General features: G+C 64.3%; 47 protein-coding genes, 1 tRNA gene and 1 pseudogene. 17 read left to right on the top strand and 32 right to left on the bottom strand.

The window, feature by feature from the left end; genetic code table 11:
• Positions 1-128 precede the first annotated feature (128 nt).
• Positions 129-482: an Rv2175c family DNA-binding protein gene (locus ACFVTG_RS17375; protein ID WP_028266705.1), complete on the bottom strand. Its 354-nt coding sequence runs from the start codon at positions 480-482 to the stop codon at positions 129-131.
• 224 nt (positions 483-706) lie between these two features.
• Here ACFVTG_RS17375 and ACFVTG_RS17380 point away from each other — a divergent pair, with 224 nt between their 5' ends.
• Positions 707-2,077 (top strand): LysM peptidoglycan-binding domain-containing protein, encoded by a 1,371-nt coding sequence (locus tag ACFVTG_RS17380; protein ID WP_390282152.1) that lies wholly within the window; start codon positions 707-709, stop codon positions 2,075-2,077.
• 73 nt (positions 2,078-2,150) lie between these two features.
• Positions 2,151-4,241: a Stk1 family PASTA domain-containing Ser/Thr kinase gene (pknB, locus tag ACFVTG_RS17385; protein WP_390282153.1), complete on the top strand. Its 2,091-nt coding sequence runs from the start codon at positions 2,151-2,153 to the stop codon at positions 4,239-4,241.
• An 88-nt stretch (positions 4,242-4,329) separates the two neighbouring features.
• Here the strand turns inward: pknB and ACFVTG_RS17390 are convergent, their stop codons facing one another.
• Together ACFVTG_RS17390 and ACFVTG_RS17395 are read right to left on the bottom strand one after the other, a co-directional pair.
• A complete protein-coding gene (locus ACFVTG_RS17390) occupies positions 4,330-5,757 on the bottom strand; it encodes a class II 3-deoxy-7-phosphoheptulonate synthase (RefSeq protein ID WP_390282154.1) in 1,428 nt (475 codons plus the stop codon).
• 66 nt (positions 5,758-5,823) lie between these two features.
• Entirely contained in the window at positions 5,824-6,624 is an 801-nt protein-coding gene (locus ACFVTG_RS17395) for a lysophospholipid acyltransferase family protein (protein WP_390282155.1), read from the bottom strand.
• Positions 6,625-6,779: 155 nt separating this feature from the next.
• Between ACFVTG_RS17395 and ACFVTG_RS17400 the strand changes: the two genes are divergently transcribed.
• Both ACFVTG_RS17400 and ACFVTG_RS17405 read left to right on the top strand, forming a co-directional pair.
• Positions 6,780-7,595 carry an alpha/beta hydrolase gene (locus ACFVTG_RS17400; protein ID WP_390282156.1) on the top strand — a complete coding sequence of 272 codons (816 nt, stop codon included), beginning with the start codon at positions 6,780-6,782 and terminating at the stop codon, positions 7,593-7,595.
• A complete protein-coding gene (locus ACFVTG_RS17405) occupies positions 7,588-8,130 on the top strand; it encodes a hypothetical protein (protein ID WP_390282157.1) in 543 nt (180 codons plus the stop codon). The genes ACFVTG_RS17400 and ACFVTG_RS17405 overlap by 8 nt, the downstream gene beginning before the upstream one ends.
• Positions 8,131-8,172: 42 nt before the next feature.
• On the opposite strand, the gene ACFVTG_RS17410 is transcribed toward ACFVTG_RS17405, so the two are convergent.
• Positions 8,173-9,288 carry an ROK family glucokinase gene (locus ACFVTG_RS17410; RefSeq protein ID WP_284751751.1) on the bottom strand — a complete coding sequence of 372 codons (1,116 nt, stop codon included), beginning with the start codon at positions 9,286-9,288 and terminating at the stop codon, positions 8,173-8,175.
• 207 nt (positions 9,289-9,495) lie between these two features.
• Here ACFVTG_RS17410 and ACFVTG_RS17415 point away from each other — a divergent pair, with 207 nt between their 5' ends.
• A complete protein-coding gene (locus ACFVTG_RS17415) occupies positions 9,496-11,307 on the top strand; it encodes an AMP-dependent synthetase/ligase (RefSeq protein ID WP_390282158.1) in 1,812 nt (603 codons plus the stop codon).
• A gap of 98 nt (positions 11,308-11,405) precedes the next feature.
• Here ACFVTG_RS17415 and ACFVTG_RS17420 read toward each other — a convergent pair whose 3' ends face one another.
• Entirely contained in the window at positions 11,406-14,801 is a 3,396-nt protein-coding gene (locus ACFVTG_RS17420; protein ID WP_390282159.1) for a pyruvate carboxylase, read from the bottom strand.
• Between the two features lie 314 nt (positions 14,802-15,115).
• On the opposite strand from ACFVTG_RS17420, the gene ACFVTG_RS17425 reads away from it, so the two are divergent.
• The gene (locus ACFVTG_RS17425) at positions 15,116-15,934 is read left to right on the top strand and encodes a ParA family protein (protein WP_284751748.1); all 819 of its coding nucleotides are present in this window, start codon (positions 15,116-15,118) and stop codon (positions 15,932-15,934) included.
• A 115-nt stretch (positions 15,935-16,049) separates the two neighbouring features.
• Here ACFVTG_RS17425 and ACFVTG_RS17430 read toward each other — a convergent pair whose 3' ends face one another.
• The 5 genes from ACFVTG_RS17430 to gcvH all read right to left on the bottom strand — a co-directional run bounded on the left by ACFVTG_RS17430 (position 16,050) and on the right by gcvH (position 19,132).
• A complete protein-coding gene (locus ACFVTG_RS17430) occupies positions 16,050-16,643 on the bottom strand; it encodes a MerR family transcriptional regulator (RefSeq protein WP_284751747.1) in 594 nt (197 codons plus the stop codon).
• A gap of 242 nt (positions 16,644-16,885) precedes the next feature.
• On the bottom strand, positions 16,886-17,389 hold the full coding sequence (locus ACFVTG_RS17435) for a bifunctional nuclease family protein (protein WP_059389161.1): 504 nt from the start codon (positions 17,387-17,389) through the stop codon (positions 16,886-16,888).
• On the bottom strand, positions 17,389-18,105 hold the full coding sequence (locus ACFVTG_RS17440; RefSeq protein ID WP_390282189.1) for a MerR family transcriptional regulator: 717 nt from the start codon (positions 18,103-18,105) through the stop codon (positions 17,389-17,391). The genes ACFVTG_RS17435 and ACFVTG_RS17440 overlap by 1 nt, the downstream gene beginning before the upstream one ends.
• 20 nt (positions 18,106-18,125) lie before the next feature.
• The gene (locus tag ACFVTG_RS17445) at positions 18,126-18,605 is read right to left on the bottom strand and encodes an FHA domain-containing protein (RefSeq protein ID WP_234753790.1); all 480 of its coding nucleotides are present in this window, start codon (positions 18,603-18,605) and stop codon (positions 18,126-18,128) included.
• A gap of 140 nt (positions 18,606-18,745) precedes the next feature.
• Positions 18,746-19,132, bottom strand: a complete 387-nt coding sequence (gene gcvH / locus ACFVTG_RS17450) for a glycine cleavage system protein GcvH (RefSeq protein WP_390282160.1) — start codon at positions 19,130-19,132, stop codon at positions 18,746-18,748.
• 163 nt (positions 19,133-19,295) lie between these two features.
• Between gcvH and ACFVTG_RS17455 the strand changes: the two genes are divergently transcribed.
• A complete protein-coding gene (locus tag ACFVTG_RS17455; RefSeq protein ID WP_390282161.1) occupies positions 19,296-20,186 on the top strand; it encodes a DNA-formamidopyrimidine glycosylase family protein in 891 nt (296 codons plus the stop codon).
• Between the two features lie 60 nt (positions 20,187-20,246).
• Here ACFVTG_RS17455 and ACFVTG_RS17460 read toward each other — a convergent pair whose 3' ends face one another.
• Entirely contained in the window at positions 20,247-21,470 is a 1,224-nt protein-coding gene (locus ACFVTG_RS17460; protein WP_390282162.1) for an MFS transporter, read from the bottom strand.
• Between the two features lie 173 nt (positions 21,471-21,643).
• Here ACFVTG_RS17460 and ACFVTG_RS17465 point away from each other — a divergent pair, with 173 nt between their 5' ends.
• A complete protein-coding gene (locus ACFVTG_RS17465; protein ID WP_390282163.1) occupies positions 21,644-22,090 on the top strand; it encodes a MarR family winged helix-turn-helix transcriptional regulator in 447 nt (148 codons plus the stop codon).
• A gap of 108 nt (positions 22,091-22,198) precedes the next feature.
• Here the strand turns inward: ACFVTG_RS17465 and ACFVTG_RS17470 are convergent, their stop codons facing one another.
• Positions 22,199-22,594 (bottom strand): zinc ribbon domain-containing protein YjdM, encoded by a 396-nt coding sequence (locus ACFVTG_RS17470; protein WP_390282164.1) that lies wholly within the window; start codon positions 22,592-22,594, stop codon positions 22,199-22,201.
• Between the two features lie 159 nt (positions 22,595-22,753).
• On the opposite strand from ACFVTG_RS17470, the gene ACFVTG_RS17475 reads away from it, so the two are divergent.
• Complete coding sequence (locus ACFVTG_RS17475; protein ID WP_390282165.1) at positions 22,754-23,008, top strand: hypothetical protein; 255 nt, start codon at positions 22,754-22,756, stop codon at positions 23,006-23,008.
• Positions 23,009-23,389: 381 nt separating this feature from the next.
• On the opposite strand, the gene ACFVTG_RS17480 is transcribed toward ACFVTG_RS17475, so the two are convergent.
• From ACFVTG_RS17480 to ACFVTG_RS17525, 10 genes and pseudogenes are all read right to left on the bottom strand, one after another.
• Positions 23,390-23,466 (bottom strand) — tRNA-Pro (locus ACFVTG_RS17480).
• Positions 23,467-23,593: 127 nt separating this feature from the next.
• The gene (gene der, locus ACFVTG_RS17485) at positions 23,594-25,144 is read right to left on the bottom strand and encodes a ribosome biogenesis GTPase Der (protein WP_284751741.1); all 1,551 of its coding nucleotides are present in this window, start codon (positions 25,142-25,144) and stop codon (positions 23,594-23,596) included.
• 10 nt (positions 25,145-25,154) lie between these two features.
• Positions 25,155-25,851: pseudogene (locus ACFVTG_RS17490) on the bottom strand (lysophospholipid acyltransferase family protein).
• Positions 25,852-25,879: 28 nt separating this feature from the next.
• A complete protein-coding gene (cmk, locus tag ACFVTG_RS17495; protein ID WP_284751740.1) occupies positions 25,880-26,593 on the bottom strand; it encodes a (d)CMP kinase in 714 nt (237 codons plus the stop codon).
• Positions 26,593-27,699: a prephenate dehydrogenase gene (locus tag ACFVTG_RS17500; protein WP_390282166.1), complete on the bottom strand. Its 1,107-nt coding sequence runs from the start codon at positions 27,697-27,699 to the stop codon at positions 26,593-26,595. Before ACFVTG_RS17500 ends, cmk begins: the two co-directional genes overlap by 1 nt.
• A 3-nt stretch (positions 27,700-27,702) precedes the next feature.
• Complete coding sequence (locus ACFVTG_RS17505) at positions 27,703-28,953, bottom strand: pseudouridine synthase (protein ID WP_390282167.1); 1,251 nt, start codon at positions 28,951-28,953, stop codon at positions 27,703-27,705.
• A gap of 164 nt (positions 28,954-29,117) precedes the next feature.
• Positions 29,118-29,783, bottom strand: a complete 666-nt coding sequence (locus tag ACFVTG_RS17510; RefSeq protein WP_390282168.1) for an SMC-Scp complex subunit ScpB — start codon at positions 29,781-29,783, stop codon at positions 29,118-29,120.
• Positions 29,780-30,577, bottom strand: a complete 798-nt coding sequence (locus ACFVTG_RS17515; protein ID WP_350225128.1) for a ScpA family protein — start codon at positions 30,575-30,577, stop codon at positions 29,780-29,782. The genes ACFVTG_RS17510 and ACFVTG_RS17515 overlap by 4 nt, the downstream gene beginning before the upstream one ends.
• Before the next feature lie 137 nt (positions 30,578-30,714).
• Positions 30,715-31,614, bottom strand: a complete 900-nt coding sequence (locus tag ACFVTG_RS17520) for a ParA family protein (protein ID WP_284751736.1) — start codon at positions 31,612-31,614, stop codon at positions 30,715-30,717.
• Between the two features lie 256 nt (positions 31,615-31,870).
• Complete coding sequence (locus ACFVTG_RS17525) at positions 31,871-33,196, bottom strand: cation:dicarboxylate symporter family transporter (RefSeq protein ID WP_390282169.1); 1,326 nt, start codon at positions 33,194-33,196, stop codon at positions 31,871-31,873.
• A 152-nt stretch (positions 33,197-33,348) separates the two neighbouring features.
• Here ACFVTG_RS17525 and ACFVTG_RS17530 point away from each other — a divergent pair, with 152 nt between their 5' ends.
• The 6 genes from ACFVTG_RS17530 to ACFVTG_RS17555 all read left to right on the top strand — a co-directional run bounded on the left by ACFVTG_RS17530 (position 33,349) and on the right by ACFVTG_RS17555 (position 40,149).
• The gene (locus tag ACFVTG_RS17530; RefSeq protein WP_390282170.1) at positions 33,349-35,016 is read left to right on the top strand and encodes an ATP-binding protein; all 1,668 of its coding nucleotides are present in this window, start codon (positions 33,349-33,351) and stop codon (positions 35,014-35,016) included.
• Positions 35,013-35,726: a response regulator gene (locus tag ACFVTG_RS17535; protein ID WP_390282171.1), complete on the top strand. Its 714-nt coding sequence runs from the start codon at positions 35,013-35,015 to the stop codon at positions 35,724-35,726. Before ACFVTG_RS17530 ends, ACFVTG_RS17535 begins: the two co-directional genes overlap by 4 nt.
• A 119-nt stretch (positions 35,727-35,845) precedes the next feature.
• Positions 35,846-36,487 (top strand): GntR family transcriptional regulator, encoded by a 642-nt coding sequence (locus tag ACFVTG_RS17540; protein ID WP_390282172.1) that lies wholly within the window; start codon positions 35,846-35,848, stop codon positions 36,485-36,487.
• Between the two features lie 10 nt (positions 36,488-36,497).
• The gene (locus tag ACFVTG_RS17545; RefSeq protein WP_390282173.1) at positions 36,498-38,018 is read left to right on the top strand and encodes an MmgE/PrpD family protein; all 1,521 of its coding nucleotides are present in this window, start codon (positions 36,498-36,500) and stop codon (positions 38,016-38,018) included.
• Entirely contained in the window at positions 38,019-38,927 is a 909-nt protein-coding gene (gene prpB, locus ACFVTG_RS17550; protein WP_390282174.1) for a methylisocitrate lyase, read from the top strand.
• Positions 38,928-38,997: 70 nt separating this feature from the next.
• Positions 38,998-40,149, top strand: coding sequence for a bifunctional 2-methylcitrate synthase/citrate synthase (locus ACFVTG_RS17555; RefSeq protein WP_390282175.1), 1,152 nt, complete (start codon positions 38,998-39,000; stop codon positions 40,147-40,149).
• Positions 40,150-40,237: 88 nt separating this feature from the next.
• On the opposite strand, the gene ACFVTG_RS17560 is transcribed toward ACFVTG_RS17555, so the two are convergent.
• Complete coding sequence (locus tag ACFVTG_RS17560; protein WP_390282176.1) at positions 40,238-40,741, bottom strand: 8-oxo-dGTP diphosphatase; 504 nt, start codon at positions 40,739-40,741, stop codon at positions 40,238-40,240.
• A 55-nt stretch (positions 40,742-40,796) separates the two neighbouring features.
• Between ACFVTG_RS17560 and ACFVTG_RS17565 the strand changes: the two genes are divergently transcribed.
• Positions 40,797-41,537, top strand: coding sequence for a hypothetical protein (locus ACFVTG_RS17565; RefSeq protein ID WP_284751727.1), 741 nt, complete (start codon positions 40,797-40,799; stop codon positions 41,535-41,537).
• Positions 41,538-41,587: 50 nt separating this feature from the next.
• Here the strand turns inward: ACFVTG_RS17565 and xerD are convergent, their stop codons facing one another.
• The 9 genes from xerD to ACFVTG_RS17610 form a co-directional block, all read right to left on the bottom strand.
• Complete coding sequence (gene xerD, locus ACFVTG_RS17570) at positions 41,588-42,580, bottom strand: site-specific tyrosine recombinase XerD (protein WP_390282190.1); 993 nt, start codon at positions 42,578-42,580, stop codon at positions 41,588-41,590.
• The gene (locus ACFVTG_RS17575; RefSeq protein WP_284751725.1) at positions 42,553-43,215 is read right to left on the bottom strand and encodes an NUDIX hydrolase; all 663 of its coding nucleotides are present in this window, start codon (positions 43,213-43,215) and stop codon (positions 42,553-42,555) included. The genes xerD and ACFVTG_RS17575 overlap by 28 nt, the downstream gene beginning before the upstream one ends.
• Before the next feature lie 27 nt (positions 43,216-43,242).
• Positions 43,243-44,985, bottom strand: a complete 1,743-nt coding sequence (locus ACFVTG_RS17580; protein WP_390282177.1) for a CTP synthase — start codon at positions 44,983-44,985, stop codon at positions 43,243-43,245.
• A 210-nt stretch (positions 44,986-45,195) separates the two neighbouring features.
• Positions 45,196-46,935 carry a DNA repair protein RecN gene (gene recN / locus ACFVTG_RS17585; protein WP_390282178.1) on the bottom strand — a complete coding sequence of 580 codons (1,740 nt, stop codon included), beginning with the start codon at positions 46,933-46,935 and terminating at the stop codon, positions 45,196-45,198.
• A gap of 3 nt (positions 46,936-46,938) precedes the next feature.
• Complete coding sequence (locus ACFVTG_RS17590) at positions 46,939-47,961, bottom strand: NAD kinase (RefSeq protein ID WP_284751722.1); 1,023 nt, start codon at positions 47,959-47,961, stop codon at positions 46,939-46,941.
• Between the two features lie 13 nt (positions 47,962-47,974).
• Positions 47,975-48,787, bottom strand: a complete 813-nt coding sequence (locus ACFVTG_RS17595) for a TlyA family RNA methyltransferase (RefSeq protein WP_390282179.1) — start codon at positions 48,785-48,787, stop codon at positions 47,975-47,977.
• A gap of 2 nt (positions 48,788-48,789) precedes the next feature.
• The gene (locus ACFVTG_RS17600) at positions 48,790-49,074 is read right to left on the bottom strand and encodes a hypothetical protein (protein WP_390282180.1); all 285 of its coding nucleotides are present in this window, start codon (positions 49,072-49,074) and stop codon (positions 48,790-48,792) included.
• 9 nt (positions 49,075-49,083) lie between these two features.
• Positions 49,084-50,073, bottom strand: a complete 990-nt coding sequence (locus ACFVTG_RS17605; RefSeq protein ID WP_390282182.1) for an HAD-IIA family hydrolase — start codon at positions 50,071-50,073, stop codon at positions 49,084-49,086.
• A complete protein-coding gene (locus ACFVTG_RS17610) occupies positions 50,066-50,914 on the bottom strand; it encodes a hypothetical protein (RefSeq protein WP_390282183.1) in 849 nt (282 codons plus the stop codon). The genes ACFVTG_RS17605 and ACFVTG_RS17610 overlap by 8 nt, the downstream gene beginning before the upstream one ends.
• A 6-nt stretch (positions 50,915-50,920) precedes the next feature.
• On the opposite strand from ACFVTG_RS17610, the gene ACFVTG_RS17615 reads away from it, so the two are divergent.
• Entirely contained in the window at positions 50,921-51,601 is a 681-nt protein-coding gene (locus ACFVTG_RS17615; RefSeq protein ID WP_390282184.1) for a hypothetical protein, read from the top strand.
• Positions 51,602-52,373 lie beyond the last annotated feature (772 nt).

Consider the following 52,373-nt stretch of genomic DNA (forward strand, 5'->3'; position numbering starts at 1 on the left):
CCACCTTCCCCTAATCTCTGTTTTACATTTTTACACCGTTTACCCCCCTGTCGCAACACCACCAAAAAAAAGCCGGCGCGCGCCCCCCCCCCCCCCCCCCCCACCACTGTATTTAAGGCAGGAGTCCCTCACCAGGCAAGCGATTGAGCCCTGCGTCGGATTTCAGTCTTGCGCCCTTCACGCAGCGCGTCGACTGGGCGGCCACGCAGTGACTCATCCGGAGTGAAAAGCCACGCAATGAGCTCCTCATCCGTGTACCCGGCATCGCCGAGCACTGCAATGGTGCCCTTCAGGCTATCCACCACATGACCGTCCTGGATAAAGAGGGCAGGAATCGAACGGATGTTGCGTTCGCCCACTCTCACAGCCACCACTGCACGCTCATCCAGAAGACCGTGGACCTTGGTGATTGAAACGTTCAGCAGCTCTGCCACATCGGGCAGCGGCAGCCAATCGGAAACGAGGCTTTCTACATTACTCACGGATCAAGATTGCCACGCCCGCGCGCTTTGCGCCTAGCCAGACGGACGGTAGGGGCGGAATTTGTGTCCCCGAATTGCCCGGGAATCGAATGCGCCGGGATTTCTTGTGCGGAATCGAAAAATGTGAGAGATTCACATTGATCACATTTGCATCACTACTCACTTTAGTAACACTGGCAACAGCGGCATTCCCGACGTCCGCTGCTGAGATGAGGATTGCTCCCATGACGACGCCCCGCTCGCCCAAGAAGACAACGAGCATGCCCGTAATTGCGGCCACCACAGCGGCTCTGCCCGCCGTCATGCTCTCTTCATTGGCGCTCGCCCAACCGGCAACCGCGCTTCCAGCAGTACAGACCCAGAAGATCCCTGCATCACTTGCCGCTGCCATGCGGGCCCAGGCCTCGGCCGTGTCTGCAAACGTCATTCCCGCGTCCGCGGTTGCCGCGACCATTCCGGCTGCCCTGCAGCCTATGGCACCTGCGGTCCCGGCCACCTACACCATCGTCCGGGGCGATACCATCAGCGGCATCGCGGCCCGCTACGGGCTGAACACCAACACCGTACTGAAGCTCAACGGGCTCTCGGGCAACACCATCATCTACCCGGGACAGCAGATCAAGTTGACCGGTTCTGCAAGCGCCCCAAGTGCGCCTGCACCCGCGCCGGCACCCGCAGCAAGCCCGGCAACCACCCCGGCGCCGTCGTCGGCTTCCAGCTACACAGTCGTCCCCGGGGATACTCTGAGCGGCATTGCCGCCCGCCACGGTGTGGCGCTGTCCGACGTCTTCAGCTGGAACGGCCTTAACGGCCGGTCCATCATCTATCCGGGACAGAAAATCAAGGTCGGCCCGGGAACGAACGCACCGGCCCCTTCAGCACCGGCACCAGCGGCCCCTGCGCCGGCGGCACCAGCACTTGCCGGCACCGGCTCGTACACCATCAAGTCGGGTGACACTTTGGGCGGCATCGCGTCGCGCGTTGGCGTCTCCCTCTCATCGCTGTTGTCGGCCAACAAGCTGTCCATGAGCACCATCATCTACCCGGGGCAGAAGCTCGCCATCCCGGGCGCTCCTGCAGCCCCGGCTCCGGCTCCCGTGAGCACTCCCCTGGTTCCGAGCACATTCCTCGGCTACACCTACCCGGATGCGGTAGTCAGTTCCGCCAACGCGAACAAGGCCCTGCTCAATGCTTCCCCCGTTCCCAGCGTCGCCCAGATGAAGGGGATCGTGGCCGATACCGCTCGTCGGATGGGCGTGGACCCGTCATTGGCCCTGGCATTCGCCTACCAGGAATCCGGTTTCAACCAGCGTGCAGTCTCTCCGGCCAACGCCATCGGCACGATGCAGGTGATTCCGTCCTCGGGAGAATGGGCTTCCCAACTGGTGGGACGCAAGCTCAACATCCTGGACCCGTATGACAATGTGACCGCCGGCGTCGCCATCATCCGGGCCCTCGTCAACACCAGCAAAGACTTGAACACGGCCATCGCAGGCTACTACCAGGGCCAGTACTCGGTGAGCAAGCACGGCATGTACGACGACACGAAGGCCTACGTCGCCTCGATCTTGGCCCTGAAGAAGAGCTTCAGCTAAATCAAGCCGCTCAACACGGGCCCGGATCGCATGGCGATTCGGGCCCGAGTTTTTGCTCAACTAGGATCGTAGGGTGCAGGAACAAGTTTCGGACCATCTCCTTGGATCCCTCGTGGACGGGCGCTACCTGGTGCGATCGCGCCTTGCAGGCGGCGGAATGTCAACCGTCTATCTCGCCACCGACGAGCGGCTCGACCGCGACGTGGCGCTCAAAGTGCTGCATCCGCACTTGGCCAATGACCAAAATTTCCTCGACCGCTTGCAGCGTGAGGCCCGGGCCGCGGCCAGCCTTTCCCACCCGCATGTCGTTGGAGTCCTCGACCAGGGACAAGACGGCCACATTGCGTACATCGTCATGGAGTACATCAAGGGCCACACTCTGCGCGACGTCCTCAACGAGAAGGCCGCGCTTCCGCCCCGGCTGGCCTTTGCACTGATCGACCCCGTCATCGAAGGGCTCGCAGCCGCCCATGCGGCAGGGCTGATTCACCGCGACGTAAAACCGGAGAACGTCCTGATCGCCGACGACGGCCGCATCAAGGTGGGCGATTTCGGCCTGGCCCGGGCGGTCACTGCGACAACCAGCACCGGCGCCCTGATCGGCACGGTCGCATATTTGGCTCCCGAACTGGTCCTCGGGAAGCCCGCCGACGCCCGGAGCGACATCTATTCGACCGGCATCATGCTTTACGAGATGCTGACCGGCGGGCAACCCTATGCGGGCGAGGTTCCCATCCAGGTCGCCTACCAGCACGTCAACGCGGCCGTCGCTCCGCCGTCGCTCGCTGTGCCCGGACTTGCCGCGGACGTGGACGAACTCGTCCAGTGGTGCACCGCGAAGGAACCCGAAGAGCGTCCTGTGGACGGTTCTGCACTTTTGTCGGAACTTCGGCATATCCGCACAACCTTGAGCGACGCTCAACTGGACATCGACCCGCCCGCCGCCAAGGCTGCAGGGCCGGAAGGGCAACAAGAAGCGGCCGGGGCCACCGCGGTAGTCGCCCCTTTCCCTGCTGAACGCACGGAGCCCCTGGAGCGCATCGGACGCCCGACGGAGATCATCTCGAACCAGCGCAATCCAACCACGGTGCTTCCACCGGCGGGATTCTCCGCCGGCGCCGCGGCTTTCGACATCCAGGTGCCACCGGACCGGGAACCCCTGGATCCGGCGGAAGCCCCGCCCAGCAAGCGTGACATCAAGCGCATGGAGCGCCAGGAAGAAAAGGACCGCGCCCGGGCGGCAGCTACGCCGTCGCGCTCTTTGCGGGAAGGCAATCCACGCCGTCGGGCAGTGATCTGGACCATTGTGGTCATTGTGCTGGCGATCCTGGCCACAGCGGCGGGCTGGTTCTTCGGCATGGGACCCGGCTCGCCCGGAACCATACCGGACACCAAGAACAAGACGGTTGCGGAGGCACAGCAACTGTTGAGAACCGCAGGATTCCAATCCGAGCCGAAAGACGTGTACGACGACGAAGTCACGGCGGGGTTGGCAGTTGGAACAGAGCCCGCATCCGGCCAGGTAGTCCGGAAGTTCCAAGCGGTGTCGCTCTTCGTCTCGAAGGGTCCGCAGTTGTTTCCGCTTGCCGCGATGACCGGCCTGACACTCGACCAGGCAAAAAATGCCCTTGGCGTGGCCGGGATGGCCCTCGGCAAAGTCACCGAACAGTATGACGACAAAGTGCCTTCGGGCACGGTCATCTCCCAGTCCCCGGCCCAGGACACCGCAGTCCGTCACGGCACTCCGGTGGCATTGGTGGTTTCCAAGGGACCGCAGCCCCTCCCCGTACCGGATGTCCGGGGCATGACCCAGCAAGCCGCCGTCAAAGCGATCAGCGATGCCGGATTGACCGCCAAAATTGCGCCGGAACCCGTCAACGACAAGAAGGTCCCCGCGGGAGCCGTTGTCAGCCAGACTCCTGCCAACGGCACCCTGGTCCGCGGCGACTCCGTCACCTTGACCCTGTCCAAGGGGCCGAAGATGGTGCACGTCCCGAACTTCATCGGCAAGCAGGCCGATGCCGCACGCAAAGCCTTGGAGTCGCTCGGATTCGAGGTCAAGATCAACAACATCCTGGGTGGCTTCTTCGGCACTGTCCGGGACCAGAACCCCGTGGACAGCGATGCGCCGGAGGGCTCCGTCGTCACACTGACCGTCGTGTAGGACGTGCCCATACAGGAAAGGCGATCCGGAACATCCCGGATCGCCTTTCCTGTATGCCAGCTTGCTGCTGGACTGCCCTTGGTGGGGGTTACCGCTTGGTGAGGGCTCCAGCCACCAGGAATGCCATCTCGAGGGATTGCATGTGGTTCAGGCGGGGATCGCACACGGACTCGTAGCGGTCCAGGAAGGCGTCCTGGTCAATGGGATCGGCGCCGCCGAGGCATTCCGCTACGTCGTCGCCGGTCATCTCCATGTGCAGGCCACCGGGTACCGTGCCCAAGGCGTGGTGGACTTCGAAGAACCCGCGGACTTCGTCCACGACGTCGTCGAAGTTGCGGGTCTTGTACCCGTTGGGTGAGGTGACAGTGTTCCCGTGCATGGGGTCCGTGACCCAGAGGACCTGTGCGCCGGAGGCCGTGACCTTCTCGACGACGGCGGGCAGCTTCTCGCGGATGTTCTTCGAACCCATCCGGGTGATGAAGGTGAGGCGGCCGGGCTCGCGGTTCGGGTCCAGCTTGTCAATGAGCCGCAGCGCGTCGTCTCCGGAGGTGCCGGGACCAAGCTTGACGCCGATCGGATTGCGGACGCGGGACAGGAAGTCCACATGCGCATGGTCGAGCTCACGGGTGCGTTCACCGATCCAGAGGAAGTGCCCGGAAGTGTCGTAGGGAAGTCCCGTGCGGGAGTCGATGCGCGTCAGGGCGCGCTCGTAGTCCAGCAGCAATGCCTCGTGGCTCGCGAAGAACTCCACGCGCTTGAGGGCTTCGAAATCGGCGCCGCAGGATGCCATGAACTTGATGGCGCGGTCGATGTCCCTCGCCAAGGACTCGTAGCGGGCATGGGCGGGGTTTTCGGTGAAGCCCTTGTTCCAGAGGTGCACCAGGCGAAGATCGGCGAAGCCGCCCTGCGTGAAGGCGCGGATGAGGTTCAGCGTGGAAGCCGAGGTGTGGTAGGCCTTCAGCATGCGGCTGGCGTCGTGGGCGCGGGACTCCGGGGTGAAATCGTAGCCGTTGACGATGTCGCCGCGGTACGCAGGCAAGGTCACGCCGTCGCGGGTTTCCTCGTTCGAGGACCGGGGCTTGGCGAACTGGCCGGCCATGCGGCCCATCTTGATGACGGGCATGGCCGCACCATAGGTGAGGACAACGGCCATCTGCAGGATGGTGCGGACCCGGGCACTGATCTTGTCGGCCGTGGCGTCTTCGAACGTCTCGGCGCAGTCGCCACCCTGAAGCAGGAATGCCTTGCCCTGGGCTGCAGCGGCCAAACGCTCGCGCAAGATGTCGACTTCGCCCGCGAAGACCAGCGGGGGAAGTACGGAGAGTTCCTTGACGGAGGCGTCGAAGACACCCCTGTCGGTCCAAGTAGGTTGCTGCGAGATAGGCAGCTGGCGCCAATCGTCCAAGCCGGGATAGTTTGCCGCGCCACTTTGCGCGGTGCTGGTCAGCGGGCTGCCCAGGGAACTGGTCAGGGGGCCGGTCACGGACGGTGCGGGGTTCGCGGATAGCTCAGTCACTCTCCAAGACTAGTTGCCTCGAGCGCTGTTCGGGGCACGGCTTCCGTAACCCTTATCCGCCGTCCGTCACACTTTCCCGGCTACTGTGCCGTCGCCGTCCTGCCCTGAACCGTTGCCGGGGAGGCGTCTGCCTTCTTCATCGGCGCCTGCTGGATTCGCTTCGCTTCCGCTAGCCGGCTCCGGAAGCTGCCCGGCCAGCCGTTGCTTGACGACGGCGGCGTATTCGTCAACGTATTCCTGCCCGGAGAGCCGCATGAGTTCGTACATGATTTCGTCGGTCACGGCGCGTTGAACGGAATGGTCTTCCTCTTGGCCGTAGTACCGGCTGAAGTCCAACGGCTGCCCGAAAATGATCCCGATCCGGCGGATGTTGGGCAAACGCTTGCCGATCGGTTGGACTTTTTCGGTGCCGATCATCGCGACGGGAACAACGGGCACGCGGGTTTGGAGCGCAAGTTTGGCGACCCCCACTTTGCCCCGGTAGAGCCTGGCATCGGGACTGCGGGTGCCCTCCGGGTAGATGCCCAGGAGGCCGCCGCCGGCCAGGACGTCCCTGCCGGCCTGCAAGGACAACTCGGACGCGGCCCCGCCCGAACGGTCCATCGGCAACTGGTTGGTGAGCCTGAAGAACGTGGCCGTAAGCCTGCCTTTGAGCCCGGTACCCGTGAAGTACTCGGACTTGGCGAGGAAACTGACGCGCCGGGGCACCATCACCGGCATGAAGATCGAGTCTGAAAAGGACAAATGATTGGAAGCGAGAATCGCGGCGCCATCGTGGGGGACATTGTCGAGGCCCTTGACCCAGGGGCGGAACAGCAATTTGAGAAGCGGACCCAAAAAGATCCGCTTCATGACCCAATAGAACACGTTGGTTCCTCTCCGGGGCGGCGTCTGCAAGGCGTCCGGACGGTCCCGGCCCGCATTCAGAAGCCACCCTACTCCAGTGAGAAATGTCCCGAACAGTGACACGATGGACTCATCACGGAAAGCAGTGCCGCCAACAGAGTAGCCTCGGAGTCATCATGAACACTCTCCCCGATCCCTCGCCATACGCCAGCGACTTCACCGGTAGTGGACCCAGCATCGGTGTCGTGATGAGCCACGGCTTCACGGGCAGTCCGCACAGCATGCGCCCCTGGGCCGAGTACCTGGCGGCCGAAGGCTACGCCGTCCGACTCCCCCTCCTTCCGGGCCATGGGACCACGTGGCAGGACATGGCCACGCGGCACTGGCAGGAGTGGCACCATACGGTGGATGCCGCGTATCTCGAGCTCCAGGCCGAGTGCGACTTCGTCTTCGCCGCCGGCCTGTCGATGGGAGGGACACTGGCCCTCCGGATCGCGGCTACGCGGCCCGTCGCCGGTACCGTCGTCGTCAATCCGGGACTGGTGATCGATGATCCCCGCGCCGCCATGGTCGGCATCCTGAAGCACGTCATGAAATCCACCCCGGCCATTGCCAACGACATCCTCAAGCCGGGCATGGACGAGGGGGCATACCCCAGGACTCCGGTCGCCGCTGCCCATGAGTTGAAGAAGATGTACAAGGACACCATCACCCTGCTCCCCCGGATTTCCGCTCCCGTACGCGTCTTCCGTTCCTCCGTGGACCACGTCGTTTCGGATCGCAGCATCAAGCAGTTGAAGGAGCGCGTCACAGCTTCGATGGAGTTCAGCACCTTGCAGAACAGCTACCACGTGGCCACGCTGGACAACGATGCCCTGGAGATATTCCGGGGCTCGGCCGAATTCATCAGGAAAACGATGGCAGGACTGACAAGCAGTTCCGCCCCTGCCGGCCAGTCCGGCATCGAGCTCCGGGATTCACCCCATGAATAGGCCAGGGCCTGACTCCCCCGACCAGAGCGCAAACAAGGACGACGACGCCGTCTGGCTCGATTTGGTGGCCCGGCTCGAGTCGATGCCTTCCTCGGCCCTGGACGAAGCGCCGACGGCGGAGGAGCCCACCAGCGATTCCGGAACAGATGCGGGTACGGGTCCGGACGACGTTCCCGGCCGATCGTCGTCCCGTTCCTTCCAAGACTTCGATCCTCTTGGCTTGTCCAAAAGGGCCGCTGCCGAAGAACCCGCGAGCAGCGCGGAGCCCGGTCCACGCGACTACGACGTCGAGGATGAGAACGGCTTCGTCCCTGAGGACCCGCCGAGCCTGGCCGGCACCGAACCCCTGACCATGCTCGCCTGGCTCGGAGCCGTGGGCGGCCCGCTTGCCCTGCTGTTCACCGCCATGTTCTGGCGCTCGGCACCGCTCCTCGCCGTGATGGGCATCCTCGCGACCTTCCTGGCATCGGTCGTGTACCTCATCATGAAGCTGCCGCAGGAGAAAGACGAGAACGACGACGGCGCCCGCGTCTAAGCGGGCTGCCGCACTGCGCATCCCCTCGCGGCCGAGCCCGCACTAGCCGCGCGCCCTGCCGCTGACCCGGGACAGGTCGGCAGCGCCGATCATCCCCGCCCGCGGTCCCAGCGCGGCAAGCTTGATGGCGGCCGCGGGGCGGAAACCGCGGCCGGTGAGGTTCCGGGTGAATGCTGTCCGCGCAGGGCCGACAAGAAGCTCACCGGCGTCGCACAGCCCGCCGCCGATGACAAACGTTCCCGGGTCGAGCGCGGCCGCCAGGTTCGCCAGGCCAAGCCCGAGCCAGTGCCCCACTTCTTCCAAGAGCTCCCTCGAAGCGGAGTCCCCGGCTTTTGCCCGCTCGGTCACGGTAACGCCCGTGATGTTCTCGGCCAAGCCACCGGCAGCCTTGAGCAATTCGTAGGCGACCGGTGAATTCCGGAGGGCAAGCTCCCGGGCTTCCCTGCCGAGCGCGTTACCTGAGGCATATTGCTCCCAGCAGCCGCGGTTGCCGCATTCGCAGCGATGTCCGCCGGGAACCACGATCTGGTGGCCGAACTCCCCTGCCACGCCGAACCGCCCACGTTCCACCCGTCCGTCCATGACCATGGCACCACCGATGCCGGTGCCGAGCGTGATGCAGACGAGGCGGCTCTCCCCAAGACCGGCGCCGAAGCGCCATTCAGCCCAGGCAGCAGCATCGGCGTCGTTGGTGACAAGGACCGGGCGCCTCAGCAGGCTCTGCAGGTTTTCGCGCAGCGGCTCGTTGCGCCAGGCGAGATGCGGGCTGAACAGCACCGTGCCGCCGTCGAGATCCATCCAACCGGCGGCGCCGATCCCCACGGAGCCAATCCGGTGGCTTTTGCCCAGCTCCTGGACAAGCTCGACGATCACCTGCTCTACCGCGCGGGCGTCGTTGCCGGGCGTGGAGCGCCGCGCTTCCTCGACTACGTGGCCCGAGGGATCCACGACTCCCGCTGCCACCTTCGTGCCGCCGATGTCGATCCCGATCGCCAGCCCCCTGCGGCCAAGATGGGAACGGCGCGCGGCCCATGGCACCGATTCCCAACGCGGGCCTCCGTGCGTGGAGCCGGGGCGCCGGCCGGTTGCAGTTGAACCGGACCAGGAAATCTTCCGAACTCTTGCCGGAGACTGGTCGTTGGATGAATTCAGGGGCATGTCGCCATCCTATTCCGAGTGCCGCATATGTACTGACATGGACACTGTGTGGACGGAGTGTCCGCACGCCCGCATTGGAGGAATCCCCCGCTTCACGTAAAGTTACTCATCAGTAACTTGAGTAAGGTGAATTGCGCCACACCCATTACTTGGCCGTATAGAGTTAGAGCAGCCCCGCAATGGTCTGTTGATATCGAAGGAGCTATCGTGCGTGAATTCAGTGTTCCGCCCCTGGTGAATGTTGCCCCCGAAACCAACATTACGGACCTCGTGGTTCGTCAGGCCGCCAAGCCATCCAATCCGGCACTGTTTGCCAAGCTCAACAGCGCCGGCCAATGGCAGGACATCCGGGCAACGGACTTCCTCAAGGACGTGTCGGCCCTGGCCAAAGGCCTGGTCGCCAACGGCGTCAGTGTGGGCGACCGCGTGGGCATCATGTCAAGGACCCGTTACGAATGGTCCCTCGTGGACTTCGCCGTTTGGTTCGCAGGCGGTATTTCCGTGCCGATCTATGAAACATCGTCGCCGTCGCAAGTGGCCTGGAACCTCGGCGACTCCGGCGCTGTTGCCGCATTCGCCGAGTCCGCACACCACGAGGACGTCATCCGCCAGGCCGTCACGGCTGAAGGCCTCGGCTCTGTCGCCCATGTCTGGCAGCTTGAAGGCGGCGGCCTTGATGCCCTTCGCAGCTCCGGCAGCGGTGTCAGCGACGAGGAACTCGAGGCCCGCCGCAGCAGCGCCGTGCTTGCCGACGTCGCAACGATCATCTACACCTCCGGCACCACGGGCCGCCCCAAGGGTTGCGAACTCACGCACGGCAACTTCGTTGAGCTCTCGGAGAACGCCTTGGCTTCCCTCGGCGACGTCGTCAACGAGAACGCCAAGACCATCATGTTCCTCCCACTGGCCCACGTCTTTGCCCGTTTCATCTCGGTCCTGGCCGTCGCCACCGGTGCCCAGGTGGCACACACTCCGGATATCAAGAACCTGTTGGCGGACCTGCAGAGCTTCCAGCCGTCCTTCATACTTGCTGTTCCCCGTGTCTTCGAGAAGGTGTTCAACTCGGCCCTCACCAAGGCCGAGGACGGCGGCAAGGGGGCTATTTTCCACAAGGCAGTGGACACGGCGATCGCCTACTCCAGGGCGCAGCAATCCGGATCCGTCGGCTTGGTGCTGAGGCTCAAGCACGCAGTCTTCGACCGTTTGGTGTACGGGAAGCTTCGCGCTGCGATGGGTGGCCACGTCAGCCACGCCGTCTCCGGCGGCGGCCCGCTCGGCGAACGGCTGGGCCATTTCTTCCACGGTATCGGCTTGCAGATCCTGGAAGGTTACGGCCTGACAGAGACCACGGCACCCATTTCAGTCAACACCCCGTCCCTGATCAAGATCGGCACGGTGGGAGCCCCGCTTCCCGGCAATGCGGTCAAGATCGCCGACGACGGCGAAATCCTCGCCAAAGGCGTGTGCGTCATGAAGGGCTACTTCAAGCGGGATGACCTCGCCGCGGAAACCTTCGTGGACGGGTGGTTCCGCACGGGCGACATCGGCGAACTGGATGAGCAGGGTTTCCTGAAGATCACGGGGCGCAAGAAGGAAATCATCGTCACGGCCAGCGGTAAGAACGTCGTACCGGCCCTTTTGGAAGACCAGATCCGCGCAGACGCCTTGGTGTCGCAGGTCCTTGTCATCGGCGACAACCGGCCCTTTATCGGCGCGCTGGTCACCCTCGACGAGGAAGCCCTGCCGGGCTGGCTGGAGCGTCACGGCCTTCCCGCGTCCACTACGACGACGGCCGCCGCGGACAACGCCCTCGTCCGGGCAGCCGTCCAGGAACTGATCAGCCACGCGAACCAGTCCGTCTCGCATGCGGAGGCGATCAAGTCATTCCGGATTGTGCCGTCCGACTTCACCGAGGCTTCCGGGCACCTCACGCCGTCGTTGAAGGTCAAGCGCGCCCAGGTTATGAAGGACTTCGACGCCGTGATCGAGGAAATGTACTCGGCACCCAAGGCGTCCTGACACACCGCGTCCCGACACATCAGTCAAAACAACAGGAAGGTCCCGGGCTTTTGAGCCCGGGACCTTCCTTCTTGCGTGCTCCGCGGAGGAGCGGGCCGCTACTCGACCACGATCAACAGATCGCCGCCCTGGACCTGCTCCACGTTGTTGATGGCGAGGCGCGAGACCGTGCCGGCCACCGGCGTCGTGATGGATGCCTCCATCTTCATCGCCTCAATGGTCGCGACAGTGTCACCCGCCTTGACGGCGTCGCCTGCTTTGACGGTCAAGGTCACAGCGCCGGCGAACGGCGCCGCGACCTGGCCGGGCTGGGACGCATCTGCTTTCTCCGCAGCCTTCACGTTGCTGACGACCGACTTGTCGCGAACCACCACGGGACGGGACTGGCCGTTGAGCTTGCACATGACGGTGCGCATGCCCTTTTCGTCAGGCTCCGAAACTGCTTCCAAGGAGGCGATGAGGCGCACGCCCTTTTCGAGCTCCATGACGTGTTCGGCACCGAGCTGGAGACCGTAGAGGTAGTCGCGGGTGTCAAGCACGGACAGATTGCCGTAAGTGTCCACGCTCTTGAGGTAGTCCTTGGTGGGACCTGCGAACAGCAGCCGGTTCAGCGTCCTCTGGCGCGACTTGGAATCGCCCTTGAGCGCCGCGCTGTCCTCGGCACTGAGTTCGACGTCGCGGACCTTGATGCTGCGGCCCTGGAGCGCCTTGGTGCGGAACGGCTCCGGCCATCCTCCAGGAGGATCTCCCAGTTCACCCGACAGGAAGCCGATGACGGAGTCCGGGATGTCGTAGTTCTGCGGGTTCTCGTTGAAGTCCGCGGGATCTGCGTGGATTCCCACGAGGTGCAGCGCGAGATCGCCCACCACCTTGGAGGACGGCGTCACCTTGACCAAGCGTCCCAAGATACGGTCCGCGGCGGTGTACATGTCCTCAATGGCTTCGAAACGCTCGCCCAGGCCCAGCGCGATGGCTTGCTGGCGCAGGTTGGACAACTGGCCACCCGGGATTTCGTGCTGGTAGACCCGGCCTGTGGGACCGGGAAGCCCGGACTCGAACGGCGCGTAGACCCGGCGGACAGCTTCCCAGTAGGGCTCCAGGGAGCTGACGCTGGCCAGGCTGAGCCCGGTGTCGCGCGGGGTGTGTGCCAAGGCCGCCACAAGGGCCGACGCCGACGGCTGGCTCGTCGTGCCAGCCAGGGACGCTGACGCGACGTCGACCGCGTCCACGCCGGCTTCCACGGCTGCCAGCAGGGTTGCCAGCTGGCCACCTGCGGTGTCGTGGGTGTGCAGGTGTACCGGTAGGTCGAAACGTTCACGCAAGGCGCTGACAAGCTTGGCTGCGGCGGCGGGGCGAAGCAGGCCGGCCATGTCCTTGATGGCGAGGATGTGCGCACCGGCGTCGACGATCTTCTGGGCGAGGTCGAGGTAGTAGTCGAGGGTGTACAGGTTCTCGTTCGGGTCGAGGAGATCGCCGGTGTAACAGAGTGCCACCTCGGCTACCGCAGTGCCGGTGGCCCGAACCGCGCGGATGGCCGGGGCCATCTGGTTGACGTCGTTGAGGGCGTCGAAGATGCGGAAGATGTCGATGCCCGTTGCCGCGGCCTCGTTGACGAATGCCTCGGTGACTTCCTCCGGGTAGGGCGTGTACCCAACCGTGTTACGGCCACGGAGCAGCATCTGCAGGCAGACATTGGGCAGCGCCTTGCGCAGGGCGGCCAGACGGTCCCAAGGATCCTCGCCGAGGAAGCGCAGGGCGACGTCGTAGGTTGCACCGCCCCAGGCTTCGACCGACAGCAGCTCGGGCAGCAGCGCGGAGACCGCAGGGCCGGCCGCGACGAGGTCGCGTGTACGGACGCGGGTGGCAAGCAGCGACTGGTGGGCATCGCGGAAGGTGGTGTCCGTGACGGCCACGGCCTGCTGCTCGCGCAGCGCCTTCGCAAAGCCCTCAGGTCCCAACTCCTGCAGCTTCTGGCGCGAGCCGGCCGGTGCTACGGTCCCTGCAACCGCCGGGAGCTTGGCTGCGGGGTCCGAGTGGACCTTGAGTTCGCCGTTGGGCTTGTTGACCGTCACATCGGCCAACCAGGTCAGGAGTTTGGTGCCGCGGTCCGCGGAGACGTGGGACTTCAGCAGTTCCGGGCGCTTGTCGATGAAGTCGGTCGCCACGTTGCCGGCAATGAAGTCGGGATCGGCAAGGACTGCCTGGAGGAAGGGGATGTTGGTGGACACACCACGGATCCGGAACTCAGCCAGACCGCGCCGGGCGCGGGCCACTGCAGCCGGGTAGTCGCGTCCGCGGCAGGTCAGCTTGACCAGCATGGAGTCGAAGTGGGGGCTGATCTCGGCACCCGAGTAGACGGTGCCGCCGTCGAGACGGACACCGGCGCCACCCGCGGAACGGTAGCCGGTGATCCTTCCGACGTCGGGCCGGAAGCCGTTAGCGGGATCTTCCGTGGTGATGCGGCACTGCAGCGCGGCACCTTTGATAAATACCGACTCCTGGCTCAAGCCGAGGTCTGCGAGGGTCTCGCCCGAAGCGATGCGCATCTGCGCCTGGACGAGGTCCACGTCCGTGATTTCCTCGGTGACCGTGTGCTCAACCTGGATGCGTGGGTTCATCTCGATGAAGACGTGCTGGCCGGCGCGTTCGCCCTCGGTGTCCACCAGGAACTCGACCGTTCCGGCGTTGACGTAGTTCAGGGCCTTCGCGAAAGCCACGGCATCCCGGTAAAGGGCCTGGCGGATGGATTCGTCAAGGTTGGGGGCCGGAGCGATTTCCACCACTTTCTGGTGGCGGCGCTGCAGGGAGCAGTCGCGCTCGAAGAGGTGCATGACGTTACCCTCTGCATCGGCCAGGATCTGGACCTCGATGTGACGGGGACGCAGCACTGCCTGCTCCAGGAACATGGTGGGATCGCCGAAGGCAGCGTCCGCCTCGCGCATGGCCGACTGGAGTGCTTCCGGGAGGTCCTCGCGGGTCTCCACCCGGCGCATGCCACGGCCACCGCCACCGGCGACGGCCTTGGCGAAGATCGGGAATCCGATCTCGTCGGCCGCGGCGATGAGCTCGTCGACGTCGCGGGACGGGGCGCTGGACTTCAGGACCGGCACGCCGGCCTTGCGGGCGGCCTCGAGTGCGGCAACCTTGTTGCCGGCGAGTTCCAGCACCTCCGCCGGCGGGCCCACAAAAGTGATGCCTGCGTCTTGCGCTGCCCGTGCGAGGTCCGGGTTTTCGGACAGGAATCCGTAGCCCGGGTAGATTGCGTCTGCACCCGCTTCCTTGGCGACACGGACGATCTCGTCCACGTCAAGGTACGCGCGGACCGGATGACCCTCCTGGCCGATCAGATAAGCCTCATCAGCCTTCTGCCGGTGGATCGAATTGCGATCCTCATACGGGAAGACCGCTACGGTCTTGGCGCCGAGTTCGTAGCCAGCGCGGAAGGCCCTGATCGCGATTTCGCCGCGATTAGCCACCAGAATCTTGGAAAACATGCTTCTCCTGCATCATTGCGGGTGTAACGGTCGGTGGTCACAGTGTGTAAGACCTCCATACCCAAACACAAATCTTTGTGGTGACAGTCACACGGGAATTCGTCACGAGCAGTGTACCTTCGCGCACGATGCAGCTTCACGTGCTAATAAGCCAGCGAAGTAATAGTCCGTCAAAGCCGCTCCGGGCCGATAAGGCAGGAATCGGCGGCCACTCAACATATGATGTTGAAGGGCAGCGGCAGAGCCCCGGTTCCGGCAAGGCCGGAATATAAGCACCGCGACACGGCAACCGGCGTTAGGTTTTGGGTTTTCAAGTGCAAGTAGTCAGCATCAGCAGCCTCAAAGGCGGCGTGGGCAAGACATCCGTAACCACTGGGCTGGCCTCGGCCGCACTGGCCGCAGGCATCCCTACCCTTGTTGTGGACCTGGATCCCCACGCCGACGCCACCACGGCCCTCGGCGTCCAGGCCGGCGACCAGCTCGACATTGGCCGCATGCTGAAGAACCCCCGCAAGGCGAGGCTCTTGGACAACGTGGTCAGCAGCGGCTGGGTTGACCACCCCCGCGGCAATGGTGGAGGGACGGCCCTTGATGTCGCCGTCGGATCCGCCTACACCGGAATCTATGATCGGCCGGATCTTGGGCGCCGCGATCTCCGCCGCCTGACCGCGGTCCTTGCCACGGCCGAAAAGTACGAGCTGGTACTCGTAGACTGTCCACCTTCCCTCAACGGCCTCACCCGTATGGCCTGGAGCGCGAGTGACCGCGTGGTCCTCGTCGCCGAACCAGGGCTCTTCTCGGTAGCCGGCACGGAACGCACCATGCGCGCCATCCAACTTTTCCGCCAGGAGTTCGCTCCCCAACTGGCTCCTGCGGGCATTGTTGCCAACCGGGTCCGGCCCGCCTCGTCCGAGCACACGTTCCGGCTCGCTGAGATGGAGTCGATGTTCGGCGAGCTCTTGCTGGCACCGCATATTCCGGAGCAGGCTAATTGGCAGCAAATCCAGGGGGCCGCCCACGCTGTACACCACTGGCCTGGCGACTCTGCCAAGAACACTGCCAAGCTGTTTGACACGCTCCTGGAGAATATGTTCTCCTCCCACAACGGCACGCGGGAGCGCCGCAAGCGCTGACGGGGAATCTGCGGGGCGCAAGGTACCCCTTCGAGAATCGCAATGAAGCCGCCTTCCGGTTGGAAGGCGGCTTCATCGGTCTTCAGCGGCAGCTCGCGGCGATCCCGACGGCGGTTCAGCCGGTGCGGCGCGCGGAGCGGCGCTTACTGAGTTCGTCGTCGGGAAAGGACTGTTCTACAGCGTGCTCGCTCGGGAGCGCAGCAAGGCTGCCCTCGACTTCGCGCCAAACGCGTCCGACTGCGATGCCGAATACGCCCTGGCCACCCTGTACCAGATCAATGACTTCGTCCGCGGAAGTACATTCATAGACACTCGCGCCATCGCTCATGAGCGTGATTTGCGCTAGGTCTTCCACTCCGCGTTCACGCAAATGCTCAACGGCCGTGCGGATCTGCTGGAGGGACACACCTGTGTCCAGGAGGCGCTTGACGACTTTGAGAACCAGGATGTCGCGGAAGCCATAAAGCCGCTGCGATCCGGAACCGGCTGCGCCCCGCACGGCGGGTTCAACAAGTCCTGTACGTGCCCAGTAGTCCAACTGGCGGTAGGTAATCCCTGCCGCCTTGCACGCGGTTGGACCACGGTAGCCGGCATCTTCGTCCAGGACCGGAAGGTCCTCGGTGAAAAGCAGACCCTGGGCACCGCTTGCGGGTACAGCAATGCCTGTCGAGGCCTGCTTTAGCTCGCCTGCTTCGCCTTTGGGACTCACGTGACCCTCCTTGTCAGAAGTTCCCTTGGGGATGGTGCATACGGGGGCAACACGAAAGGGGGAAATGCACTCGTGTAATTTCAGCGCGTCCGCACCTTTCAGTGTGACCTGCGCGGGTCCTGTACGCAACGGGAACTTGATATCTTCGACGTTAGGCGTGCCGGGGCCTCAGGTCAAAGACGTCCGGACCATTTTCAGATCGTGTCGAATCTTTCACCCTCAACTTTAACCTTAGGCTGCCTTCAGCCTTCGAAATCCTCTGGCTCTACATCGTCCAGGAATTCCCGGAAGCGGCGAAGTTCCCGTTCCTCGTCAACTTCGGGACCCGGCTCGGTGTCTTCGCCTTCGTCGTGTTCAGTGATCCGGACGCCGGCTTCTTCCATCACGGCGTCTGCACACCAGATGCGGCATTTTGCCCGCAACGCAAGCGCCAGCGCATCGGAAGCGCGGGAACTCACCACAGTGCCGTCGTCGAACTGGAGCTGACCGTAGAAGATGTTGTCCTCGACCGCGACGATGTTCACGCTGATGATCGTGTGGCCGAGTGCTTCAACGACGTCGATCATCAAATCGTGGGTCATCGGCCGGGGCGGCACCACGCCTTGCTGGGCCAGGGCGATGGCGCTGGCTTCGGGTGTGCCGATCCAGATCGGAACGTGGCGTTCCCCGTGCATCTCACGCAGGAGGACCAAAGGCTGGTTTGAAGGCAGTTCAATCCGCACTCCAACGATCTCGACCTCAATCATCATGCGTCCATACGGGAGATACGGTCCTGCACCAAGGCTCGATGCAGGCTGAGGCAGAGTTCACTGATTTCCCGGGCGGCTTCCGCGGCCCTGGATTGCGATGCCACGTCCTTGCGGGACGTCAAAGGCGCGACGACCCGCTCCACCAAGCCGAATTCGCGCTCGGCTGCCGCTTGGAACGGACGGAGGTGCCTCGGCTCAAGTCCGTGGCTTTCGAGCTGCACGCACGCGCGCGCCACTTGCAGGGCATGTTCGTCGAATTTGCCGTTGACATGGCTGATGAGCCCAAAACTAAGGAGGGACTGCAAGAGCGGGACGCTCGCCCCGGATTCCGTTCGCAGCTGTTCCTCGCTCAAGGCGCGTGCGCGGCCCTGCAGCTCGGCCGCAAGCTCGTCCGAGACAATCCGGGGGGAAACCGACACCCCCGGCGGGAGGTTTTCGGGACGCTCGCCACGATCGATCGCGTCCAGGTAATCCTTGATGACCTTGAGGGGCAGGTACTGGTCACGCTGGAGCGCCAGGACGAAACGCAGACGCTCCACGTCGCTTTCGGCGTATTGCCGATAGCCGGCGGGCGTGCGCTTCGGATTGATCAATCCCTTTTCCTCGAGAAAACGGATCTTGGACGCCGTCATGGTGGGAAAGTCGTCGCTGAGTTGAGCGAGGACCTCTCCGATGTTGAGGACCTGCGGTCCTCGCCGTTCCGGCTGGGGCAGTGCCACAGGCGTACCCGGAATCAGTCTTGGCCTGCTGCGCGGGCAGGGCTCAGGTAGTAGGTGAGGCGGAACTTACCGATCTGGACCTCGCTGCCGTTCTTGAGCAGGACGTTGTCCACCCGGTCTTGGTTGACGTAAGTGCCATTGAGGCTTCCGGTGTCCACCACTTCGAAGCCCTCGGGGGTGCGCACGAATTCCACGTGCTTGCGCGAAACCGTCACGTCATCCAGGAAGATGTCCGCATCCGGGTGGCGACCAGCCGTTGTGGTGTCAGAATCCAGGAGGAACCGCGCTCCCGCATTCGGGCCGGTGTGGGCAATCAGCAAGGCCGAGCCAGGAGGCAATGCCTGCACCGCGGCGCGCTCCTCGGCCGCCAGCGGCGGCCGGGCATCCGGCTCGTGGTGGCGCACAGGCGTGAGCTGGATTGAGGTGGTCTCCGAGGTTGGCTGTTCTACAGCACCGTGCTCGTCCCGGGCGTGGTTCCGCTTGCCGCCAACCATGGAAATCCTCCTCATCCGCCGGCAGTTGACAAAACTACCGGTTACGCAACTGCCCGGTTCCCCCGGGCCAAACAGGTCGCTGGCCCGCCGCCGTCGCTCCCCTGTTCCGGGGAGAACCGACTTGGCGGGCCAGATACCATTTAGCCTACCTGTTGTTCGTACTCTGATGCACTGAGAAGGGTCTCGATGGCGTCAGCTTCCGAAAGCTTTACTTCGAACAGCCAGCCGTCACCGTAGGGATCCGAGTTGATCAGGGCAGAGTCGGTGTCGAGAGCCTCGTTGCGGGAAACAATTTCGCCGCTGACCGGGGCGTATATGTCGCTCACGCTCTTCGTGGATTCGACTTCACCCACGACGTCGTTGCCCTTCACGGCGGTGCCGGGCTCGGGCAGCTGGGCGTACACGACATCGCCGAGTGCATCCTGGGCGAAGTCCGTGATGCCGACGCGCACGACGCCGTCTGCATTCGGGGCACTGACCCATTCATGTTCGGCGGTGTAGGAAAGATCGGCAGGAATGTTGCTCATGAGTCGCCTTTCATCGGGACATTTCGGACCACGACGGCGGCCCGGTCATCCGGCCACCGCTGAAAGTATAAGCACATCCATGCCCCCTCCCCACAGGTGTCTGGAATGATTGGAAGCAGACTTGAGCCGCATAGTCCTGCAACGCCGTCGGAGGAGCGCGATCATGCCGGAACTGCCCGAAATCACCGCCTTGACCGACTTTCTGGACGAGCACCTGTCCGGGGCACGCCTCACGCAGTTGCATCTGCCATCGGCGTTCGCCCTGAAACTGGCGGATGTTCCCCATGAATTGCTGGTCGGGCGGACCGTCGAATCCGTCGGCCGACGGGGGAAGTTCCTCGTTTTCGAGATGGTTGCCGTATCCCAGAGCGCCGATGCGGAGCCCATCTACTTGGTGGTCAGTTTCGCGAAGTCCGGCTGGCTGTGGTTCGCCGACAACCAACCGGAAACTGAAGCGACCGCGACAGTCGGCTACTTCGCCGCGCAATTGGACTTTTCGAACAATGGCCACGATTACGACGTCACCCTTGCCGACACGGGCACCTGGAAGGGCTTGGCCCTCTTCATCGTTCGTCAGCCCGAGGAAGTCCATGGCATTGCCGAGCTCGGCCCGGATCCCCTCGATCCGGCCTTCGGATTGGAGCAGTTCAGCAGGCTTCTCACGAAGAGGCAGCAGGTCAAGGGGGTCCTGAAGAACCAGAAACTCATCGCAGGTATCGGGAACGCCTACAGTGACGAAATCCTCCACGCAGCGAAGTTGTCTCCGGTTGCCCACGCTTCGTCGCTGGAGCCGGAGGAGGTGGACCGCCTCTTCACCACGATGAAGGACATACTCGCGGGAGCGGCCCGGGAATTCGCAGGCAAGCTGCCCGACGAACTGAAGCCCGCCAAGAAAGCCTCGATGCGCGTGCACGGCAGGACCGGAGAACCGTGTCCGGTTTGCGGGGACATCGTACGGGAGGTTGCCTTCGTGGGGACTTCCCTGCAGTACTGTCCCACGTGCCAGACCAACGGCGAGATCCTGGCCAAACGCGGCAGCAGCGAAGCCTCCTGAACCCCGGGGAAGCCCGCCACAGCCCTTGAAAAACAGGTGGCGGGCTTCCTTGCGGTTCGCCTAGGCGACCGGTGACGCTTCCGGTTCGCGTACGACGTCGGGGGCTGCTTGCGGCGCGGAAGCGGACTGCGCCGCTCCCCCACGCCGGGCCGCTGTCGCGGCGGCGATCATGACGACAAAGGCCGCTACGGTGATGGCGGCACCGGCCCAGATCGGCGAGGTGTAGCCCAGGCCCATGGTGATGGTGACGCCGCCCAGCCAGGCGCCGAGGGCGTTGCCCAGGTTGAAGGCGCCGATATTCGCGCCGGAGGCGAGGGTGGGCGCGGTGGTGGCAAAGTGCATGACGCGCATCTGCAGGCCCGGCACGGTAGCGAAGCCGAAGCCGCCCATGAGTGCCAGCGAGAACAGGGTGGCCACCGGGCTCGCGGCGGTGAGCGCGAAGAACACGAGCACCAGCGTCAGGCCCGCGAGGATGACCATGAGTGTTTTGTCGATGGATTTGTCGGCCGCTTTGCCCCCGGCGATATTGCCGACGAACAACCCGGCACCAAACAGGACGAGGAGCCAGGGAACGGCGTGGGGATCGAATCCGGAGACCTCGGTCAGGGTGAAGGCAATGTAGGTGAAGGCACCGAACATGCCGCCGAAGCCGAGAATCGTGACGATGATGGACAGCCACACCTGGCTGGATTTGAAAGCACCAAGCTCGCTGCGGAGGCTACTGGTCGCGGCCCCTTCCTTGGTGCGCGGGACCATGAGGGCGATGCCGATGAGCGCGACAACGCCGATGATGGTGATAGCCCAGAACGTGGACCGCCAGCCGAAGTTCTGGCCGAGGAACGTTCCGAAGGGAACACCCAGCACGTTGGCGGCGGTGAGCCCCGTGAACATGATGGCAATGGCTCCCGCCTTCTTGTGGGCCGGGACCAGGCCGGCTGCGACCACTGAGCCGATACCGAAGAAAGCTCCGTGGCAGAGTGCGGCGACAATGCGCCCTATCAGCATGGCCGGGTAGCTGTCCGCGATGGCGGAGAGGAAGTTGCCGGCGATGAAGAGGACGAGGAGCCCGATGAGCACAGGCTTGCGGGGCAGGCGGGTCACGGCCGCCGTCACAAGGAGGGCGCCGACAACGACGCCCAGCGCATAGCCGGTGATGAACCAGCCGGCGGCCGCTTCGCTGACTCCGAAGTCGGTGGCAATCTCGGGCAAGAGGCCCATGATGACGAACTCGGTCAGGCCAATGCCGAATCCGCCGAGGGCAAGGGCGATCAACCCTGCAGGCATGTTGTTGCTCCTTTGTGGGGATGGATTCCCGTGAGACTGGAAGTGCGCCGCCGAGAACCGTAGAATATTAGTTGCAGACGCTGCATACATAGTTGCACACGCCATGTAATTGCGCAAGCAACTACTTTGCGTGCGTCTGGATTCTTCATCAATCGGCAGGAGTTTCGGGAGACATGGGCATCAAGGACGACGCCGTTGAGGTGCGCGCGCAGGGGTGGCGGACTCTCGCCGCTCTGCACGGCCATATCGAGGCAGCACTGGAGAAAGCGCTGCAGTCCGCCGCGGATCTTTCAGTGGTTGAGTACACGGTGCTTGACGCATTGAGCCGCCAGGACGGTTGGCACATGCGGATGCAGCAGCTCGCGAGGGCAACAGCACTGTCCAGCAGCGCGACGACGCGCTTGGTGAACCGGCTTGAAGACCGCGCACTGCTGACCAGGATCCTGTGCGCTGACGACCGACGCGGCATCTACACGGAGCTTACCGAGGCCGGCCAGAAGCTGTTGCTGGCGGCTCGTCCGGTCCACGACGAAACCCTCGCGGAATCGCTGGCGGCCGCTGAATCGGTGCCGGAGCTCGAGCCGCTGGTGAAGGCGTTGGGGGCGCTGCAGGGGGCCTGAGGTTTGTTTCGCGTGCGGTGAGTCGCAAAACGACGAACCCCGCCGCTCCTCCAGTGGAACGGCGGGGTTTTGTTGTCTTTGGGACTGGGGGTTGCCTTTGGGGGCGCGTCAGACCTTCTTGACCACGCTGGACTTGAGCTGCATCGGGCCGAAGCAGTCCACTTTGCAGTCGATGTCGTGGTCCCCCACGCCGTTCACGAGGCGGATGTTGCGGACCTTGGTTCCGACCTTGATGGCCGTGGCGCTCCCCTTGACCTTGAGGTCCTTGATTACAGTGACCGTGTCCCCGTCCGCGAGCACATTGCCCACGGCGTCCTTAATCTCCGTGGACTCGTCTTCTGCCTCAACAGACGCGGCCGGCGACCATTCATGGGCGCACTCGGGGCAGACCAGCAAGGCACCCATCTCGTAGGTGTATTCGCTGGCGCATTCAGGGCAAGGGGGCAGGGTTTCACTCACCGTCCAATGATAGTCGGGGGTGGTCCAACACGTAGACGGAGACATGGGCACACTTAGACGCCTGACAAGAACCCCGAGATCTCGCGGAATTGAACACGTAGATCGGTACTGTCGACCACTTAATTCTTAGGTTTGACCACTGAGACGCCACATGTCGGCCATAGATTGCTGCTGTCCAAGAATCCGAAAGGTGGTGCATGAGCCGTGCAATTGCCGCTATGGGGCCTCGCCCTGGGATGGTTGCTCGTGGGCATATATCTTCGCTCGCCGAGGCTCTTCGCCCTGATGACAGTCTGCGCCCTACCTGGGCTGGCGGCGCGTGCAATGTCGACAATTCTCGCCGAACCCTTGCATTTGACGGCAAGCCAACAGACCGGGCTGAGCGTCTTCTCTTCTATCTGGATCTACCTGACGCTGATCCTTTTCGTAGGTATCCGGCGCATGGCAGGGCGCGGCTAAGGCTGCCGGCTTTTTGGAACCGACGCTTTCGAAAAGAAGGCGTGCATGCGCCATCCTGACCTTCTTTGGTTTGGGAAAGCGCTTGCGACACCGCGAGTCACGTCGTTTCAACGCCTTGGCCCGTCAAAGAAGGTCGGGACGGCGTGTTCAGGTCGGGCGAGAATCTCGGGAACTTCGTCGGATTCTGCCGGATCGCTCTCTTCGCCGAAGTTGCCCACCTTGTGATTTCGCGGGTCCGAAGTTTATCCATTCGAGTGATTGAGCAGAATCCGACATCCCGGCGCTGACGAGCCCTTCGGATGAGCAGAGTCCACCGCACTCACTGCAACATGAACGCTTAAACGCAAAAGCCGTGGGAACCCTAGAGTTCCCACGGCCTTCTGGTCGGGCTGACAGGATTTGAACCTGCGACCCCTTGACCCCCAGTCAAGTGCGCTACCAAGCTGCGCTACAGCCCGTCAGTCCTGCCGTTCTCCGCCTAGATTTTCACCTAAGCAGTCCGGCCGAACCACCTCAAAAAGCTTACACGATGTTCGAGGTTCTCAATGCCACCTTGGCGGGTGTCGTGTGTGATGCGCGTCTCAATTAGCGCTTCTTGCCGCGCTTTTCACGGACGCGCATGTTGACCTCGATCGGCGTGCCGTCGAAGCCAAAGGTTTCGCGCAGCCGGCGAGTGATGAACCGGCGGTATCCGGGATCGAGGAAGCCCGTGGTGAAGAGCACGAACTTCGGCGGACGGCTGGATGCCTGGGTGCCGAAGAGGATGCGGGGCTGCTTGCCGCCGCGGACCGGGTGCGGGTGGGCGGCCACGAGCTCGCCCAGGAACGCGTTGAGGCGTCCCGTGGGGATGCGCTTGTCCCAGCTCTCCAAGGCGAGGTCCAGCGCGGGCACCAGACGGTCCTTGTGCCAGCCGGTCTTGGCGGAGATGTTGACGCGCGGGGCCCATTCAACGTGTGCCAGGTCCTGCTCGATTTCACGCTCAAGGTAGCGGCGACGTTCGTCGTCGAGCAGGTCCCACTTGTTGAACGCGAGGACCAGCGCGCGACCCGACTCGATGGCGAGCTGCAGGATGCGGACGTCCTGTTCGCTGAGCACCTCGTCAACGGCGAGGAGCACGACGGCGACCTCCGCCTTTTCGAGCGCGGCCTGCGTACGGAGGGAAGCGTAGAAGTCCGCGCCCTGCGCCATGTGCTGGCGGCGGCGGATGCCTGCGGTGTCCACGAAGCGCCACGTGCGGCCGCCGAGTTCGATGAATTCGTCCACGGGGTCGCGGGTGGTTCCGGCGAGGGTATCGACAACGACGCGCTCGGAGCCGGCCAGCTTGTTCAGCAAGGAGGACTTGCCGACGTTCGGACGGCCGATAAGGGCAATACGGCGGGGACCGCCTGAGCGCTCGACGCCTTCTACCGTGGAGAACTCGGGCAGGGTGTCCATGACGTGGTCCAGGAGGTCGGCAACGCCGCGGCCATGGAGGGCGGACACCGGGTACGGCTCGCCGAAGCCAAGGCCCCAAAGCGTTGCCGAGTCGGCCTCCTGCGCAAAGTCGTCAACCTTATTGGCCACCATGATGACCGGCTTCTTGGACTTGCGCAGCATCTTCATGACGCCTTCGTCCGTAGCAGTGGCGCCAACGGCGGAGTCCACCACGAAAAGTACTGCGTCGGCCAGTTCCACGGCCATCTCGGCCTGCTCGGCGACGCGGGCGTGGATGCCCCTCGCGTCGTGTTCCCAGCCACCGGTGTCCACCAGCGTGAAGTTGCGGCCGTTCCAGTGAGCCGAGTACATGACGCGGTCACGGGTAACGCCCGGGGTGTCCTCGACGACGGCCTCGCGGCGGCCGAGGATGCGGTTCACCAGCGTGGACTTGCCGACGTTGGGGCGGCCAATGATGGCCAGGACCGGGTCAAGCTTGAGGGGGCCGTCTTCGCCTTCGTCGTCGTAGAGTCCGCTCAGCAGGGCGGCGTCGTCCTCGTCGAGGTCGTAGTCTGCCAGGCCCGCCCGGAGGGAGGCTGCGCGGAGTTCGGCTTCATCGTCGTCCAGGGCGGCGAGTTTTTCAGCCACCTGGTCGGTGCCGGTGGGCGTGTATTCGTCGTCGCCGGCTCCGATGTTGCCAGATTTGTGAGTCGTATCGCTCATTGCACTTTCCTTAGTGGTGATCTGCCGGCGTCCCGGCTACTTCTTCTTGGCGGTGCTGCATTGGCTGTGGGCCGGTTCATTTAGTCCCCCGGAAGGGACTGACCGGTGGTCTTGACGGCATCCTGGACGTGTCCAGCCAGCGCAGCGCGGATCTCCGCAGCCGCCCTGTCCATTGAAACACGCCCCGACTCGCCATTTCTGCGGGTCACATTCAAGGGGGCTCCGAAACTGACCTGCAGCTGGCGGCGCACTCTCGGAATGTAATCACGGTGTTCGTCTCCGATCCGCGTTCCGAGGATGGCCACGGGAATCACTGTGGCTCCGGTCATCAGCGCGAGCCATGCGACGCCGTTGCTGATGCTGCCGGCGGTGCCGCTCCCCCGCGTTCCTTCGGGGAGAATCCCCACGCAACGGCCGGCGTCGAGCACTTGCTTTCCGAGCTGGAGGGCCGAGCGGTCACCGGAGCGGTCGATGGAAATCTGCCCCGAGGCACGAAGCACCTTTCCCAGGAAACCCTTGAACATCTCCTTCTTGACCAGGATGTGCATGGGTCGTGGAGCCGCGCCGAACATCACCGGCCCGTCCAGGAAGCTGATGTGGTTGCCCGCGAAAATGACCGGTCCAGCTTTGGGAACATTGGAACGTCCCGTTATCGCGGTCCGGTACAGGACGTGGTCCAACAGCCAGCCAACAGGCCTGCTCCACATCATGGTCCAGCGTGCCGGGAGCCGGGCTTCAGTCACCGTAGATGACCTTGCCCACAATGTTCAGTGCCGTTTCGACGGTTTCTTCGAAGTCCAGCTCCGAGGAATCCAGCGTCACGACGCCGTCGGCCGCTTGGGTGAAGTTCACCACAGTGGAGTCCTTGGCGTCGCGGTGGATCACTTGGGCGGCGAGCTGCTCTTGGCTCTGCGTCCCGCCCAGCTGGAGGCCGCGGCGCCGCAGCCGGGCTTCCTCGCTGGCGGTCAGCAGCATGCGGACCTCCGCGTTGGGCGCGACGACGGTGGTGATGTCCCGTCCCTCCACCACCATGCGGCGGTGGTGCTGTTCGATCAGCTGGCGCTGGCGACGAATCAATTCGTTGCGGGCACCCAGGGTGGTTGCAACGGCGCTGACGGACGAGGAGATCCTCGGCTCGCGGATTTCCTCCGTGATGTCCACGCCGGCAACACCGACGTATTCGACGTTGGCGCTGGTGCTAAGTTCCAGCGGCAGATCCTTTGACGCCTGCTCGACGGCGGCACCGTCTGCGAGGTCGATGCCGGTCTTGAGGCAGTACCAGGTCAACGCACGGTACATCGCGCCCGTGTCCAGATAGGCGAGCTTCAAGCGCCGGGCAACTTCCTTGCTGACGCTGGACTTGCCGGAGCCGGACGGGCCGTCGATGGCGACAACGAGCGGCTTTCCCGGACGTACTACGGTCTCCGGGCCGAAAAGTTCACGTTTCATTACTGGAGTACCCGCCATCCACGGTCGGTCAAGGCTTCAACAAGGAGGTCATGTTTGTTGGGCATGACGGAAAGTTCCACCATGCCAACGTTCTGCCCGGACGAGTGGTCCAGGCGGAGGTCTTCGACGTTGACGCCGATCTCGCCGATCTCCGTCAACAGCCTGGCGATCTGCCCGGGCCGGTCGTCTACCAGAACTGTAAGCCATGAATATGCCTGCGGGGGTCCGCCGTGCTTTCCCGGGATCCGGGCCTGCCCGGCGTTGCCCTCGCTGATGAGCTGGGCAAGGTCCAGCCGGGCGCCGGGAGCGGTGGGATCCTCCAAGGTACCGATCAGACGGTTGAGGTCCTCACGGACACCGTGAAGGATATCCACCATCTTGGCCGCGTTGTTGCCAAGGATCTGCACCCAAAGGGTGGGATCGCTGGCAGCAATCCTCGTGGTGTCCCGAAGCCCGTTGCCGGCCAGGGACAGCGCGTGGATCGGTGTCCCTTGCAAGCGGCTGGCGAGCAGCGACGACATCACCTGGGGCAAATGCGACACCAACGCAACCGCTTCATCGTGTTCCTCCGCCGTGAACTGGGAGACTATCGCCCCCAGGTCCCCGGCCAGGGAACGTGCCGTCTGAAGCGCGTCGGCGTTGGTCTCGTCGGACGGGCAAAGCACCCAAGGCATTGACGTGAAGAGCTCGCCGCGGGCAGCGACGGGCCCCGACTTCTCGCGCCCCGCCATCGGGTGCGTCCCGACGTAGCGGGACATGTCCACTCCCCGGGCCCGGAGATCGGCCTGGATTGCCAGCTTGACGCTGGCAATGTCCACCACAACGGCCTCCGGGTATTCGCCCAGGGCACGCTCGACGACGTCGGCCGTCACGTCCGGCGGCGCCGCGACGACAACCAGCTGGGGCGGATTCTCAAGCTCGGACAGGGGCCTGCCCGCACCGATATCCACGGCGACGGCTTGGTTGGTCGGCGAGGGGTCCGAAAGGAACACGGAGACACCCCGGCCACGCAGGCCGAGACCGATGCTGGCTCCGAGCAGTCCGGTGCCGAAGACGACCACCGGGCCGTCAAGATGGCCCCGGCCGTGCGAGTGGAATGCCGACATGCCTTACAGTCCTACGGATGCCAGGAGGTGTCCGACTTCCTGCTTGCCGAGGTTTCGGATGCTGCCCTGGCGCTGGTCGCCCAGGCCGATGGGACCGATCTTGACGCGCACGAGCCGCAGCACGGGGAACCCGACGGCTTCGAACAAACGGCGGACAATACGGTTCTTGCCGGAGTGCAGCACAACCTCGATCAGCACGTGGCCCGGAGTGGAGTCGACGAGCTTGAAGGAGTCGACGGAAGCGATGCCGTCTTCGAGCTCGATGCCTTCCTTCAACTTCGCGCCGACGCCCTGCGGGAACGGGCCGCGTACCTGTACAAGGTACGTCTTGGGCACCTCGTAGGAAGGGTGCGTCAAGCGGTTGGCGAGTTCGCCGTCGTTGGTCAGCAACAGCAGGCCCTCCGTGGCGACGTCAAGACGGCCCACGTGGAAGAGTCGCTCGCCCTTGTTCTTGGCGGACTTGAGGAAGTCGCTGATGCAGGGCCGGCCCTCGGGATCTTCCATGGTGGAGACGACGCCCTTGGGCTTGTTGAACACCATGTAGAGCATGGTGTCATCGAGCTGGATGCGGATGCCGTCGACGTGAATCACGGCGGTCGCGGGGTCGACGCGCATGCCAAGCTCGGTGGTGAGCTGGCCGTTGACCTCGACGCGGCCTTCTTCGATCATTTCCTCGCACACGCGGCGCGAAGCCACGCCGGCCTGGGCCATGACCTTCTGCAGGCGCACGCCATCGGCGTCGTGCTGCTCGGACTGGGCCACCTCGCCGCGGCGGCCGCGGGGCTTACGGATCGGGCCAAGGTTCTGGCCGAAGCGCTCACTGCCGAAGGCGCGGGAAGCGTACTGTTTCTTGTTGCCGGCCTTGGGCTTCAATGCGCCCGGGGTGCCCGGAGCCTTGCCGAAGCCGGGCTTGTTGGAGCCTGGCTTGCGGGGGGCCTTGGCCGGCCTCGCGTCTTGGCGGCCAGCGTCGTCACGACGCCCGTAGCCTCCGGCCGAAGTGGGGTTGTCCGGATCGAAGGGGCGCTCTTCACGCGGACGAGTTGGCTTGAAGGGGCGTTCTCCGCCCGGGGAGAAGCTGCGCTTGCTGCCTCCGGAGGCGCCACCGGCACGGCTTGCGCCACCCCGGCCGGCACCGAAGCCGCTGCCTCCTGTACGGCCGGCGCCGCTGCGGCCTGAGTCCTGCGACTCGTTGCGTCCGGAACCGTTTCGTCCCGAACTATTACGTGGTGAACCCTGGCGTCCCGCCTGTGTCATGACCCGTCCTTTTGTTATGGTGGCCGGCTTGTTCTTTCTCAACATTAGCCAGCCGGACAGAGGATATCTGCCCTGTGTGAACTCTGCCCGCTACTAGCCGGGCGTTTGTAGATCCTTGCAATATTGAGTTGTTTTGCCTTGCCTGGCGCCGCGGGTTCCCGCGACTACATGCGTTCGGCGTCGAAGAACTCCTCGATGCCCTCCAGCCCCGGAAGGTGGGGGGACAATTGAGGCAGTTCCGCCACCGAGCCAATGCCCATGCGCTCGAGGAAGTACGAGGTGGTCCGGTAAAGGATGGCCCCCGATTCAGGATCGGTACCCGAGTCCTCGATCAGCCCGCGTTGGACAAGGGTCCTGACGACTGAATCGACATTGACGCCGCGGATGGCCGACGCCCTGGCCCTGGAAACCGGCTGCCGGTACGCGATGACCGCCATGGTTTCAAGGGCTGCCTGCGTCAGCCGCGCGGTCTGGCCTTCGAGAACGAACCTGCCCACGACGTCGGCAAATTCCGCGCGTGAATAGATCCGCCACCCGCCGGCAACGTTCCGCAACTCAAAACCCCGGGGTGCAGCGCTGGCACTTGCATCAGTGTGCAAGTCATCAGCGTCCCTGCCCGGGGCTTTAACAGTATAGCCGCTATACTCCTGCCGCAGTCCCGCCAGCAAATCCTCGACGACGGCGACCGTCACGTTGAGCCCGGCGGCGAGCTCTTCCGCGGTGGCCGGTTCGTCGATCACCATCAGCACGGCCTCCAGCGCCGCGCGGACGCCGCCGGGCAGGGCCTCAAGCTCGGCGAGGCCGTCCCGGCCGGTTTCCTGCTCGCTCACAGCGCCTCGTCTCCTTTGTCGATCTGTTCGTACTCGTCGCTCAAACTGTCGCTGCTCCAGCCTTCGGGGCGCCCTGTCCAGCGGACGGTTAGTTCGGCGAGCGGACCCGGCTGATCGAACGCCACTACACGGTCACGGAACAGTTCGAGGAGCGCGAGGAACCGGACCACGACAACTAGCGTGGACTCGGCGTCCGCAATCAGCGCCCTGAAGGATTGGGGCTGGCCGCTCTGCAGGCGGTACCCGATGATCTCGGCCTGTTCCTTGACGCTGACGGGTGTTCCGTGAAGGTGGTCGAGCCCTACCTCCTCGGGCGTCTTGTCCTTGGGGGCCAGGGTCTTGGCCGCCAACGCTGCAAACTGTTCGGGCGTATGGCGCCAAATCAGTTCGGGCAGCATTGCCGCGAAATGCCCTTCCAACGCAACTTGGCGCGGGAAGCGCCGGGCTTCGGACTCCAAGGTGCCGGACAGGATCGCGGCCACTTGTTTGAAAGCCTTGTACTGCAGGAGCCGGGCGAAGAGAAGATCCCGGGCTTCCAGCAAGGCAATGTCCTCGGCATCTTCGACTTCGCCGGCGGGCAGAAGCCTCGCGGCTTTGAGGTCCAGGAGCGTCGCGGCGATGACCAGGAATTCGCTGGCTTCGTCCAGGGCCCAGTCCTCGCCCAATTCCTGCAGGCGCCGGATGTACTTGATGAACTCATCCGTGACGGTGGCCAGCGCAACTTCGGTGATGTCCAACTTGTGCTTGGAGATCAGGCCGAGCAGGAGATCGAAGGGGCCTGTGAAGTTCGCCAGCCGGACCTCAAAGCCGGTCTTTCGGCCAGAAGGCGAGGCTCCGGCGTCGTCCGCGTTGCTTGCAGAAGAGTACGACGGCGGCGCGTCGCCCGCCAGGACGGTCGCGGTTTCAGGGATGAGTGGCTCTGCCACGCGGGCTAGGGTGCGCCGCCGCGCGAAATCAGTTCCTTGGCCAGGCGGCGGTAGGCGTCGGCACCGATGTGGTTTCCGGCATAGCTGGTGATCGGCTCCGCGGCGACCGTGGCGTCGGCGAACTTGATGGAACGCTTGATGACGGTCTCGAAGACCTTGTCTCCGAATGCCTCCACGAGCCTCGAAATGACTTCGCGGCTGTGCAGGGTGCGGGCGTCGTACATCGTGGCGAGCACGCCGTCCACCTGCAGGCGCGGGTTCAAGCGGTCCTGGACCTTCTCGATCGTTTCGACGAGCAGCGCCACCGCGCGGAGGGCGAAGAATTCGCAGATCAGCGGGATGATGACGCCGTGCGCTGCCGTCAAGGCGTTGACCGTCAGGAGGCCCAGGGACGGCTGGCAATCGATGAGCACGACGTCGTAGTCATCCTCGACGCTCTTGAGCGCGCGGTCCAGCACTTGCTCGCGGGCTACCTCGTTGACGAGCTGGACCTCGGCGGCGGAGAGGTCGATGTTGGCCGGCAGGAGGTCGATGCCTTCGACGCCGGTCTTCTGGATGGCGTCGCGGATGTCCACTTTGCGGTCCATCAGGACGTTGTAAACGGTGAGGTCGAGCTCGTGCGGGTTCGCGCCCAGGCCTGCGGAAAGAGCTCCCTGCGGATCGAAATCAACGAGCAGGACGCGCCGGCCGAATTCTGCGAGCGCAGCGGCGAGGTTGATGGTTGACGTGGTCTTGCCCACGCCACCCTTCTGGTTGACCATGGCGATGACGCGGGCCGGGCCATGGGAGGCCAGCGGCGCGGGCTCGGGGAAGTCGCGGTACGGGCGGCCCGTAGGCCCCATGACTGCGTCTTCCAGATCGAAATCCGTGCCCTCCAGCGTAGTTGTTCCCCGTTCGCTGCTCACGTATTTATCCACTCTCTCCACGACGGTCATTTCGTGCGGCTGTCTCCAGCACCAGCACTGCTCCCCACCTAGGCTACAGCGCCCGACACGGCATTTTGCGGAACTTGACATTGCCCGCAATTTGAGCCTTTACCTTCTAGCTGAGGTAGAAGGTTGGGCCCGCATGCAACAAAACGTGCAACAAAAAGCAGGCAAGGCAGGCCCCCTGTCGGGTTCCTGCCTTGCCTGCGTGGATGCTTCCAAACCGTGTGCCGGACTAAGCGGCCACGGCCTCTTTCACCTCGGGTTCAGCGTGGTGGCTGATCATGGTCAGCTCGTCGAACGGAGTCGCGCCGGACAGGACGTTGGTGACCTGCTTGCGGTCGATTTCCTTGACCCAGGTACCGATCAGCACGGTGGCGACGGCGTTGCCCGTGAAGTTGGTCAGGGCGCGGGCTTCCGACATGAAGCGGTCGATCCCGACGATCATGCCGACGCCGCCCAGCAGTTCGGGCCGGTGTGCCTGAAGGCCTGCTGCGAGGGTTGCCAGGCCGGCGCCGGAAACGCCGGCCGCTCCCTTGGACGCGATGATCATGAAGACCAGCAGGGATACCTGGGCGCCAAGGTCCAGCGGAATACCCATGGCGTTGGCGACGAACAGCGAGGCCATGGTCAGGTAGATGGCAGTTCCGTCCAGGTTGAAGGAGTAACCGGTAGGCACCGTGACACCGACAACCGGCTTGGAAACACCGAGGTGCTCCATCTTGGCAATGAGCCTGGGCAGCGCCGCTTCGGACGATGAGGTGGAGAAGATGAGCAGGTACTCGCGGGCCAGGTACTTCATCAGCTGGAAGATGCTGACGCCGGCAACAACCCGAAGCAAGGTGCCGAGCACCACGACGATGAACAGCGCGCAGGTGATGTAGAACGCGACCATCAGGGTGAGCATTCCGAAGATGGCCTTCACTCCGGTGGCGCCGACCACAGCGGCGATCGCACCGAAGGCGCCGACGGGAGCCAGCCACATGATCATGATGAGGATGCGGAAGACGAGCGCCTGCCCGTGCTGGATGGCCTTGAGTACCGGCTGGCCCTGGGAGCCCATGCGCTGCAGCGCGAAGCCCACCAGGATGGCGGCCAGGAGCGTCGGCAGGACCGGAATGTCTCCGGGGATGATGCCCAGCAGGAAATCGGCGGTGCTGTTCGTGGCAGCCTTCGCGTTGGGGTCGTACGGGATCAGCTTCAGGCCTTCGCCGGGGTGGATGATGTTGCCCACCACCAAACCGATGGCGAGCGCGAAGGTGGACATCACCAGGAAGTAGATGAGTGCGAGGCCGCCGACCTTGCCAACAGTGGCTGCCTTGGCGATCGATCCGATGCCCAGGACGATGGTGCAGAAGATGACCGGGGCGATCATCATCTTGATGAGCTTGATGAAGCCGTCACCCAAAGGCTTGAGGGATTTACCCACTTCGGGGAAAAGCAGGCCGACGACGGCGCCCAGCACAACTGCGGCGATCACGGCGATGTAGAGGTAATGCGACTTGTCCAGCCCCTTGCGCCCGGCCTTCGCTGGTGCAATCTCTCCTCTTTGAGAGGTCATGGCTTTGCTCCTTATAGATACTCTGGAAAGCGCCGTGGTCCCTGCAAAATGTCCCTGCGTCGCTCTGCTGTGATACCCATCATTAGGCGCGGCGTGACATGTATCACTGTTGCGTTCATATTGGTCACAGGATGGCCCGCAGAAAGGAGCACGTGATCCGACGCTGGAGCATTGCCCGCAGACTCTTTGTGGCGAATCTGCTGTTCGTGCTGGCGCTCACCGCCATCGTGGGCACGGCAGCCTTCCTGGACGCGAGGGACCGGGCCTACAACGACGCCGGCCAGCGCATGCAGGCGGTGGCCGCCGCGATCGCAGCCAATCCCCTCGTGCTTCAAGCAGCCGGCACACCGAACCCATCCGCCACCCTCCAGCCATATGCCCAGGCGGTAACAGCCAATGCCCATGCTGATTTCATCACCATCATGGCTCCGGACCGGACCCGCTGGACCCATCCGAACCCCGACGAAATCGGCAAACCCTACATCGGCACCATCGATCCCGCCCTCCACGGCCAGACCTTCACCGAAGTCACCGCCGGTACCCTTGGCCCGTCCGTGCGAACCATCGTTCCCGTGGAGGATTCCTCCGGAAAAGTCCGGGCCCTCGTGGCCGCGGGTGTCACGGTGCGGACGGTGGACGTCGCCGTGTCGGCGCGACTCACGGCGATCATCGGAATCTCCCTGGCCATGCTCGCAGGCGGCTCCCTGGCCTCGTGGTTATTGGGCCGGTACCTGCGCTCGGTCACCAGGGGCTGGGGACCTGAACAATTGGCACAATTGTTCGCGTACTACGAGTCCGTCCTCCATTCGGTCCGCGAAGGAGTAGTGCTTATCGACACCGGCGGCAGGGTGGTCATGTACAACGACCAGGCCGCGGAGCTTCTGGGACTCGAACGGTCCGACGTCGATCCCGTTGCGGAAGCCGCCCCGCGCCTTTCTGATCTGCCCCTGGATCCCAGCCTCCACCGCCTTTTCGAATCCGGCCGGACGGCGCACGACGAAATCCACCTCACCGGCTCGCGCATCCTGGTGGTGAACCAAGCGCCGGCAGTGGGGCCGCCTGGAATGAGGGGCCGGCAGCGGCCTGCCGTGTTCGGGACCGTAGCCACGCTCCGGGACAGGACGGAAATCGAGTCCCTGGGCAGCGAACTCGAAACCATGAAGACCCTCTCCGACGCCTTGCGGGCCCAGACGCATGAACACGCCAACCGGCTGCACACCATCGTGTCCCTCATGGAGCTCGGGCGTACCGGCGACGCCTTGGACTTCGCCACCAAGGACCTTGAACTGAGCCAACAGCTGACCGACCACCTCGTGGCATCGGTGGACGAGCCTGTCCTGAGTGCGCTCATCATGGGAAAGTCGGCCGAGGCGCACGAACGCGGAGCGGAGCTGACGGTCACGGTGTCCGGCGGGGACGGCCTCCAGGGCCTGGCCGTCCAGGACCTGGTGACGATTTTGGGAAACCTGTTGGACAACGCCCTCGACGCCGCGGCTGCCGCTCCCCCGCCGCGCAAAGTGGAACTGGGCATCGAATCGGGACCTGAAGGAACCACGTTCACTGTGGTCGATTCCGGCCACGGCATCGATCCCGGCATCGTGGACGACGTCTGGCAATACGGATACAGCACCAAGGCGGCGGGGATCGGACAGGCCGGGCAGCCCGGAGCGCCTTCCCGCGGCGTGGGCCTGGCCCTGGTACGGCAAGCGGTGCAGCGGCTTGGCGGTACGCTGTCCATCAGCGACTCCACGAGCGCCCTGGGCGGTGCGTTCTTCCGCGTAGTGCTCCCCGCGCCGGACTCCAGGAAAGAAGCCGAATGACCGAAATCCGCGTCCTCGTTGTCGAGGACGAACCCATCGCCGCCGATGCCCACGGCGTCTACGTCAGCCGAATCGACGGCTTCACCGTTGCGGGAACGGCCCCGGACGGCCAATCGGCCCTGCGGCTGCTCAACGATTTCGCCGTTGCCGGCCAGCCGGTGGACCTCGTCCTGTTGGACATGAACCTGCCGGATCTTCACGGACTGGACGTTGCCCGCCGAATGCGCGCTTCGGGACTGCTTGCGGACATCATCGCCATCACCGCCGTCAGGGAAGTGAACATTGTCCGCAGCGCGGTGTCGATCGGAGTCGTGCAGTATCTCATCAAGCCGTTCACGTTCGCGACGTTCGCGGACAAGCTCGCCAGCTATCGCGCCTTCCGTGAGCAACTCGCCGCACCGGCGTCGGGCACGCGGGCGAGTGGAGCGTCCCAAAGCGATGTGGACCAGGCGTTCGCGAGTCTCCGCGCACCCACCGAACTCCCGCTGCCCAAGGGCCTTTCCGCCCAAAGCCTGGAGTCGGTCAAAGACCTTCTGGCCAGCCTTGGCCGGCCGGTTTCCGCAAGCGAGGCAACCGAGGCCCTTGGGATGTCCAGGGTCACCGTGCGCCGATATCTCGAGTACCTGGCCGACGCCGGGATGGCCACGAGGAATCCGCGATACGGCACTCCGGGACGGCCGGAGAACGAGTATCGCTGGAATCGGAGTTAGCCCACGACTCCAGCGGATGTATACACAGATTGAGTGCCGGCCTGGTTTTATTGGCAAAAGCTAGGCCTTTTCGCTGTTTGTGTATACACTGGGGACATCCGCTCAATGAAGGAGGGTCCATGCGTGCCAGCGACAAAGCCTATGCGGCCCTGCGCGAAGACATTATTGAGTGGCGTCTGGCGCCCGGAACTGTCCTCGCGGAAGTGGAACAATCCGAGCGCCTGGGTGTGTCCCGCACCCCCGTCCGGGAGGCGCTGAGCCGGCTCAGCGCGGAAGGGCTGACGACGGCGGCAGGCGGCCGCGGCGTCGTCGTCACCGATATCTCGCTGGAGGACATCGACGAACTCTTCGAGCTGCGCGAAACCCTCGAAGGCAAAGCCGCCGCCCTCGCCGCGGAACGCGGTGTGCGCCCGGTGTTCGAGCAACTCCACGCCGAGCTCCTCCTAGCCCCGGAGATGCTCAACGACAGCGACCCCGCCCGGCACGACTACTACGCCCTGGTAGGAAGGCTCGACGAAGCGATCGACGAAGCCATCTCCAATTCCTACCTCGCCCAGGCCATGCGCAGCCTGCGCGTCCACCTCGTGCGGGTCCGCCGCCTCGCGGCCGACGACGCCGAACGCCTCCAAGCCGCCGCGGCCGAGCACGCCGCGATCGCCGAAGCCATCGCGGCAGGCAACCCCCGGCTCGCCGAAGCAGCCACCACCGTCCATCTGCACCGCAGTCTTTCCCACGTCAAAGCCACCCACACACCTCACTAAAAGGAACCCCATGGTGAAGAACAACCACGTCCGCGTCTACAAGAGCGAAGAGAACCTTCCCCGCGAGGAGCAGCTGGCGCACAAGATCGCCACCGTCGCCGCCGACCCCGTCGAGGTTCTTCCCCTCGTCACGGAGATGGTCATCAACCGGATCATCGACAACGCCTCCGTCGCCATTGCCTCCCTTAACCGTGCCCCGATCATCTCCGCCCGGGCGCAGGCCCTGACCCACGCACCGACCACCAACGGCAAAGGCTCGAGTGTTTTCGGGATCAGCGACAAGGTCTCCCCCGAATGGGCCGCCTGGGCCAACGGCGTCGCCGTGCGCGAACTCGACTACCACGACACGTTCCTGGCCGCCGACTACTCCCACCCGGGCGACAACATCCCGCCGATCCTCGCCGTCGCCCAGCATGTCGGCGCGGGCGGCAAGGACCTGATCCGCGGCATCGCCACCGGATACGAAATCCAGGTCAACCTGGTCAAGGCCATCTGCCTGCACAAACACAAGATCGACCACGTAGCCCACCTCGGCCCCTCCGCCGCCGCCGGCATCGGCACCCTCCTGGGCCTGGACGTCGAAACCATCTTCCAGTCCGTCGGCCAGGCCCTGCACACCACCACCGCCACACGCCAGTCCCGCAAGGGCGAAATCTCCACCTGGAAAGCCCACGCCCCCGCATTCGCCGGCAAGATGGCCGTCGAGGCCGTGGACCGCTCCATGCGCGGCCAAACCTCCCCCGTGCCGATTTACGAAGGCGAAGACGGCGTCATCGCCTGGATGCTTGACGGCCCGGACGCCTCCTACGAAGTCCCGCTGCCCGAAGCCGGGGAGCCCAAGCGCGCCATCCTGGACACCTACACCAAGGAACACTCCGCCGAGTACCAGGCCCAGGCCTGGATCGACCTCGCCCGCAAACTCCACGGCGAGCACCCCGAAGCCACGGACCCGGCCAACGTGGCCTCCGTCCTGATCAAGACCAGCCACCACACGCACTACGTGATCGGCTCCGGCGCCAACGACCCCCAAAAATACTCACCCACCGCCAGCCGGGAAACCCTGGACCACTCCATCCCGTACATCTTCACCGTCGCGCTACAGGACGGCTCCTGGCACCACGTCGACTCGTACAGCCCCGAACGTGCCGGCCGCCCGGACACCGTGGAACTCTGGCACAAGGTCACCACCGTGGAAGACCCCGAATGGACCCGCCGCTACCACTCCCTGGACATCGCGGAAAAGGCCTTCGGCGGCACCGTTGTCATCACCCTCAACGACGGCACCGTCATCACCGATCAGATCGCCGTGGCCGACGCCCACCCGCTCGGTGCCCGGCCGTTTGCCCGGGAGCAGTACGTGAACAAGTTCCGCACGCTTGCTACCGGTTTGGTCGAGGCGTCCGAGGTCGAAAGGTTCCTCGCCGCCGTCGAGGCCCTCCCCGAACTGGGCCCGGGTGAGCTGGACCAGCTGAACATCACCGCCGCCCCCGGCGTCATCGACCTTGCCGCCGCACCGAAGGGACTGTTCTAGATGCTCTACTCCACCACCACCCCGGAACAGAAACGGCTCAAGCTTCGGGAACTGCTGGACTCCGGGACCATCGCCCAGTTCCCCGGGGCGTTCAACCCGCTCTCGGCACGCCTGATCGAAGAGAAGGGCTTCCCCGGCGTCTACATCTCCGGCGCCGTCCTCGCCAACGACCTCGGCCTGCCGGACATCGGACTCACCACCCTCACCGAGGTCGCCACCCGGGCAGGGCAAATCGCCCGCATGACCGAACTCCCGTGCCTCGTGGACGCGGACACCGGATTCGGCGAACCGATGAACGTGGCCCGCACCATCCAGGAACTCGAAAACGCCGGACTGGCCGGCTGCCACATCGAGGACCAGTTCAACCCGAAGCGGTGCGGGCACCTGGACGGCAAGAACGTGGTCGACGTCGACACCGCCGCCAAACGCATCCGCGCTGCCGCCGACGCCCGCAGGGATCCGAACTTCCTCATCATGGCCCGCACCGACATCCGCGCCGTCGACGGCATCGAAGCCGCACAGGAACGCGCCAAAGCGCTCGTCGACGCCGGCGCCGACGCGATCTTCCCCGAAGCCATGAAAGATCTCAGCGAGTTCCAAGCCATCCGTGATGCAGTGGATGTGCCGATCCTGGCCAACATGACCGAGTTCGGCAAAAGCGAGCTATTCACCGTGGAACAACTCCAAGGCGTCGGCGTGAACATGGTGATCTACCCCGTCACCCTGCTCCGCATTGCCATGGGGGCTGCAGAGCGTACGCTGGAAACGATCAAGGCCACTGGAACGCAGGAGGCGCAGGTGGAGAACATGCTCACCCGTGCACGCCTCTATGACCTCGTGGACTACGAGGCCTACAACCACTTCGACACGAGCGTTTTCAACTTCCAGATTCCTGGGCTCAGCCGGTAACTGGATCAACCAAGGGATGCAGGCGCTCCGGCTATTCCGGAGTGCTTGCCGATGAACGAAGGAGTTCAGCATGGCTGCTGAAGAGATCAAGAAAGGCCTGGCCGGCGTCGTGGTTGACTACACCGCGATCTCCAAGGTCAACCCGGACACCAACTCGCTGTTGTACCGCGGCTACCCCGTGCAGGAACTCGCCGCCAAATGCAGCTTCGAAGAAGTAGCCTTCCTGCTGTGGAACGGTGAACTGCCCACGCCGGAGGAACTTGCAGAGTTCACAGCCCGCGAGCGCGCGGGCCGCGCCCTGGACCCCGTAGTGAAGCAGGTCATCGATACGCTGCCGACGACAGCGCACCCCATGGATGTCTGCCGGACGGCCGCGTCGGTACTGGGAGCCCGGCACCCGCTGGCCGAGGTTTCCACGCCCGAGGCCAACATGGCCAAGGCCATTGACCTGTTCGCCGCCATGCCGGCAGTGGTCGCCTACGATCAGCGCCGCCGGCGCGCGGACGGGCAAACAATCGAACCCGTGGCACCGCGGGACGACCTGGGTTACTCTGCGAATTTCCTGTGGATGACCTTCGGCGAGGACCCGGTGGACGAGGTCGTCAAGGCGTTCAACGTCTCGATGATCCTTTACGCCGAGCACTCCTTCAACGCGTCCACCTTCACGGCCCGCGTTGTCACCTCCACCCTCTCGGACCTGCACTCCGCGGTCACCGCGGCGATCGGCGCCCTCAAGGGCCCGCTGCACGGCGGCGCCAACGAGGCCGTGATGCACACGTTCGAGGAAATCGGCATCCGCACCGAGGAATCGCTGGATGACGCCGCCTCCCGGGCGAAGACCTGGATGGAACACGCCTTGGCGCAGAAGAAGAAGGTCATGGGATTCGGGCACCGCGTCTACAAGCACGGCGACTCCAGGGTGCCCACCATGAAGGCAGCACTGGACAAGATGATCGCCCACTACGGCCGGCCGGAGATCCTGGGCCTGTACAACGGGCTGGAGCAGGCCATGGACGAAGCCAAGGCCATCAAGCCCAACCTCGACTACCCCGCCGGACCCACTTACCACCTCATGGGCTTCGACACCCCGACCTTCACCCCGCTGTTCGTCGCCAGCCGCATCACCGGCTGGACCGCACACATCATGGAGCAGCTCGGATCGAACTCCCTGATCCGTCCGCTTAGCGAATACAACGGCGTGGACGAACGGCACCTGCCGTAATTTTCCGGGACGTACGACGGCGGCCCGGCTACCTGAGGGAAGGTGCCGGCCCGCCGTCGTTCTCGTTGCTGCCGTTGCCGCCCGGTAGTTAGCGCGCTGCTCCCGAATCCAGCCACTCGGCTGTGTGAACCTCGGCGACGCTTTCGTTGTCATCAGCGAGAACAACTTCAACTGCGATGCGTTGGCCGGAGATCATGGCGGGCAGCCAGTGTTCGGCGTCGGCCCACATCTGTTCGACTGGGAGTCCCTCCACCCGATACCACTGCGGTGCTATTTCATCGCTTTCGGCGGGCTCGCCGGTCCATCGTCCGGTGAGATACACCGTGGTGAACATGTTCCACTCGGCCTTCGCGGGAAAGACGAAATCCACTGTCCCGGCGGGGATGAGGTGCTCTTCTTCCACGTGGACGAAGATTTCCTCTTGCACTTCCCGGCATACGGCCTCGGCCGCCGTCTCTCCTGGCTCCACATGTCCGCCGACGCCCACGATCTTCCCTGTACCGAACCCGGTCTTCTTCCGGCCCAGGAGCACCTCCTGGCCGGCATCGCCGTCGCGGAGCAGGAAGCACAGGGTGACGTGGGCTGCAGTCATTGACCAAGCCTAACTCTGCAGCTCTTCGGAAGTATGTCCTTGCTACAGTTGGCGCATGAGCGTGGATGGGGTTGAAGGTCCCGCGACGGCGGAGGCCCCGCCAGGAGAGGCGGCTGCCCGGGCAAGCGAGCCGGGTGCCCGGGTAGCGGACACCTCCGAGGCTTGGCTGCCTGACTGGCTGGTCAGGCATCCGCTCTACGCCGGGTGGGCGTGGACTGGATTCTGGGCGTTGTTGATCGTCCTCGATGAATTCCTCGACCTGGCCGGCTGGAGCTGGTACCTGTTGGTCGGCATGGCCGCGCTGCCGACCCTTCTCTCCACACTCGCTGTGCTGAATGCCACTCCCCGCCGGCATCTGAAACCACACAACGAATCAGTGCTGGGCCACTTCTTCGTGCGATTCCTTGCCTTGGTGACAGCATTCCTCGTGTGGGGCGTTTCAGTGGTCATGAGCGCCTCGATCTCCACCACAGTCCAGGCCGCCGTCGGAAATTCCGAGCGTGAAGTCACCTCTTTGGGCTTCAACTTGCTCGTGGCGGCCGTCCCGCTAGTCATTTCCGTGCTGTGGATGGCTTTCATTGTCCGTTGTGCCTGGTTCCTGCGCCGATTGCGTGGCTGGAGGCAAAGTCCCGCCAGCTCACGGGTGCCCAAGAAATTCCTGCGTTCCCGGCCGAGGCTAAAGCGGGTGGTTGTGGGCCTGGCGCACCCGGGCCTCCTGCTCGTGACCGGCCTCGGCATGTCAATTCTCGCGCTGTTCCTGAACGCTGTGGAACTGACCTTCAAGGTCTTGGCGTAAGCGCCACCAGCACCGGACCGCGCCCAGTGTCCGGCGTGCGGTGCAAGGTGTCAGCCGAGCGCCCGCGGATGCGCGGCCGCGTACACCTCGCGCAAGGTGTCCGCAGTGACCAAGGTGTACACCTGGGTGGTGGTCACCGAGGCGTGGCCCAGGAGCTCCTGTACCACCCGGACATCGGCGCCGCCTTCAAGGAGATGCGTGGCGAAAGAATGCCGAAGGGTGTGCGGGGAGACGTCCTTGGTGATGTTGGCCTTCTCCGCCGCAGTCTTGAGGATGGTCCAGGCACTCTGCCGGCTGATCCGGCCTCCGCGGGCGTTCAGGAACAGCGCCGGGGTGCCTTTTCCCTTGGCGGCCAATGCGGGCCTTCCACGAACCACATAAGACCCGACGGCACGGGCGCCGTAGGATCCCAGCGGAACTAAGCGCTCCTTGGAACCTTTTCCGAAGAGCCGCACGATCGCGGGGCCATCGGCTTCCGCTTCGAGCGAGACATCGTCGACGTCAAGGCCAACCGCTTCGCTGATGCGGGCACCTGTGGAGTAGAGGAACTCCAAAAGGGCCCGGTCCCTCAACCCGGTTGCGGTATCGGCACCGGCAGCTTCAAGGATCCGGGTGACTTCGCCGACGCTAATGGCCTTCGGCAGACGCTTGCCAGGCATTGGCGGATGGACATCGCTCGCAGGGTCCGCCGTCGTCGTCCCCTCCAGGGCCCAAAACTTGTGGAGACCCCGGACGGCAACCACGGTGCGTGCCGCGGAGCGGACGCCGAGGGCGGCGCCGCCATCGGAGCCGTCGGCCAGCGCCTGGACGAAAGCAGTGACGTCGTGGCGGGAGATATTGCCCGGGTTGTCGACGCCGGACGCGGCCAGGAAGTTCGAATAGCGGGACAGGTCCCGGCGGTAAGCGGACAAGGTGTTGCTTGCAAGCCCTCGTTCCACGCCGAGGTGTTGCAGGTAGTCCGTGACGGCCCGGTCAATGGCAGTTTGGGCCTTGGTCTCCGCGAGCTGGGGCACGGTCAGCGCTGGCTCGGGTGTGCCGGCCAGGGGGCATTGGCGGGGCGCAGGTTCCTGAAGCCGTCGGCACGCGCGGCAGCTGCCGCGAGGATCCCGACGACGGCGGACGGGTTGTGCAGGCGGCCTTCGAGCACCGCTGAAACAGCTTCGTCGAGCGTGACCCACACCAGCTCGATTTCGGCTTCTTCGTCTGTACGGACGTGCCGTTCCGCCTCGGGAACGTCTCCCAATCCGCGCGCCAGATAGATCCGAATCGCCTCGCTCGAGGAGCCAGGTGAATTGAAGAAATCCGCGAGGACATTCCACGTGGCCGCCGTAAGATCGGCTTCCTCCGCGAGTTCCCGGGCAGCGCCCGCCACGAAATCTTCCCCGGCCACATCAAGAAGCCCGGCGGGGATCTCCCACAGATCCATGCCCACGGGGTGGCGGTATTGCTTGAGCAACAGGATTTCGCCGTCGACATTCATCGGCAGCACCGCAACTGCGCCGGGATGGTCGATATAGTCGCGGACCAAAGTACCGGTGTCTTCGCCCAGCTCGAAGGCGTCGCTGACGACGTCCCAAATGCGGCCTTCATAGACCTTGCTGGACGACAAAAGACGGCGCGGGCTCGGCACGTCCGAAACCTTCCGAAAAGTGCTGGGGGTTTCAGAAATACCGGGCATCGCGCCGTCCTTCGTTTGTGTGAGCGATTACTTCGCAGCGACCTTGCGGGCTGACTTTGCTAGCGAATCCACGCCTGCCTGACGCTCCAGCGCAGCCTTCACGAGGCCGGCAAACAGCGGGTGGGGGCGCGTGGGGCGGGAGCTGAGCTCTGGGTGGGCCTGTGTTGCCACGTAGTACGGGTGTACTTCGCGCGGCAGTTCCACGAACTCAACCAGCTTGCCGTCGGGAGACGTTCCGGAGAACACAAGTCCCTCGGCCGCGATCTGCTCGCGGTACTTGTTGTTGACCTCGTAGCGGTGGCGGTGACGCTCGCTAACCGTTGTTGCACCGTAGGTCTCTGCAACCACGGAGCCTTCATCCAGCTTCGCTTCGTAAAGGCCCAGGCGCATCGTGCCGCCGAGGTCTCCCTTGCCGTCCACGATGTCCAGCTGCTCTTCCATGGTGGCGATGACCGGGTACTTGGAATCGGGCTCGAACTCGCTCGAGGACGCACCCTCGAGACCGACCACATTGCGGGCGTATTCGATGACCATGCACTGAAGGCCGAGGCACAGACCCAGCACCGGTAGCTTCGTCTCGCGGGCGAACTTGAGCGCGCCGAGCTTGCCCTCCAGGCCACGGATACCGAAGCCGCCGGGAACACAAATCGCGTCGACGCCGGCCAAGGACTTGGTGGCGCCTTCGAGGGTTTCGCATTCGTCGGACGGGACCCAGCGGATCTTGACCTTGGTTTCGTTCGCGAAACCGCCGGCACGCAACGCCTCGGTCACGGACAGGTAAGCGTCCGGGAGGTCGATGTACTTGCCCACGAGGGCAACTTCAACCTGGTGCTTGGGGTTGTGGACTGCTTCGAGGAGCTTGTCCCAGCTGGTCCAGTCGACGTCCTTGAACGGGAGGTCCAAGGCACGGACGATGTAGGAGTCAAGTCCCTGGGAGTGCAGTGTCTTGGGGATGTCGTAGATGCTTGGGGCATCGGCGGCGTTGACCACTGCGTCAATATCGACGTCGCACATGCGGCCGATCTTTTCGCGCATGGCGTCGGGCACTTCGCGGTCTGAGCGGATCACGATCGCTTCCGGCTGGATGCCGATGGAGCGCAGGGCAGCAACGGAGTGCTGAGTTGGTTTGGTCTTCAGTTCCTGGGAGGGGCCGATGTAGGGCACCAACGAGACGTGGAGGAAAAAGACGTTGTTGCGGCCGATGTCCTGACGCACCTGGCGTGCGGACTCGAGGAAAGGCTGGGACTCGATGTCGCCAACGGTGCCGCCGATTTCGGTGATGATGACATCGGGAGCGCTCTTGCCTTCGGCAGGGAGGCGCATGCGGCGCTTGATCTCATCCGTGATGTGCGGGATGACCTGGACGGTGTCGCCGAGGTACTCACCACGCCGTTCCTTGGCGATGACTGTCGAGTAGATCTGGCCGGTCGTGACGTTGGCCGAACCCTCAAGGTTTTCATCGAGGAAGCGCTCGTAGTGTCCGATGTCGAGGTCGGTTTCGGCGCCGTCGTCAGTGACGAAGACTTCGCCGTGCTGGAAGGGGTTCATCGTGCCCGGATCCACGTTGAGATAGGGATCGAGCTTCTGCATAGTTACAGACAAACCGCGTGCCCGCAGCAGGTGGCCGAGGCTCGAAGCCGTCAGTCCCTTACCGAGCGAGGACGCCACACCGCCAGTGACAAAGATGTGTTTGGTCGTCTTGGACGAGCCCGGGAACCGGGAATTTACACGGGAATTTGATCGCTGCACCACGGAATTCGAGCCTATCATCAATTGCGCCTCCAAAGGATCCGCTAGCCGTTTTCCCAAATGCTCAATAGTCCCCTGCCGTGGGGCGAGGATCAAGAGTAAAGTCCACCCGAACCGGTAAAAACAGGTCACGGGCTCGGAAATCCGCAGCTCGGCACCGGACACACGGGGGCTTGCTCCGTGCCCGCGAGGGCCCGGGTGTGACTGACGTCCCAGGCTGCAGCCGGGTGGCTACGCCTGCTGGGGCAGCAGTTTGGCGTCGTCTAGCAATTCCTGGGCATGCGCCCGCGCGGATTCAGAGTCTTCCTGGCCTGCCAGCATCCTGGCGAGTTCCTTCACGCGTTCCTCGTCGTCGAGGAGTTGGACGTCGCTGGACGTGAAGCCCGTGGCGGTCTTGCCGTCACTTCCCCTCACTGAGGTTTTGGTGACGCGGATATGTTGGTCGGCGAAGGCAGCCACCTGCGGCAGGTGGGTCACCACCAGCACCTGGACGTGGCGGGCCAGCATGGCAAGCCGGCGTCCGATCTCGACGGCCGCACGCCCGCCTACTCCAGCATCCACTTCGTCAAAGACGAAGGTCGGCACCGGATCCACGGCGGCGAGGACCACTTCGATGGCAAGCATGACACGGGACAACTCACCACCGGACGCCCCTTTGCCGAGGGGGCGGGCAGGGGCACCCGAGTGCGGTTGCAGGAGGAAGGAGATGTCGTCGACGCCGTGCGGCCCCAGCGGCCCTTGGCTGTCCACCTCGATCACCAGCGTTGCATCGGCCATCGCAAGGGCAGTGAGCTCCGCGCTCACTCGTCCGGAGAGCTCTTTGGCCGCCTTTGATCGGGACTTCGAGATGCGCGCGGCCTGCTTTCGCAGCGAGGACTCCGCAGCGGTCACTTCGGCGTCAAGGGCTTCGATCCGGCTCGAGTCATCTTGCAGTTCGTCCAGCCGGGTCCTCGAAGCGGCTGCCCATTCCAGGACCTCGTCGATGCTCGGAGCGTACTTCCGGATGAGTTTGGCCAGGGCTGCGCGCCGCTCCTCGATCTCGGAAAGCCGTTCGGGTCCCTCGGAGTCCAAGGACGCTTGGTAGCTGGACAGCTCCCCCGCGATGTCGTTGATGAGGAAGCCGATCTCGGCGAGCCGTGCGGCGGCTCCCGCCAAGGCTTCGTCATGTTCGGAAACCTGGTCCAGCGCCCGTTTGGCCGAGTCAATCAGGGTCGTGGCATCGGCGGTCTCGCCGAATTCCTCCGAGATCAGGGCTTCATGCGCTGCAGCGGCGGCGATGCGGAGCTCCTCCACGTTCGCCAGCTTCACTGCCTCGGCTTTGAGGGACTCATCCTCGGCCGGCTGGGGATCGACGTCGTCGATTTCGTTGAGTGCGACCGCGAGCGATTCCGCCTCACGCAGCCTTTCCCGGGCCTCGCCGCGGAGGGTGTCGAGCTCCGCCTGACTGGACTTCCAGTGGCTGTAGAGCTCCTGGTATTCGGCGAGCGTTGCTGCGAGCCCGGCCCCGGCGAAGCGGTCCAGTGCGTGCCGCTGCGCCACGGCACCCTTGAGCCGTATCTGGTCCGACTGGCCGTGCACCACCACCAGGCTCTCGCCAAGTTCCGCCAGCACACCCACGGGCGCCGACCGGCCGCCCACGAAAGCACGGCTGCGGCCGTCCGCGCCCACGGTGCGGGCCAGCAGGAGCTGGGTGCCGCCGTCGTACTCTTCCGCGTCGCCGCCGGCCTCCACGGCCCGTTCCACGGCGGCATGTGCCGGATCAAGCAGGAGGCGGGCTTCCGCGGAGGCGGACTTGGCACCGGAGCGTACCGCACCGGCGTCGGACCGCGCTCCCAGAAGGAGACCGACGGCGGTGACCACCATGGTCTTGCCGGCGCCGGTTTCGCCCGTGACGACGCTCAGGCCGGGCCCCAGCGGCAACGTGGCGTCGGTGATGACGCCGAGATCACGGATCCGGAGTTCCTCGATCATGGTTTACATCTCCTTTGTGGGGTCGGCCGCTCTGCCGGTCCGCACATCCTGGGGCGTCGGCAAAGGGCTGGGCTTGAAGGTCCTGATCACAGGGGTAGGACCGGTGTGGATGTCAGCCGAACGGGGTGCCGGACCCCGCCAGCCGTGGATGGGGAGCTCAAACTTCCGTACGAGCCGTGCTGAGAACGGGGTCTGGTGGGTGCGGGCAAGCCGCACGGGACGGGTGGACCGGGTTACTTCGATCCGGGCGCCGGGCGGCAGGTCCACGGAACGGCGGCCATCGCACCAAAGCACGCCTTGGGCGTCGGTCCGGGTGAGGATCTCCACGGCCAGCCTGGACCGCGGCGAGACCACGAGGGGTTTGGCGAAGAGGGCATGGGCGCTGATAGGGACTATCACCAGCGCTTCCACCTCGGGCCACACCACGGGCCCACCGGATGAGAAGGCATAGGCTGTGGAGCCCGTAGGGGTAGCAAGCACCACTCCATCACAACCGAACGACGTCAACGGACGTTCATCAACTTCGGTCACCACTTCGATCATGCGCTCCCGGTCCGCCTTTTCAATGGCGGCTTCGTTGAGAGCCCATGTATGCCAGATCTTCTGGCCGCGGACCCACACCTGGACATCGATGGTCATGCGTTCTTCCACCGTGTATTCGCGGCTGGCAATCCACTCGACGGTCTGGGCAAGATCGGCCCGCTCGCTTTCGGCAAGGAAACCGACATGCCCGAGATTGACGCCCAACAGGGGAACATCGACGTTGCGGACCAACTCGGCCGCGCGAAGGATGGTGCCGTCGCCGCCAAGAACCATGACGAGTTCGACGTCCTCCAACCGGACGTCCTCGTGGAGTATCTCGATCGGTTTGTCCACCACGCCGTAGAACCGTTCGATATCGTCCAGTTCAGACTTCTGCATCACGGGGATCAGGCCGGAGTAGTGGAGCTGCCCGCAGGCATCCCAGGCCGCGCGAAGGGAGTCCTCACGCCCGGTGTGGGCAAGGACCAAAACGCGCCTGCTCATGGTGTTCTGCTTTCTAGTGGGTGGTCCAGATTCGTTCCATCAGTGCAGCAACTTCCTCGTCCCGCTCTTCGATCTTAGGCAAGTCTGGCTGCATCCTGCGTTTTATCCACAGGAAGTACTCCACATTTCCGTCCTGGCCGGGCAAGGGACTCGGTGCCAGGCCGCAGAGTTCGAGCCCTGCGTCCACGGCCGCTCTGGCGACTTGGGCGACGGCGCGCCGCCGTTCATGGTCTGAGGTGACCACGCCGGTGCGGCTCAGCCGCTCCTTGCCGACCTCGAATTGCGGCTTCACCATGAGCACCAGGTCTCCCCCGGGTTCGGTGCATGCCGCGAGCGGGTGGAGAACCAGGGTGAGGGAAATGAAGGACAAGTCTGCCACCGTGAGCGCTGCGGTGCCGCCGATCTGCTCGGGAGTCATGTAGCGGACGTTGAGGCCCTCATGGACTGCGACGCGGGGATCGTTCCGCAGGGACGGCACCAACTGGTCGTGCCCGACGTCGACCGCCACCACGTGCGCGGCACCTTGCCGGAGCAGCACGTCGGTAAAGCCACCGGTCGAGGCTCCGGCGTCGAGGCACCGCTTACCTTCCACAACAACGGAAGGGAAGGCCGCCAGCGCGCCGGCCAGTTTGTGTCCGGCGCGGCTGACGTAAACGTCCTCGGCGTGGGCTTGGACGTCAATTTCCGTCTCTTCGGAGACCTGTTGCGCTGCCTTGGCGAGAACGGTGCCTCCGGAACTGACCTTTCCGTCCGCAATGAGTTTCGCGGCATGGGTCCGCGATCTCGCCAATCCACGGCTGACGAGTTCCTGGTCGAGTCTGGCCATGCTCAGCGTTCGTCGGCGTCGAGGGCCGCCATCAAGGAGTCGTGGATCCCGGCGTAGAGGCCGCTGTGCTCGGCCACCGGCACGGAGGAGACGCCCGCCAGCCGCTCCAAGGCGGAATCCACGGCGGCGTCACCCGTGGGTGCCGTGTCGTCGGGCCACGGGGCATCGTGCGGTCCGGCGCTTTGCCGCTCGGCTGTTTGCAGCTCGGCTGTTTGCAGCTCGACGCTATGCGGCTCGGCTGTTTGCAGCCCGGCTGGGCCCTCCGGGTGATCGTTCAACTCGCTCATGGGACCAGTCTAGTTTTCCAGCCATTCGAGCCGCGGCGATGTAGCTTCTGCCGCGTCGGGATTTGCGGCCCACCAGGCTGCGCACGCAGCACGCCAGGCATCCAGGTCCTTCTCGGAGCCGGAGACTGTGATCAGGCCGTCTTGGACTTGGGCAGTTGCCTTTCCGCAGCGGAACCTGCTGTCCTCTTCGAGGATCTCGGGGTACGGCTCGTACAGTTCCGTCAGATCGGCCAGCAAGTAGCCGGGGCGTTCCGAGCTGCGTGCAGCAAGGATGGACTCGGGCGTGTCGACACCGGTGAGCACCGCCGCCGTCGCGAAGCCCGCACGGTTGCCGCCCAGGATGTCGGTGTCCAGCCGGTCTCCGACAACGATCGGGCGCTCTGACTTCAGCCTCCGGGCAGCCGAGTGGAAGAGCGGGGCCTCCGGCTTGCCGGCGACCCGCGGCTGTTTGCCGGTGGCAGACGCGACGGCGGCCACGAGCGTGCCGTTTCCGGGAGCAATTCCGCGGGCCTGGGGAATGGACATGTCCGTATTGGTGGCCACCCAGAGGGCGCCTGCGGCAACAACGTAGGACGCCTCGGCCAGATCCTTCCACGCGATTTCCGGGTTGAAGCCTTGGACCACCGCCACAGGGTTCTCCTTCGCGCTGTGGACGGGCGTGAGGCCCACGAGTTCGATCTCGTGGGCCAGCGCCGCGCTTCCAGTGATCATTACACGCGAACCCGGGGCAAGGAGCCCGGCCAAAAGATCTCCGGCGGCCTGCGAAGAACTGACCACTTGGTTGTCCTCGGCAGGGGCGCCAAGTTCACGAAGATGCGCGGCAACCTGTGCCGGGGTACGCGAGGCGTTGTTGGTGACATAGCCCAGGCGCACCCCGACCGACTCAAGCCGCTGCAGCGACTCCACCGCGCCGGGAATGGCATGTGGACCTGCGTAGACAACTCCGTCCAGATCGGACAGAACGGCGTCGAAACGCGAAACCAGTGAGGCCTCAGTCATTCTTGGTCTCTTCGCCGCCCTCGGAAGCCTCTTCCCCGTCTTCCTCGTCTTCTTCGTCTTCTTCGTCCTCTTCTGCGTCCTCGACGGAATCGCGGTCCGACTCGGCGTCGTCGGACTCAAAGTAGTCAGACTCGACGTCGTCGAGTTCCACGTCGTCGAGTTCGGTGGCTTCAGAGCCGAGGACAGTTTCCGCAAGCGCAGGGGCAGCCTCGGACTTGCTCTCTTCGGTTCGTTCCTTGTTCTCTTCGATGTTCCGGAAACGAGGCTTGCGGGCTTCGTTTTCATCGTCCTCGCCGAGGTCGATGATGTCCGGGTCCTCGAAGTCTCCTACGCCGAGGGCATTTTCAGCGACGACTGCCTGGCGCTGCCACTTACCGGCTTCTTCCGTGCGACCCACGGCGGCCAGGGCGTCTGCGTAGGCACGGAACAGGCGGGGGCTGTAGGAGAAAGCGCGGTTGATGTCGAGCTGGATGATCTCCAGCTCAGCCACGGCGGCGTCCAACTGGCCAAGATCGCTCCGGGCGCCGGAAGCCACAATGGCCAGCTCGACCTTGCCGGGGGCGTCGAGATCCTGGGCCTCGGGTGAACGGACTACATCCAGCGCCCGGTCCGGACGCCCCAGGCCGCGTTCGCAGTCGGCCATGAGGGGCAAATGGACGTTGGAGCCACTGATCCGGCGGTAGGTGCGGAATTCGCGAAGTGCCTCCCCATAGTGGCCGGCAGCGTAGGCCGTCAGGCCCACAGCTTCGCGGACAGCCGCCAAACGTCCACCACGGCGGCTCGCAGCCAAGGCATGCTGAAAGGAAAGCTCAGGATCGATATCGATGAGACGGCCGGCCATCACCAGGTGCTTGGCGACCCAATCGACATTGGTGCTTTCAAGGGTCTTGATCTGGTGCTTCGTGACCCGATCGAGCTCCTGGCCCGTAACGTCGTCGTCGATCTCCGGGGAACGCTCGCGGTCCGGGCGGTTGGCGCTGCGCAGGTCCGCGGCATTCGGAACCCGTGCGGGACGCTCTTCCCAGGATCCACCGCCGAAGCTGCGTCCCTCAGTACGTGGGCCATCGAACTTGCGGGGACCGCGCTCGGGGCGGTCGCCGAAACTACGGCGCTCTCCGTCGCCTTCGCGACGCGGACGATCACCAAACGGCTTACGATCACGATCACCCTCACGGCTCGGGCGCTCACCAAAGGGTTTGCGGTCGCGGTCACCGAAACTCGGACGCGCATCCCCATCACGACGCGGACGATCACCAAACGGCTTACGATCACGATCACCGAAACTCGGACGCGCATCCCCATCACGACGCGGACGATCACCAAAGGGTTTGCGATCACGATCACCGAACGGCTTACGATCACGGTCACCGCCAGGAGTGCCTTCACGGTTTTCCCTGGAACGGAATCCTCGCGGGTCGCCCCCGGAATTGTTATTGGCGCGGAACGGGCCGCGATCGCCGCGGCCACCGCCGAAGTTGCCGCGGTTGCCGCCGTTGTGCTCAGCCATGATGGATTCCTCCTGTTGTGAGCTGACCACTGGCGCATGTGCAGCCGCTCTTATCCGTATTTTGTTCTCACGCCGCCGGGATCCGGCTCGTATCTCTTATGTAATTCTAGGTGACCAGGCATCCGCGAACGCATTCGAAGGCCGCCTATTCAGCTTCCCGTGGGAATCATCACAGCCCCAGGCCTGCCTGTGCCCCCCGAGCCTCGCTGGCTTACAAATCCACGCTCGCTCACGTATGCCGGGTCCGGGCCCGACGCTCGCTCACGTATGGCGGGTCCCGGCCGGACCCTCGCTCACATATGCCGGGTCCGGGCCGGACCCTCGCTCACATCATGCGAGCGAGCGTCGGTCGTGGAAGCCACATATCTGAGCGGGGGTTTCGGACACCGGGCCATATGTGAGCGGGGGTTTATCGAAACCGGGCCATACGTGAGCGGGGGTCTGGTCACGACCGTTGATATGTGCGCGGGGGTTGGGTGACCAAAACGCTCGCTCACGTAGACCGGGTCCCGGCCCGACGCTCGCTCACGTATTGGGGGTCCCGGCAGGACGCCCGCTCACATATGCCAGCGAGCCCGGTCGTGGAACCCACATATCTGAGCGGGGGTTTACCGGAAACCGGGCCATATGTGAGCGGGGGTTTGTCGAAACCGGGCCATACGTGAGCGGGGGTTTCGGGACGCCGGCTCGCGTGTGCCGGGTGGGTTTAAATGGTTCAGGCCCCGACGTGTGTCGGGGCCTGAACGTGAATGGTTGTCCGGCGGTGTCCTACTCTCCCACACCCTCCCGGGTG

This window comes from Arthrobacter sp. NPDC058127 (assembly GCF_042884555.1).
Lineage (GTDB): Bacteria > Actinomycetota > Actinomycetes > Actinomycetales > Micrococcaceae > Arthrobacter.

Coding starts and splice junctions, on each gene's coding strand:
- ACFVTG_RS17380 (WP_390282152.1), top strand. CDS start 707: ATGACGACGCCCCGCTCGCCCAAGAAGACAACGAGCATGCCCGTAATT.
- ACFVTG_RS17400 (WP_390282156.1), top strand. CDS start 6,780: ATGAACACTCTCCCCGATCCCTCGCCATACGCCAGCGACTTCACCGGT.
- ACFVTG_RS17405 (WP_390282157.1), top strand. CDS start 7,588: ATGAATAGGCCAGGGCCTGACTCCCCCGACCAGAGCGCAAACAAGGAC.
- ACFVTG_RS17410 (WP_284751751.1), bottom strand. CDS start 9,288: ATGCCCCTGAATTCATCCAACGACCAGTCTCCGGCAAGAGTTCGGAAG.
- ACFVTG_RS17420 (WP_390282159.1), bottom strand. CDS start 14,801: ATGTTTTCCAAGATTCTGGTGGCTAATCGCGGCGAAATCGCGATCAGG.
- ACFVTG_RS17435 (WP_059389161.1), bottom strand. CDS start 17,389: ATGATTGAGGTCGAGATCGTTGGAGTGCGGATTGAACTGCCTTCAAAC.
- ACFVTG_RS17445 (WP_234753790.1), bottom strand. CDS start 18,605: ATGGTTGGCGGCAAGCGGAACCACGCCCGGGACGAGCACGGTGCTGTA.
- gcvH (WP_390282160.1), bottom strand. CDS start 19,132: ATGAGCAACATTCCTGCCGATCTTTCCTACACCGCCGAACATGAATGG.
- ACFVTG_RS17455 (WP_390282161.1), top strand. CDS start 19,296: ATGCCGGAACTGCCCGAAATCACCGCCTTGACCGACTTTCTGGACGAG.
- ACFVTG_RS17460 (WP_390282162.1), bottom strand. CDS start 21,470: ATGCCTGCAGGGTTGATCGCCCTTGCCCTCGGCGGATTCGGCATTGGC.
- ACFVTG_RS17465 (WP_390282163.1), top strand. CDS start 21,644: ATGGGCATCAAGGACGACGCCGTTGAGGTGCGCGCGCAGGGGTGGCGG.
- ACFVTG_RS17470 (WP_390282164.1), bottom strand. CDS start 22,594: ATGTCTCCGTCTACGTGTTGGACCACCCCCGACTATCATTGGACGGTG.
- der (WP_284751741.1), bottom strand. CDS start 25,144: ATGAGCGATACGACTCACAAATCTGGCAACATCGGAGCCGGCGACGAC.
- cmk (WP_284751740.1), bottom strand. CDS start 26,593: ATGAAACGTGAACTTTTCGGCCCGGAGACCGTAGTACGTCCGGGAAAG.
- ACFVTG_RS17500 (WP_390282166.1), bottom strand. CDS start 27,699: ATGTCGGCATTCCACTCGCACGGCCGGGGCCATCTTGACGGCCCGGTG.
- ACFVTG_RS17505 (WP_390282167.1), bottom strand. CDS start 28,953: ATGACACAGGCGGGACGCCAGGGTTCACCACGTAATAGTTCGGGACGA.
- ACFVTG_RS17525 (WP_390282169.1), bottom strand. CDS start 33,196: ATGACCTCTCAAAGAGGAGAGATTGCACCAGCGAAGGCCGGGCGCAAG.
- ACFVTG_RS17535 (WP_390282171.1), top strand. CDS start 35,013: ATGACCGAAATCCGCGTCCTCGTTGTCGAGGACGAACCCATCGCCGCC.
- ACFVTG_RS17540 (WP_390282172.1), top strand. CDS start 35,846: ATGCGTGCCAGCGACAAAGCCTATGCGGCCCTGCGCGAAGACATTATT.
- ACFVTG_RS17545 (WP_390282173.1), top strand. CDS start 36,498: ATGGTGAAGAACAACCACGTCCGCGTCTACAAGAGCGAAGAGAACCTT.
- prpB (WP_390282174.1), top strand. CDS start 38,019: ATGCTCTACTCCACCACCACCCCGGAACAGAAACGGCTCAAGCTTCGG.
- ACFVTG_RS17555 (WP_390282175.1), top strand. CDS start 38,998: ATGGCTGCTGAAGAGATCAAGAAAGGCCTGGCCGGCGTCGTGGTTGAC.
- ACFVTG_RS17560 (WP_390282176.1), bottom strand. CDS start 40,741: ATGACTGCAGCCCACGTCACCCTGTGCTTCCTGCTCCGCGACGGCGAT.
- ACFVTG_RS17565 (WP_284751727.1), top strand. CDS start 40,797: ATGAGCGTGGATGGGGTTGAAGGTCCCGCGACGGCGGAGGCCCCGCCA.
- ACFVTG_RS17575 (WP_284751725.1), bottom strand. CDS start 43,215: ATGCCCGGTATTTCTGAAACCCCCAGCACTTTTCGGAAGGTTTCGGAC.
- ACFVTG_RS17580 (WP_390282177.1), bottom strand. CDS start 44,985: ATGATAGGCTCGAATTCCGTGGTGCAGCGATCAAATTCCCGTGTAAAT.
- recN (WP_390282178.1), bottom strand. CDS start 46,935: ATGATCGAGGAACTCCGGATCCGTGATCTCGGCGTCATCACCGACGCC.
- ACFVTG_RS17590 (WP_284751722.1), bottom strand. CDS start 47,961: ATGAGCAGGCGCGTTTTGGTCCTTGCCCACACCGGGCGTGAGGACTCC.
- ACFVTG_RS17595 (WP_390282179.1), bottom strand. CDS start 48,787: ATGGCCAGACTCGACCAGGAACTCGTCAGCCGTGGATTGGCGAGATCG.
- ACFVTG_RS17600 (WP_390282180.1), bottom strand. CDS start 49,074: ATGAGCGAGTTGAACGATCACCCGGAGGGCCCAGCCGGGCTGCAAACA.
- ACFVTG_RS17605 (WP_390282182.1), bottom strand. CDS start 50,073: ATGACTGAGGCCTCACTGGTTTCGCGTTTCGACGCCGTTCTGTCCGAT.
- ACFVTG_RS17610 (WP_390282183.1), bottom strand. CDS start 50,914: ATGGCCGGCCGTCTCATCGATATCGATCCTGAGCTTTCCTTTCAGCAT.